This window comes from Trichocoleus sp. FACHB-6 (assembly GCF_014695815.1).
Taxonomy (GTDB): domain Bacteria; phylum Cyanobacteriota; class Cyanobacteriia; order Cyanobacteriales; family FACHB-T130; genus Funiculus; species Funiculus sociatus.
This window is the reverse complement of record NZ_JACJOY010000127.1, coordinates 1-57,671: the sequence shown is the minus strand read 5'-3', so window position 1 is coordinate 57,671 and position 57,671 is coordinate 1. Positions and strand designations below refer to the sequence as shown.

The window sequence follows — 57,671 nt, the reverse complement described above, 5'->3', positions numbered from 1 at the left end:
TAGCGTTTCCCAAGGGCGTATCCAGCAATCCAGTACCACCCCATCCACAGTTATTAGTACGCCCCAAATCAAAACTGTGACGGCGTTGGGACGGCTTGAGCCAGAGGGTGAAGCGATCGCGCTTTCTGCACCCACATCTGCTGAAGGGAATCGAGTGGATCAACTGTTAGTCAAGGAAGGCGATCGCGTTCGCAAAGGACAAGCGATCGCCATACTCAACAGTCGCGATCGCCTCCAAGCATCTGTGATGCAGGCACAAGAACAGGTGCGAGTTGCCCAAGCCAAACTCGATCAGGTGCGTGCAGGAGCAAAGACAGGCGAAATCCAGGCGCAACGCTCCCAGATAGCCCAACTGGAAGCGGAACGGGTTGGGGACTTGAACACGCAAGCCGCTACCGTTGCCCGTCTAGAAGCGGAAGTCCAAAATGCACAGGTGGAGTATCAGCGTTACGCATCGCTTTACCAAAACGGAGCAGTTTCGGCATCCCAGCGCGATAGTAAGCGACTAGCATTTACAACTGCCCAAAAGCAACTCCAAGAAGCGCAAGCCGCCCGCGATCGCACTCAGAATTCTCGCCAACAGCAACTAAATGAAGCCCGCGCCACCTTGGATCGAATTGCAGAGGTGCGTCCAGTTGACGTGCAGGTAGCCCAAGCTGATGTCAGACAAGCCCTAGCAGCCGTTGAGCAAGCCAAGGCAAACTTAGAGCAGGCATCCGTGCGATCGCCTCAGGATGGTCAAATCCTCAAAATCTACACCCGTCCAGGCGAACTAATTAGCAACGATGGGATTGCCGAAATTGGGCGAACGCAGCAGATGTTTGCGATCGCAGAAGTTTATCAGAGTGACATCAAGAACATCCGTCCAGGGCAAACGGCGCAGGTGAGTAGTGACTCCATCGACAGCGAACTTATCGGTACTGTCGAACAGGTTGGCTACAAAGTGCTGCGCCAAGACATTGTGAATAGCGATCCGTCCGCCAATATTGATGGGCGGATTGTGGAAGTCAAAATCCGTTTGGATGCAGACTCCAGTGGCAAGGCTGCCCGACTAACGAATCAGCAAGTTAAGGTGGTCATTAAATTATGATTGGCTTCCAACAACTCCAACGCCGGACACCTTTAGGATGGTTGCAACTGAGTCATCAAAAAGGAAAACTGGTTGTAGCCTGTGCGGGTGTCGTGTTTGCAGATGTCTTGATGTTGATGCAGTTGGGGTTTCAAGGTGCGCTATTCAACAGTGCCGTTCTTGTCCACAATAGCGTTCGCGCCGATGTCGTTCTGATCAGCCCTCAAGCACGCAATCTAACCAATATGTCGTCCTTCCCGCGACGGCGTTTGTACCAGTCAATGGATATTCCGGGCGTTCAGTCTGCGGAAGCGCTCTACGCCAACATGGTGAACTGGAAGCATCCGACCACCCAGCGCGAAACCAGTATGCTGATGTTGGGATTTGACCCTAATAGCTCAGTCTTTGAGCAACCGGACATTAACCAACAATTAAACTCGATTAAGCTGCCTAACACGGTTTTGTTTGACAGCGGTAGCCGTGGAGACTACAAAGCAGCGATCGCGCAACTCGGACAAAACCAGCCACTGAAGACAGAAATTGAGCGCCATAGTGTTACCATTGCTGGCACAATTCGCATCGGATCTTCCTTTGGTGCAGACGGACACCTGATTACCAGCGACCAAAACTTTCTGCGGTTGTTTCCCCGCAGACAGGCAAGCAGCGTCAGTGTCGGCTTATTGCAACTGCAACCCGGAACCGATCCAGTGCAAACAGTACAAGCTTTGAAAGCACACTTGCCGAATGATGTTCAGGTTCTGACTCGGCAAGAATTTATCGAGTTTGAAAGAAGCTACTGGGCAAGGAATACACCGATTGGATTTATTTTTAACTTGGGCGTGACAATGGGCTTCATTGTTGGGGTCATTATTGTCTACCAAGTTCTCTCAACAGATGTGAACGCACACATGGGAGAATACGCCACTTTCAAGGCAATGGGCTATCGCAATCGCTACCTACTCATGGTGGTGTTTGAAGAAGCCGTTATCTTAGCAATCATCGGTTTTTTCCCTAGTGTTGTTATTTCCGCAGGACTGTACCGCCTGACTCGTAACGCGACGAATTTACCTCTCTACATGACTCTGGCACGAGGGATTTTCGTGCTGATGTTGACGATGGTGATGTGTACCTTGTCTGGAGCGATCGCTACCCGCAAATTGCAATCCGCTGACCCGGCTGATATGTTTTAGGTTTATATGATGTCTCCTCAACCTGTCATCTCTATTTGCAACCTCGATCACTACTTTGGTCAAGGTCAACTCCGCAAACAAGTTTTATTTGACATTAGTTTAGAAATCAATGCTGGTGAGATTATCATCATGACTGGCCCCTCCGGTTCCGGCAAAACCACGCTACTAACTTTAGTTGGTGGATTGCGATCTGCCCAATCGGGTAGTCTCAAGGTGTTAGGACAAGAACTCTGTGGTGCAAATCCGACAGCACTGGTACAAGCGCGACGGCACAATGGTTATATCTTTCAGGCGCACAACTTGCACGGTAGCTTAACAGCACTCCAGAATGTCAAGATGGGCTTAGAGTTGCACAAGAATATTTCTTTGCACCAGATGCGCCAGCGCTCAGCCGAAATGCTAGAACAAGTAGGATTGGGAAATCGGATCAATTACTATCCCGCCGATCTGTCGGGTGGACAAAAGCAACGGGTAGCGATCGCCCGCGCCTTGGTAAGTCATCCTAAACTCATTCTTGCTGATGAACCGACTGCTGCTCTCGATAGCAAATCCGGTCGTGAAGTTGTTAGCCTAATGCAAACACTGGCAAAAGAACAAGGTTGCACCATTCTACTGGTTACTCATGACAACCGCATTTTGGATATTGCCGATCGCATTGTTCACATGGAAGATGGACACTTAATAAGTGATACTGCCAAGGTTGCAGCGGTCACTTAGAAATTATTTGTTACGATATTGGGCGATCGCCTTTACAGATGTCGTGCAACTGTCAGTCGGTTACATCTGCACGCCAGGGAACTTCCCTTTGTGCATCCACAATCTGGAGATTTGCATTTACGAACAAAGACACTGTTTTGATGAATTTCTCTTACGACGCTAACTTATCAAAATGCGATCGCCACTGCTTCAAAAAGACCCTCGCAAAACACTGATTCCAAGAGTGGACAAAACACCCCCAGAACCGATGGCAATCGTTTTGCCATCCGGGCTAAAGGCAATGCTGGTTGTGTATATGCGACCAACGTGTTGGTCGTTAATGGAAGGCTCAAACAGGGTTTTAAGTAACGTTCCAGTCCGCAAATTCCACAACTTGACTGAATGATCCCAAGCAGCCGTAACCAGCTTCTGCCCATCAGGGCTAATTGCAATGGAACCGGAAACTCCGGGTAATGTGTGGAGAAGCTGCTTTGTTCTCAGGTTCCATATCTTGATGGAATCTGCAACACTGACAAGAGTCTGCCCATCGGGAGCGATCGCAATGGAACTGATTGGGCTAGTATGTCCTTCGAGGGTACCCAGCAGTTTTCCTGTCTTGCTATCCCATAGCTTAATGCTGGTGTCCTTACTGGTATTTTGATCCACACTCTCTCCACCACCAGTTGCAAGCAGCTGACCGTTTGGGCTAAGGGCAATCGCTAGAATCGGCGTTGATTGGGGATTGATGGTCTGTAGGCGTTTGCCTGTTTTCAGGTTCCACACCAACACTTTCTTGTCATTACTGGCACTTACTAAAGTTTGCCCATCGGCACTAATTTCAAGGTGATTGACAGGTTGTGAATGACCGTTCAAGGTGCGGAGAAGTTTATTAGTTTTCAGGTTCCACACCTTAATCGTTTTGTTATTAGCCTGTGCTTTCTGGTCAACCGTCACCAAGGTTTGGGCATCGGGAGTAACCGCAACGACACCTGCGGCATATACTTTTTCATTAAGGGTACGCAGCAGCTTACCTGTCTTGAGGTTCCACAGCTTGATTGCCGTACCAGCGCTATGACTGACCAGGATTTGACTATTCTGATTGAAGGTCAGGAAAGTAACATCGTATTTATGTCCGCTTAAATCGTAGATTTGCTCAAAGTCTTTTTTGGAGTTAGAGGCTGTTGGCGTTGTTGAGCTGGTTTGGGTTGAGGATTGGGCTGTTGATGGGAGTTGAGCGATCGCTTCCAGCGCTGCGCTCCGCGCAATCGCGCCAGTGGCAATGGTTGCCATAACAGCCAGAGCGATCGCTTTTGGCGCTGCGCTACGCGCGATCGCGTTTTTCCAAGACAACTGGTCGAGATTTTTCATATAGATAGGTATGTAGCTCTAGTAGGACAACAACTCTATTACTAGCCGATACAATCCAATAAGACGGCAGTTGTATACGCGAATGTTTCTGTCATAACAGTTACAACAGCCCGACCTTAACAAAGTAATGTGCTGCACATCACCCAGTTGATTTACCTAAATGATTGATGCTTTTTTGAACTGGCAGGACTAGATTATGTAAGCTTCAATTACACCTTGCGGCGAACTAAAGTTCCGGCTGAAAGCTCAAACCCGTTTAACGGGTTGAAAGGGTCAAGTTGATAACTTTTAATTAACTTCTTACACCTAACTACAAAAATGTCCTGTTGATCAGGGGATATTACAGGAGTTCGAGCGAGGATTTTTGGACAGGAGTGAAAACTTAAAGTAGATTCCTGACCTCTCCAGTCCTCTGACATTATCCAATTGGTATTGGTGCATTGTCCTGCTTAGAGTCACCCAGCACATTCATGACTTTTCCACTCAAAGCACGTTTAAAACCCCATAAAAATTCACCAAAAATGGTGGTGCCGTCAATCAACCAACATTGGTTGGTGCGGATCGTCCTCCGGTCTATTTCCTACTTCCGCAAGGACTTCTGGCTGATCGTCACACTCTTGCTTCTGATCGGGGCATCGGTGCTTTTCAACCTTCTCAACGCTTGGCCTATGGCGATTCTAGTTGATACGGTTCTCTCACCGACCCCGAAACCTAACTGGGTTCATACGCTGTTTCTTGCCCCGTTCGGCGAAGGCAAGCTGAACCGAATTTTCGGAATGGCGTTCGTCGCGATGATCATCAGGATCATGAGCGATACCGTCTTCATGCTTCGTAAGATGTTGAACTACCGCATCCAGTACAACGGAACCTTGCGGGTTCGCACCGAATTATACGACAAAATGCAGGCGCTGAGTCTAGGCTGGCACGGTTCGCGATCGCAGGGTGATGCAATCTATCGGTTGAGCTATGACAGCCTCGGCCCCTGGGGGGTGATCGATACGCTGATCGGCTCCACCGCCGCCTCGGTGACGCTGACAGCGATGATTTGGATCATGCTGTCGCGCCATGTCCTTCTTACTGTGTTCGCACTTTCGTTCACGCCGCTTCTGTTACTCGCGAATTGGTACTTCGAGGAAAGGATTCGGCGTCGAGCCTTTGAGTCGAAGCAGACGGATGCGGTGATGACCTCAACCATGCAGCAAGCGATAGAGTTGATCGGACTGATTCAGTCTTTCCGCCGAGAAGCAACAGAGTCGCGGCGCTTCACGCGGGTGGTTGAGCGAAGCGTTGGTGCCTCTATGCGGCTTCATTGGCAAGAGAACCTCTATCCGCTCACGGTTCAGGTAGTCTTCGCTCTAGGAAGCGGGGTAATCTTCGGCTACGGCGGATACTTGGTCTATCGCGACCAGTTCTTGCGCCAGGTGCCGAACGGACTGACCCTCGGCGATCTGATCGTATTCCTGGCGTACCTCAATCAGTTCTGGGACCCAATCGGTTGGGTGTTGGGGTTCACGACCAAGATCCAGACGTTTGTAGCTTCATGCGATCGCGTCTTTACGGTCATTGACGAGCCGCCCACCATAGCGGACGAGCCTGATGCGCGATCGTTTCCCGTCCATCCCCGCACCCTAACCCTTGCCGATGTGAGCTTTGAGTACATCTCTGAGCGACCCGTGTTACGGGAGATCGATGCAACTATCGAACCGGGTCAGATGGTGGCGTTTTTGGGGCCTAGCGGCACGGGAAAAAGCACCCTGCTCAATCTCTTGCCGCGCTTCTACGACCCGACAGCGGGGAGCGTTCAACTCGATGGCTTCGACATCCGCACCCTTAAGGTTGCCGATGTCCGCAAACACATGGCACTGGTTACGCAAGGCAGCCCGCTTTTCCCTGGAACGATCGCGGAGAATATCGCCTACGGCTGCGCGGACGCGACCTTGCAGGAGATTCGGGAGGCGGCGGTGGAATCTGGGGCGGCTGAGTTCATCCTCGCCTTGCCGGAGCAGTACGATACTATTCTCAGTGAGGGCGGACAGAACCTATCGGGTGGACAGCGGCAGCGTTTAGCGATCGCGCGGGCGCTAGCTACTAAGGCTCCGATACTCATCCTCGACGAACCGACGAGTTCGCTAGATTTGAAGCACGAGCAATGGGTGATAGAAACCCTCCAGCGTCTGCGTCGCAAAAGAACCATTATCTTAGTGACGCACCGACTCGAAACCGCCGTAGACTGCGATCGCATTTTTGTGATGCAGGAGGGCGAGATTGTCGAGGAAGGCACTCATGACGAACTTCTGTCCCAACAAGGGCTCTACTTCCGAATGCTGGGCTACAAGCCATCCTCGACCTGACGGCCCTGGAAAATTGAAACACTTTAAGCTCATTCCCCGCCTGAAAGCCGGAGGATAAGCGGTAAAGCAGCCAATTCCAGATAACATCACCTGGATTTTGATCGGGTAATTATCGCACCCAGCAACCTGGAACACGACGGTAAGCGACAGTTTCCGATAGGCTATGAGTGTCTAGGGATGTCCGTCTAATCAAGACATTGGAGTTCGCATGGCAACTTATTTGGTCACGGGTGCTAATCGGGGAATTGGTTACGAATATTGCCGCCAGCTGCAAGTACGGGGAGAGCGAGTTATTGCCATTTGTCGCACTGCTTCTGAAGAGTTGAAGCAGCTAGGGGTGCGGGTTGAGGAGGGGATTGATATTACCTCAGATGCTTCGGTTACAGATTTACGCGATCGCCTTGATGGTACGACCATCGATGTCCTGATTAACAATGCGGGAATTGTCAAGCGCGTCACGCTGGAAGACTTAGATTTTGAGAGCATTCGAGAGCAGTTTGAGGTGAATGCTCTGGGGCCTTTACGAGTGACTCACGCGCTATTGCCACTTCTCAAAGCCGGCTCCAAAATCGCCTTGATGACAAGTCGGATGGGGTCAATTGCAGATAATACCTCTGGCAGTTCCTATGGCTACCGAATGTCTAAAGTGGCGTCGTCGATGGCAGGCAAGTCGCTATCTCTCGACCTCAAACCGCGTGCGATCGCAGTGGCAATTCTGCATCCAGGGTTAGTTCAAACCCGCATGACGAATTTTACGTCTGGTGGCATTACTCCGGAAGAGTCTGTCAAGGGGTTGTTGGCTCGGATTGATGAGTTGACACTGGAGAACACAGGCACTTTTTGGCACGCCAATGGAGAAGTGCTGCCGTGGTAGGTGCGTGATACGAATTTGAGGGATTGGAAGCTGCTATAGCCCAGTTGCAGGGAATTTGTAAGAATTGGGTGAGGAATTCAGTTTGTAGGTACGGAGTGAGAACTATGCACAGCATCACACTAAAATCCCATATCGGTAGCGATGGTCTTTTGAAGGTTCATTTACCTGACATGAGAGATACAGATATCGAGGTTGTCATTGTCTATCAAACTAGCCTGCCCAAAGGTGTTGAAGCTGCATCTGTTTCACAGTTTTACGGATGTATTCAGGATGACTCATTTATCAGGCATCCTCAAAACGAACAACCTGAACGCGAACCCTTGTAATGAAATATCTTCTTGATACAAATGTCTGCATCATTTATCTAAAAGGCAGAAATTTGAACTTAAAGCAGAGGCTTGAGGCGGTTCCGATTCAAGAGATAGCTGTTTGTTCGATTGTCAAGTCAGAACTTTGCTTTGGAGCGATGAAAAGCGCTAATCCAGAACGCAACTTTGCCCTACAACAGGCATTCTTGGCGCAATTTGTCTCACTCCCTTTTGACGATCTCGCCGCTACTATCTTTGGGGTAATCCGGGTACAGTTAGAAACTAAAGGGATACCCATTGGGGCTTATGATTTGCAAATTGCAGCGATCGCTCTGGCAAATAATTTAACTCTGGTGACACATAATACACGAGAGTTTAGGCGGATTGAGGGGTTGCAGGTTGAGGATTGGGAAATTGAGGCGTAAGCGATCGCTTCCTCTGTAATATGCAATTGCTCTCTCTTCATCAAGAATGCGATCGCCAAAATGCTCGAAGGAAGTTCTCAGCACATGGAAGCGATCGTAGCATAGGGAGTATCTACGCACTCAACTCAACTAAATACACACACTAGACCAGTTCTTTAAGGCTAGAGGCAGCTTCGTTGAGTTGTTGAGCAGCGGTTTTAGTTTGACTGATAACATTAGTTGTTCGGCTTGCTCCTAGGTTTAGAGAGTTCATCGCTTCAAAAACTTGTTGTATGGCAACAGCTTGCTGTTGAGCAGTCAACGAAATTTGCTGGCTATTTAGGGTAATCGTATTCACAGCGTTAGCAACATTATTAAATGTCTGAGCGCTCCTGTGAGTGAAATTCATGCCTTCACTAACGGTTTTCGTCCCTTCGTCCGTTACCATAGCCGTTGAGGTAATGGCTAATTGAATATCGTTGACCAGATTAGCAATCTTTTGGGCTGATCCTTTGCTTTGGTCGGCCAATTTGCGAATTTCTGAAGCAACGACTGAAAATCCTCTTCCAGCTTCACCTGCCCGAACTGCTTCCACAGCAGCATTAAGTGAAAGCATATTGGTTTGATTGGCTAAGTCCCTAGCCAAGCTAGAAATAGTACCAATTTGTCGGGTTTGCTCACTTAGGCAGGAAATCCGATCCGCGATCGCTCCTACCTTATTTTTCAAAGTATCCATACTGTTGAGGGTTTGACTAACAACCTGAGTTCCATTGTCTGCTAAGTTTAGAGCTTGCTTTGCTTCTATTAGGGCTACTTCAACCTGCTCTGCTGACTGACGCGCCGAACTGCCTAACTCATTCATTGTGGCGGTTGTTTGACTAACGGCGGAAGCTTGTTCTACTGCTAACTCTTCTTGCTCTTGGATAGCGGATGTGATTTGAGTAGTTACCGCAGAGATGGTAGAACTCACCTCGCGAATTGATTGAATTGAGTTTACTAGCATCCGCAGCACAAAAATCCAAACCAGTATTAAGATTATCAATGTTGCAATCACGATCAAGATTGCGATCGATGCTTTTTGGGTTTGTGTCTTGAGCGAGTTTTCTGCATACTGTTGCATAGCAGATGTAACCTGCCCCATTGCTGCTGTATAAATCTGTTTTTGTGTTTCATATTCTTGACCAAACAAAAGCTCGGATGCTAGTTGCCGCTGACCCCGTTGAACCAACTGAAACGCCTCTTCTTCCATAGCCAGCAGCTTTTGAGCAGAAGCATTAATCTGCTCGCTAGCCTTGCCCTCAAAAACAGTCGGGATTAACTTTGTCGCTTCTGCCAGCGCTGCAATAACTTGGGGGTCATATTTTTGGTAACGCTCTATCCATTGAGAATCACCTGTTGCAACAGCCATGTGAGCTGACATCGTTAGCACTTCATCAAGATAGGTAATCTCTGCACTCAATTGTTGAATCTGCATATCTTGTGTCTGGATTCTTTTGAAAGCTTGATAAGAATCCCACACATACCAACCGATCCCTCCAATCAAGGTGAGAGTAAGTGCTAAGGGAACTGTTAGAAGCTGGAGACGAGAGAGACTCCCAGAAGATAATATTTTAGATTTCATACTCAGGCGTATTATCACAATAAAGATATAGATTTAGTCATTGACAAGGTTCACCTAAACAACATAAGTACTCGTCCCTGCTCTATATCTCTAATATTAGGATTTCCTCTTAATATTTGCTGTGTTATTTATTGATAAGGAGAGCGCTCACTTTCGGTATACTATGCTAGGCGAGCGCTCTCCCTTCACGAATAATGCGATCGCCCAAATGCTCAAAGAAAGTTCTCAGCAAATGGAAGCGATCGCATTCTAGGGAAAATCTGACCAGATGTTAGACGGCCTCACTGCACCAGTAGTGATCGCACTTGTTCAGTGTTGGGTGAGTGCGATCACTATCCTCAAAAATGTGTCTTTACTCCTAGATGAACGGTTTATCGCGATCGCTTTCTTCTCCTCAACCAGGGAATTATAGCGATCGCGCTTTATACCAGCATATGTGGTAGCAGTTGTGCCGTACCCTCTGGAGCAGAAACTATTTTTCAATAGTTTCCTGTTTAAATGCTAATTTGACTGCTGGTAAACCAGAATTTTCTAATCGCTTACGAATCTCTCCTTTAGCAGATACGAAGGTAGAAAACTCCTCATTTAGTCCAAAAGGAATCCAAGCACTATATCCAATAGTTTCCAGTTTTATATTCACCTTCGCAGGTACTATATACTTACGAGCCGATATATAGAACTTCTCTACATAGCCTTCCCCATTACTTAACTTAGTAGCAGCAGGAATAGCAAAATCTTTCAGATACTCCTCAACCAAGAGCCATCCCTTTTTGTCAACACTAGATAAAAGATACACAATATCAAATTGATAAGATGCAGCGCGGGTCTTTTGGTTGTTTAGTATCCCGTAGGCTGTATTATAGCTAGGATGCTTCCGGTTGTTGACATCCATTACATATTGGTAAGGTATCTTCATATCAGCGCTAAAACATTTAATCCATAGTCCCATTCGCTCTCCAGCATAACCAAAGTTAATTACCCCTCCTGTACTATATTTCTGAGGATCAATTCCTCTCTCGATCAGTAGCTCTTCAATAGTCATAAATTCCGAGCTAATCAGCTTTGACTTAATAAGTCTGGAGCGGCTACCTATTCCACGCAACCCCGCTTTGTAGTCTTCACTAATCTTTGCCATCAGTGTTTTAGCAGTCTCACGATCCACTGGTTCATTGAAGAGTGGCTTTATCCGGTCTGAACTATAAGGATTGAGTCTCTTTAGGTACAAAGCAGATTGTGACTTTTCATCAGCCTGATTTTTAATTTTACCTAATGATTCTGGGGTTAATGCTCTAATAGACTCTTGAGCTAAAGTAGTCTCAGTATATTCTCTAATCCCTTGTGGTTCTTCTTTGGGACACCAACGGCTCCAGTAATTAACTTCGACTACATAGCCATTTACCCAGAGGCGATAGATAAAATAATGAAGATTTTCCCATTTACTAGCATAAGCTTTGCGACTGCTAAATGCTGCTTTGAGCACTGCTTCTTGCTCGTTTATTGAATCTGGCTGGAATTTTTCCTTGAGAATATCTATGTCTAAACAAACATGAATAACGCTTAATTCCAATAGTTTCTTCTGTGCCAGCCAGTCAATGCTAATTTGAGACTGAATTTCTTTTCTGGGCGGCTCTACTCCTAATAAGAATGCAAAATCAGCGATTGCAGTTATGGTTTCCCTTAATAGGGTTTCAGTCGGGCGCACTTTTTTCGTCTTTACTGGGCTAGAGTTTAAGTGTGGATGATATTTCTCAATCCTTTGCTTTTCTACGCTGTCTAGTTGAGATTCGCTAATTTGCTCATAGTAAATGGTGAAGTGTTTCTTTTTCTGGACTTCTAGTTGGTAGAAACGATGATGAGCTTTACCTTGCCAGCGGTTACGGATGTTTTTTGCCTGTCCTACGTACCAAACATTTTTACTTTCATCCAAAACGTAGTAGATTCCCGAATATTCGGGGAGTAGCTGTTTCGCCTGTAAGGTAACTTTCGGCAGTTCCAAAATTACTGCATCAGCAATCAAATGATGTACCTCCAATATTGCTTTACCTAGTTCTGATCTCAGTATTCCCATTACCGTGACTATTTCTCTCACTGAATCTGTAGAAATATCGTCAAAACAGTTTCTTGGCCGACAGATGGAGGGTTTGTTCAGATTGCAGATGCTCGACCAATTCCATTTACGTGTAGATGTAACCGACTGGCAACTGCGCTGCATCCATAGGAACGATCGCATAGGTTAGCTTTTGCTGCACGTAGACACCAGAGCGATATCTCATATTAGAATATAGTCACTAACCACGGATTGCGATTATGACAGTTGAGCAAATTGAGGCTGCCATCCTGAAGCTTCCGCCTGATGAATTTCAGAAACTTCGGGAATGGTTTTTGGAATTGGACAATCAGCTTTGGGATAAGCAGTTAGAGAAAGACATTGCTAATGGCAAGTTAGAAGATTTAGCCACTGAAGCGATCGCTGATTTTGAGGCTGGTCGCTATCGGGCAATTTGATGCACTACACAACTCGCCGATTTTGGGAATGTTACAACACTCTACCTGAATCTGTGCAGCGGACAGCCGATCAATGCTACGAGTTGCTGAAAGCCGATCCATCTCACCCATCCCTCCATTTCAAAAAAGTTGGCAAGTATTGGTCAGTAAGAGCAGGACAAAGTTACCGAGCATTAGGTGTAGAAATCGAAAAGGGTATTCTATGGTTTTGGATTGGCACGCACGCAGAATACGATAATCTCATCGGCAAATAGGATAGCGGCTACGCACTTGTTTAGTGTTGAGTAAGTGCGATCGCATCTTTGCTAATTTTTCGCTGCACGTAGTAGTGCGATCGCTCTTCTTCTCAACCACTATTTGTAATTGTCAGGCGCGATCGCGCTTATATGCGATGTTGTGCGATCGTCAAAACGGCGTATTTGCTTGCTGATGCTGGGGAAAGCGGGTCACTATGCCTTTGTATCTCAAACTGAAACAAAGCAACCGATTCAATCGCAAACTTGCCAGACTGGAAACGACATCAAGATCGAAGAATACTTAAGTTAGCGATATGAAGCGCTCTATTGTAGTTGGGTTACTAACATTTCTGGCTATTGGCTGTAGTACAAATCTTCCAACATCATCCACTCAATCTCCCACGCCTGAGGCAATTGCTGCCAAACCTGCGCCCAACTCCTCAATCCAAAGTCGGGATGTTTTTTACTTTAGCGATCGCTTTGGGGTTCGCTTCGTTTCTCCGCGTGGCTATGTCATCACGCCTACCGAAACGACTCAATCGACAAAGCCAAGTCCCCCGCTGGAAGTCTTAGAAATCTGGCAGCAGAAAGATTTTTTGAACCGGGAGAATCTACCTGAAACTCCTCCAATCGTCAGCATCAGTATTTACGACAACTCCAAGCGGTTGCCCCTAACCAGCTGGAAAGGCGAACTCAGCCAAAATGACGATCGCCCCCTCACCGTTGCGGGACAGAAAGCGATCGCTTACACTTCGACTGGACTCTACGAGTCTGATAACGTGCTGTTCAGCAGCGCTGATGGTCGCTATGTATTTCGGCTACAAGGCGCTTACCTGCAAAAGAACGATTCCATCCGGCAGGTATTTCAGGACATCGTTAAAAGCTTCACCTTCGATGCGATCGCTAGCACGGGTTCCCCCAACAAATGGCGCATCAACTACAGCCGCCTCAAAGGCCTTTTAGCAGCCGGTGACTGGCGGGGTGCGGATGTGGAGACTCGCGCCATCTTCCAGCGATTGCAGAAACTCCAAGGACAGGGTGCAGACTTACTCTACGGCAGCAAAACCCTGCTCAATAGTCTTCCCTGCGAAGACTTTCGTACCATAGATACCCTCTGGTCGCAAGCCAGTAAGGGACGCTTTGGGTACAGCGCTCAAAAGCGCATCTGGCAGCAAACTGCCTCCCAGACGAAAAATCCGAAAGCACGAGTTGAGAAGTTCGGGCAGGCACTGGGATGGTATAGATCCCAACCATTGCCGGAAAAGAATTCTTTTGGGGTAGTGTTAGCTGGAACCAAATGGCGGTTGGATTCAGAACTGAATTCTACTGCTACCGCACCAATTGGACAGTTTCCTTGGGGAGGAATTTCCTCAAACTTATTGAGTGACATGCTCAGCGAACCTGGTTGTGGCAGTTGTACCACGGATGCCATTTATCTTGCTAGCGATCGCTATTACGACTACGTGCCTGCTTTGTTTACCAAGCTCAATCAGTGTCAAGTTCGCTAGTGAGGCGAACTGACAAGTCAATGACTCGAAAGGTCAAATTAATCCGGGGAGGAACCGGACGTTTAGTTTTAGGAATTTGATGCTGCCAGTAATGTTGCGTTGTCCCTTGCATCAACAAGAAACTACCAGAGGTTAACTCTATTTGATGCTTCAAGCCTTTCTCGGCTCGGTGTCGCAGCATGAACCGCCGTGTTCCGCCCAAACTCAGAGAACCAATGATCGGATTTTGCCCCAACTCCGGTTCATCATCGCTGTGCCAGCCCATACTGTCGTTGCCATCTCGGTAGAGATTGAGCAACACACTGTTGAACACGACACCAGAAACCGCTTCAGCCTTTGCCTTGAGGTCAAGTAGCGTGCGCGTCCAGGGAGAGGGCTGCATCGTGATGCCAGAGTAAGTGTAGGATATACCGGGATTACTATACCAAGCCGTTAGCCTGGGTTGAGGCATTGAACGCCCGTAAATCGTAATCCAGTCCTGTCGCCAGTCGATTGTTTCAGTCAGTTGTGTGAGCAAGCGATCGCTTTCCTGCTCATCTAGCAGAGACGGGTAGAACACGATATCTGCATCAGGCAGTTGGAGAAGGACACTGAGCATAACATAACTGAGGGAGGCAAGAAATCAGCTTTCATTATTACTTCATTGGGTTAGCTTGCGCGTAACAAGCATCTGTCGCTCTAACAGCGCTTTTCTCTAGAATTGATGCCATGCCCATGCGTCAGCCAAAAATGCGCTCAAGGGCAATAGCTTGAATGGATGGAAACTGCCGTGCGAACTCTTAAACTACCTTCTGGACAATTAATTCCGATTCTTGGCATGGGCACCTGGCAGATGGGGGAGAGTGCCAGAAATCGCCAAAGCGAAATTGATGCTTTACGCCACGGACTCGATTTGGGTTTATCTTTAATTGACACTGCCGAAATGTATGGCGAAGGCGGTGCAGAGGAAGTAATCGCCCACGCGATCGCTTCTCGTCGGGCGGAAGTCTTTCTAGTCAGCAAGGTTTACCCTCATAACGCCTCGAAGCGAGGAGCGATCGCTGCCTGCGAAAGAAGTCTCAAACGCTTGAAAACCGACTATCTTGACCTTTACCTGCTGCACTGGCGCGGTTCTGTGCCACTGGTAGAGACTTTGGAAGCATTTCAAACGCTGCAACAAGCGGGCAAAATTCGCAGCTATGGGGTGAGTAATTTTGATGTGGAGGATATGGAAGAAGCGATTGGGTTGAAGGGTGGGAAAGCAATTGCTACCAATCAAGTCCTCTACAACCTGATGCGACGGGGAATTGAGTGGAATTTACTGCCCTGGTGTCAGCAACGAGGTATCCCTATCATGGCGTATTCCCCGATTGAGCAAGGGCGTTTGCTGAACAATCAAACACTCAAGGCGATCGCTCAAGAACGAGGCGTCACTGCGGCTCAAGTAGCGATCGCGTGGTTGTTGCATCAAGACAATGTAATTGTAATTCCCAAATCCAGCCGCATTGACCATGTAGAGCAGAATTATGCTGCCCTGAATTTGAAATTGAGTGCTGATGAATTGGCTTCTTTAGATGCTGCCTTTCCAGCACCCACTAAACCTGTTTCCTTAGAAATGCTGTAAACACTTCTCCAAGGAACTCAACGGATTTATCTCGCGTTGGATAGTGTCTCAAATGAGCAAGAGTGCCTACCATGACGAGTAAACTTACAGAGCAAACGCATGGCTCAACGACCTGGAATCTTCCCCACCTTCTTCATCTCTGGCTTTGAGTGTTCGACGTTTCTGTGGAAGGACAAGGGACGGCGGAATCTGATTGCAGAGACACAGCACGATCGCCACGCACAGGAAGACTACAACATCTTGCGATCGCTAGGAATTGATGTGGCGCGGGAAGGGATTCCTTGGCCTCTAGTCGATCGTAATGGCTGCTACGATTTCTCTAGCATTAACTCGATGATCGAAGCAATGCAGCAGACACAAATCGTTCCTATCTAGGATCTCTGCCACTACGGATATCCAGACGATCTCGATCCATTTAGTAATGAGTAAAGCGATCGCTTTACTCGTTACTGTCGCGCCGCAGCTGAGTAGCTATAACATTGTTTAAAGTTGTAGGATAAGCCATTGCGCGTTTTGTCGTTTCACACCTCTGTGCAATGCGGCCCGAGCTATCAGTAAGGAAAAAAGTTTATGAACGAAAATCTGATTTGTCGTCATACGTTCAACGCGCAACGCCTGGTAGATTCTTATCCACCAAAACTGTATGACACAAACAAGAAAATTGTTTACCAGAGCGCTTGTCCCCCTGGTTCTACGTTTAGTGGTGAGTTAGTGTTCTCGCGATGGCGTGCAATGCCATTTCCAAATATTCTTTCTTTCTCAGATTCTCAAACTGAGTTTCATCAGCAAACTGGTTACTTTGGTTACGAGCCATCAAATCAGAACACTAACCAGGTTGAGTGGTATCTCAATTTCGCCCATTCTGACCTTTTCTGTGCATACGGTGGTTCGCTATTCGCTCAGGATGAGATGCAGGTAGCTGAACATCCTGTTCTTGGTTCGCTTCGAGAAGCCTTGTTAGATGCAGGCATTCAGCCGCTAACCGTAGAGGCAGGAGAACCCACACCTGTCCTGATTTGTGGAGTTGAACGGCGATGTGAGATCGCTACTAATCCAAATGCAGAAGAGGGAAGACCTTTTGGGCTTTACGGTAACAATTTCGGACGTGCTACAGCAAAAGCCATTGAACTGGCAACAAAACCACTCAATCCACCCACAATTACCAACATTATCGCTATGGAAGCCCCTTCAGGTGGCTATGGCTCTTACTCCCAAGAAGATATTGAATATATTCTTGCGACAGCGTTTACTGGATTTTCGGCGGCAAGGATTGAATCATACTCACAATTGAAAGAACCGATTGTGATAATTCATACTGGTTTCTGGGGATGCGGAGCCTACGGAGGTAATCGTGTATTGATGGCTCTTTTGCAACTTTTGGCGGCTCGTCTTGCACAGGTAAATCGCTTGGTTTTCCATACAGGTGATACTACAGGTTCTCAGGCTTTTGCAACTGCTCAACAAATTCTCAATCAGGATTTAGCACCCATTGGTTCAAGTGTTGAAGTTTCTACTTTAGTAGCGAAGATCCATGCAATGAAGTTTCAATGGGGTGTCAGCGATGGAAATTGAGAGTTGTAATCCAGCGCGATCGCCCATACTCCTCGGTGCTATGCTGTTTGAGAATTGCCAGAATTCCTGGCATTGCTTGCAGAACGTAACTCCTGAAGCCGACATCATGAATGTAAGCAAGGTCTTTTCTGTACCACTCACTCATCCGTAACTTTTCCTCGCATCGTCTTAAGTTGCGATCGCTTAGTCTTGCTATCCAGACGCTTTCTTTGAGAACTCCGAGTCGGTTTGCTGGGTTTACGAGGTTTGGGGAGTGCGATAGCGAAGCGCTGCTGCGAAGCGCAGATCGCATTCTTAATCAAGTCTTGCAGTCGTTGCAACGCCTCTTCTCGGTTCTGCTCCTGGCTGCGGTGTTCTTGAGCCTTAATAACGATTACCCCATCCTTAGTAATGCGCTGGTCGGAAAGCTTCAACAGCCGCTTTTTGTAGCGATCGGGTAGCGAGGAAGCGATGATGTCAAAGCGCAGGTGAATGGCAGAGGATGTTCCAAATCTCTATTGTGTAGGAGCCGGAACCCATCCAAAAGCGGGATTACCAGGGGTTATGAGTTCCCAGAAGATTGTGGCAGAGATGATTGGTAGGGCAAGATAGTTGCGTTGTTAGGAATGTTAGGAATGTAGAGCATATCTTTTTTATTGACTGATTATTCAGTCATAAAATATCATGGAGATGAAACAATCGATCCTATCAGCCCAGGCTGTTGCTGGAAAATCGGGCTGAAACGTTCATTCTGACTGTCCTACAAACCTGAAAGGAGACAGATATGGATTTGCATTACGAAGTTCAAGGTAAGGGTGAGGCGGTTGTCTTGATTCATAGCGGTGGAGCAGATTTGGGGGATTGGGAGTTGATTGCCCCGCAACTAGCCCAGACCTATCAAGTGATCGCGTTTGACGGACGCGGTGCCGGACAGTCACCCCCACTGCTCGAACCTGCCCAGTATGTTGAGGATTTGCGGCAGTTGCTTGACCATCTCAATCTCGATCGAGTGATTCTAATTGGGCATTCGATCGGCGGTCAAATTGCGACCGATTTTGCCCTGGCTTATCCTGATAGAGTCACCAAGCTGGTGCTGGTAGCTCCGGGATTATCGGGCTTCCAGTTCTCACCCGATGTTCAACAATGGTACGCGCAAGTCAATACGGCAGCTCCAGATTTGGAAAAAATGGTTGAGTTGATGTTGAACCACCCTACGTACAGCGTCGTGATGTCCAGTCCACAGCGCGATCGTATGATTGAGATGACGACGCACAACACGAAACGGTATTTTGAATGGAAAACCTTTGAGATGCTCTGGGCACAGCCACCGACAATCGAGCGCTTAAGTGAGCTTCAACCCAAAACTCTGTTTATCATCGGCAAACAGGATATGGCTGATAATTTGCACGTTGCAGAGTTATTCCAACAGGTGCCCGACATTCGCTTCGCGTACATTGAAGGGGCAGATCATATGCCCACACTCACCCATGCAGATGAGGTTTCCCGTTTGCTCGTCCAGTTTCTCAGTCAGTAGAAGCCATGCCCCGTACCCCAGCAGAAAACGAGCGCATCCGTCAGGCAACGCGGGAGCAAATCTTGAAAGCGGCGATGGATTTGTTCTTCACGAAAGGCTATCACGCCACTTCGATTGAAGATATCGCAAGACTTGCAGAGATTTCCAAGGGACTGCTTTACCACTACTTCAAGGGTAAGGAAGACGTTTTGGCAGCACTGGTCGATGTGCGGCTCAATGATCTGCTGGTTGTCATGAATGCCGCCGCCGCCAAGTCAACGCCTGCTGAGCAAATTCGCCATATTGCCGAGGGTGCGTTAGACGATGTGCGACGGCAACCAGAGGTTTTCCGATTTTATCTCAATCTGTTTACCCAACCCCGGCTCGACCCGATTGTGGCGAAATATAGCCAGAAGTTGATGGATGAGCAGGCAAAGCAGTTTGAAATCCAGACGCAGATGTTCAGCGAGTTGGGAGTTGCTAACCCACGACAGCGATCGCTCTATTTTTCCTCAACACTTCAGGGCATTATGCTGATGTTTTCAACTTATCCCAAAACCTATCTGTTAGATGCGGTCAAGGCACAGGTGATTGCGGAGTTTTGTGAGGAAGATTGAGTGTCACAAAGCCATCTCATTCATCTGTGACTTTTCCTCGCATCGTCTTAATCTGACTGCGCTTAGTTTTGCTATCCAGACGCTTTCTTTGAGAACTCCGAGTCGGTTTACTCTTTTTGCGGGGTTTGGCGACTGCGATCGCACTCTTAATCAAGTCTTGCAATCGTTGCAATGCCTCTTCTCGATTTTGCTCTTGGCTGCGGTGTTCCTGTGCCTTGATGACAATGACACCTTCTTTAGTGATGCGCTGGTCAGAAAGCTTCAACAGCCGCTCTTTGTAGCGTTCAGGTAGTGAGGAAGCCACAATGTCAAAGCGCAGGTGAATGGCAGTCGCCACCTTATTTACATTTTGTCCCCCTGCCCCTTGCGATCGCACCGCACTCATCTCAATCTCATGCTCTGGAATACTTACGGTGTTAGAAATTTGCAGCATGATTGATTCGCTTGATTATAGACAGTGCAGCATTGCACAGAAATTGTTGCCCCGTTTCGCTCTATTGGTGCTGATTCCAGCATAAAGTAGTAGCCTCGCCTCTAGCTCCCTCTCTAGCTGCAATATCAAACACGGAGTAGAACAATTTACAGGATATCCCTTATATGATGAGAAATAGTTGAGCAAGCCCCAGTTAGGTTAGTTGTGTTTACAACATCTCGTCTCATCTCAAACTGGCTCTTAGTTGCACTACCAATAGCCCTATGCGCTTGTACATCATCTGATGCTGTCGTTCCAACTCCAAAAAACGTAATTGAAGCCAAGCCACAATCCTCGCCACCATCCGTAAATAATGCTGATAAACTCAACAGCATTCAAGAAGAACGTTACTCGCTGCTCATTCATCGAGTAGACAAGCGCTTGGAGGTACGCAATAACCAAAGCGTTCCGATTTACAAAGCAACTATCGGTATTGGGAAGGGCGGACTCAAAGACAAACAAAATATGAATGACTTTGTTACTCCCACAGGCGAGATGAGCGTAGACTTGATTCTCTACAAAAAGTCTGAGTACAACCAGATTTCCCAAGATAACGTTAAGCGTTTTGTCAAAGTTACTCAGTATCGCAACTTAGTTAACCCTCAGCAAGGATTAGCTCAGCTATTCAAGAACATGAGTTCTCTTGACTTTGATGGGAACGGTAGCCCAGACGGAGCCTATGGCAATGGCTATATCGGACTCACTTCAACGACAAGCATCACGGGTCCTAAAATGAGTACATTTCAGGGAACGCCCTACTGGTTCTCAATCGCACTTCATGGTACACCCAATCCAGAGAATATTGGTCAAGCTAACTCAGGTGGCTGCATCCATCTCGACTCAAACACATTGCAGCAGTTAATTGAGAAGGGTTGGGTGAAGTTAGGTACCAAAGTAACGGTTGTTGATTAATTCTTACACCTAATCGCCCGCAGGCTGTAAGCCTGGGGCTAAACAAACATAGCCTGCCGACCGAGGCTTTAAAAACTTTGATTTTTCGTAGCCGCGCACCATCCGGACGAAAGTTTGTACGACTTACGCAACTCGTCTCAATTCTTATTCCACCGTTAAAATGCGTAAGTTCTGGTTTGTGTAGCCACAGCCAAAAGGGGTGTCGGCTGCTGGTGCCAGATATCAGTTGTTGACGTTTTGCCCACCTGCCCCTTGAGATCGCACTGCACTCATCTCAATCTCATACTCTGGAATACTTACGGTATTAGAAATTTGTAGCATAATTTAACAATTGCCCAGAGATGAGTCGTACCAGTATTTGAGTAAATTTTGCTCTGATTCACCTTTACTTATTATCTCCCGGCAGACCGAGTTGTAAGGGAAGCAAGCCGATGGATCGATTGAACTTCAATGTAGTCCAGCAGTTCTGGACAATCGCCAAGTCCTATTGGTCTGGGGATGAAAAATGGCAAGCCAGAGGATTACTGCTCGGAGTCGTGCTGTTACTGCTGGCCTATACGGGATTGAGTGTAGTTCTCAACAACAAGCGAGGAGTGCTGATTTCAGCCCTCTCAGCCAAGGATGAATCCCGTTTCTGGGAAACCGTCATCATTTTCATCGCTGTGCTGGTAATCTATGCACCATTGCTCGCAGGCTATACCTATCTGCGCGATCGCCTGAGTTTGCAATGGCGGAAATGGCTGACCCATCGATTCGTGGATAGCTACTTTCGCGATCGCTCGTACTATAATCTGCATATCTCAGGCACCGAAATCGATAACCCAGATCAGCGGATTTCGGAAGATGTTCGCAGTTTTACCCAGGAATCTCTCACCTTTTTGCTGCGGTTGGTGGAGTCGGTGCTGTCAACCATCGCCTTCAGCAGCGTACTTTGGGGTATTTCTAAACCACTGGTGCTTTTTCTGGTGCTGTATGCCTTGATTGGCACTCTGGTGACGACGGTTGTGTTTGGGAAGCCGCTTGTCCGACTGAATTTTGAACAACTGAAGAAGGAAGCCAACTTACGATTTGGTCTGGTGCGAATTCGGGAGAATGCAGAAGCGATCGCGTTTTACCAGGGAGAAGAACGGGAGTCAAACCAAGTCAAGCAGCGGTTTTTCGATGTGTTTGAGAATGTCAAGCGGCTGTTGGTTTGGGAATTGAACTTAAATGTTCTCACCAATGCTTATGAGTTTATCCCGTTTATCTTGCCTGCTTTAGTGGTTGCTCCTGCAATTTTTGCTGGAGAAATGGAAGTAGGTAAGGTTTCTGAAGCGCAAGGTGCTTTTGTGAGAGTCTTTTTCTCGCTGAATGTTGTGGTTGCTCGTTTCCAGCAATTATCCACATTTGGCGCTGGAATTAACCGTCTCTATACCTTTGCAGAATTTTTAGAGCGGACGGAATCGAATCAGGAACAGCCCAAAATTCAAACGGTGGAAGCGGAACGCCTCGCCGTCGAACATCTCAGCCTGCAAACTCCCAACTATAAACGCACATTAGTAGAAGATTTGTCGCTAGAGTTAGCTGCGGGACAAGGACTTTTGGTGATGGGGCCGAGTGGTTGTGGTAAGAGTTCGCTGCTGAGAGCGATCGCGGGACTATGGGATTCTGGTACAGGAACCATTATTCGTCCTGAATCCAACCAGATCCTATTTTTGCCCCAACGTCCCTATATGGTGCTGGGTACTCTGCGCGATCAATTGCTCTATCCCAACACGCACCTTGAGGTTGACGACGAACACTTAAAGCAAGTGCTGGAACAGGTGAATTTAGCAGGTTTAGAGGAAAGATTTGGCGGTTTTGATGCCCAGGAGGATTGGGCAGATGTCCTCTCTTTGGGTGAACAACAACGGCTAACTTTCGCCCGGTTGCTGCTGAACAAACCCAACTACGCCATATTAGATGAAGCAACTAGCGCCCTAGATTTGGATAACGAGGAACGGTTGTATCAACATTTGCAGGCGAAAGGGACTACTTTCTTGAGTGTGGGACATCGCGCTACGTTGGCAAATTATCATCAGTCTTTGCTGGAACTCTCCCAGGATAAGACGTGGCAGATCAAACAACCTGTGACTCTTGTCGAAGAACAACCGGAGTTGTTGGAACTTCCATCGACTACCTGATATTTTAGGGCGATGGGCGGAAACATCCCATTTGTGCAAAAATACCTGGTGATTGAAATAGCCAATTCAATGGAGGCTGGCAAGCACAAGTCCAGCCATAACCCAATTTATGACCATAGACAAATCAAATCTAAGGTTTAAATCCCGTGCAGTTCGCTAAAGTTTAAAAAGATATGAATAGTATTGATGGAGAACCCAAATCCCAAATGATACCGTTGTGGACTAAATCTTTTAGTGCTTTTTGCTTGGGTCTACTTGTGATGTTCGCAGGTAATATCGTTCTGGTTGGTTGTAGTGAACCCGCTAAAAATTCCGAAACTGTAGAAGAATCGGAAAAAGAATCTCAGAACGTTAATAAGGCTGATGATGACGATGACGAGGGCGAAGAGACAAATCGCTCCTCCGAGCAAGATGACGATGAGGAGAAGGATGGAGAAGATAAGGATTAGCAGTGGCGATTCACCTAGCGCGATCGCTTTATAGCCGCAGCCAGCGATTCGCGTGTACTCGGACAACGAATTGCTGGTTCCTTTATTACTCAATATTCTCACCGTAAGGCGTTCTGATTGAAGTATGGCAAAGCAGGAAAATCCTCTCACGGGAGAAGCACTCATTAAGGAAGTTTGTCGGCGGATTCGGGTTGCCCGTAGCTACTGGGATGCTCATAATAACGCTGCTTGTCGGGGAGAACGCGATCGCGCCTTAGCGCTTTACAACACGCTGACGAAAGAACAAAAAGACCAGATTCCGCAGCAGTTGCGGGTGTGGCTTCGCTACCGCAGTGAAAAATACTTTGGCGCACACCGAACGCCGCCCAAGTCGAAACGAAAGTCAAAGTAGGATTGGGGGGAAAGTGCGATCTATTCCTAACCTGGAAGCCGTGCAGCTCCAACAGTTTGAGGGTTGTATGAACGGTTATTGCTCTACAACAGCTATACCAGGAAGTTTTAGCATACAACTCAAGTTTGCAGGTTGTGTAGTTCCATCTGCCTTAAAACGAGTTTTACTTGCAGAGAAAACAATCTGTTTTCTTGCCCTAGTTACACCTACATAAAACACGCTTAATTCTTCTAAGAAATTTTTCTCGTTTCTACTATCTACCGTTAAATTGCAGTTGCTTTTATGGTTACAGGCTCCGCAGAGTCCATTCCAGTTAGGCATAGAGTATTGCTCCATATCTGGCATTAAGACATAATCCCATTCCAATCCTTTTGCCCCATGAATGGTTGATATGATGACATTCTCATTAACATATTCCATATTTTGCTTCAAGGTTCTATTCTCAAAAGTATCCCTTATAAGAATTAATTTATCTTCAGCACTTAAGAATGAGTAATCACTTAAAGCTCTAGACAAAAATACTTCTAGTAAATTCAGCAGTGACTTTATCACTGGACTGCTACTATGTTTAAATGTTTCTGCAATTTTAATGTAAAACTTACTCAAGGTTCCTTTGGAAATCCTAATATCCTTTCTTAATTGCTCGGTGAATTGAGAAGAACACTCTCTATGAAATGATAAATATTCTGAATCATCATCTCCAAAGAGAGCATAAAAATAGGAAATATTCTTCTCCATAAGGACTTCAATAATTTTATTTACGTTTTCTCCTCTTTGTTTTACTAAAATCGCAACCTTGCACAGTTGACGATCTTCGGAAGAGATCAAAGAAATTATCTTTTGTGCAATTTTCTCCGATTCTTCTAGTTGATTATTGACAGATATAAATGGAACTTCTGCCTTTATTTGAATAGCTGGAGCATCAGGCTTTTCTGCATTTAGTCTGATATTTTTATCCAGTTGAAGCATCTGTGGATTAGACATAAATCTATAGTTCTTTTCCAGTGCTATCCGATCCATAGATAAGAGTTGTTCTGCCTCAAGCATTAAATTGGGTATAGCACCTATAAAACCATATATTCTTTGCAAGGAATCTCCTATAAAAACCAATTGAGATCTATCAGCTACTAGCTTCTTCAATAAAGCCCAACTTAAAACATTTGTATCCTGAAACTCATCCACAATAATCATGGGGAAATAACCCTGATAGAAGTGAAGCACTTCACTATAGTCCTGAAATAGCCTTAAAGTAAGCGCAAGGATTCCATTAAAACTTATATAATCCTTATCAAGAAAGCTTTCTATGATTCCATCTGTGTATCGATTGAAGAATTTTAATACATGTTGTTTGTCTACACTCTTAACAGCATCACTATATTCGGTAAAGATTGAAGCTTTATCATAAGATATATCTAGCAGTGCAGTTATTTCTTGGCTTTCCGAATCATCTACAGATTTCAGTATCTCTATATTAGATAGATTAGAATGTAGCAAATAACCATATTTTTTTAGGATATGCCTACAAAAACCATGATAATTTGAGACAAATAATCTTTCATTTACCCTAAATTGATTTGAATTGATAGGCTGAATTAGGTGAGGCAAATGTTCAGAAAGCTCTTTTTTAATTTTATATGCTGCATTAACACTAAATGTTAGCGTAAGTATTTTCTTAGGATGAGCAATTTGTCCAGTAGCTAACAGATAAGCTACCTTACTGATCATAGTTTTCGTCTTCCCGTAGCCAGCAGGAGCTTCAACAATAAGTCTCTTAGACTCCGAGAAGATAACCTCAAGCTGCTTTTCATCGTCAGAGTGTAGAGTTCTAAGCTTCTCTAATAATTGATGCTGTTCTGATTCACTTAGCATTGGTCGATAATTCAACTGCTTTTTGAATTAAATCTTTATACACTTGAGGAATTTCAGTAACGTATTTACTTAAATCTCTTCCACGAAGAAGACTTTTATTGCTTCTCAAATTCTTAAGAATAGTCTCTTTTAAGAGACGCTTTAGTTCTTGGTTTTTCTCTGGGGATAAAGAAGCTAACTGAGGATGAATTAGGTTGTGAGGATCGAGAGTAAGACTGAGGCTCTTAGCCTGTTCAATGAAAAAGTTAGCCTTTTTACTATCCGGAAATTCTTCCTCTAAATATTTTGCGTAATCTACGATATTGAAGCTATCATACATATCTTCTTCAAAATCCTTTCCTTGAGTGAAAAACAAATTTGGAGTACCATCATATTTGTTCTTCTGATCAGCATCCATTAACCCTATATTTTGAATACCAAACTCATTTAGCAATTTCATTAAAGGTGGAATCGAATCAGCACTTCCTGCTTGAACGGCGCTAACTCCTAATTCATCTAAATCAACATTTATTTGCTCACAAAGAATAGGGAAAGCGCCAAGTTCACTATCGCCTTCTACCAAAATTACTACTTTTGAAAAAAACGCTTCTTTAACATAAGGCAGATTCTTAAGTAACTGTTTTTCAGTAGCTGTATCTAGGTTTATATCAAACCCATTTTTGACAACAAGACAGCCGTTATCATCCTTATATATTCTTAGAAACTGTCTATAGTCATTTAGTAAAATGTTAGGCGAATGTGAAACAACTATCATTTGTCCAAGCAATCTATTTATTTGAAATATGTCTGCTAGAAGAGATCTAAAATCTGGCTCATCGTTATTTACTACCCGCAGAAAATATTTGATTAAACTTCTCTGAGCATAAGGATGCAAGTGAATCTCCGGTTCATCCAACCCTATTAGGACTGGAATGCACTTTTCTTTTTCTGCACTTGAGCTATCTTCGACAATACATCTATCTAAACGCTGCTTGCTAAGGCTTAGTAACCTTTCGAGAATTGACAAGGTGATAATTATTGAGAATTGTACACCATAACCTAATTTTTCCAAGGTTCGCTTATTATCATCCGCTAATAATATGAGCTTTGCCAATAAGTTCTCTTTATTCTCTTCCCTAACAGCTTGCACAGAAAAATCTTTAAACGATTTAATTTTTTGTAAAGATTGGTTGACTTCGATTAGAAATTCATCAACTTTTTCAGTGATTACAAAATCAGAGTCCTGCAAACAGCCATTTTGTAGATACTTGACTATAATATGATTCAGGAATTTTCCAACACCTCTATTATTAGAAAAGCTTAGTTCAGATGATGGATTTCTTAGTGAGTCATAATTTATGTAATTGACACATCTTACTCTGCTACTATGAATAACTGTTTTTGTTTCTTGATGTTCAAACTTAATTATTTCATCAGGAGATTCTTGAATAGCTACTATATTTATTTGCTCTCTGTTGTTAGGATCAAATAAATCATCAAAAAAACCTTGCTCAATATCCGAAACTCCCAAGGAAAAACTAATTTGAATTTGATTATCTAGATCAAAAAAATCTGATTCAACAAAATTATTTTTATTAAAAATTATATTTAATAAATCGAGTAAATTTGATTTACCTAAATTATTTTCCCCAATAATGAAGTTTGTTGTAGGATGAAACTTTATTTTCACCCCATCTAAGTTCCGATAGTTCTTGATATCAAGCGTAGAAATCCTCATAAGGCTTAGGCACTGTGCAAATTACCGTATATTCTAGCTTCAAAAACAGGCTATCGCAGCCTCACCCCCAAAAGGAAGTGAGGCAAACCGCCCAACTTACAAGCCATTCTAAAAGAAAGCGATCGCAAACGAAGCCTCATCCATTCATGCCTCTATCTTGGGTGAAGTGTTGCCAAGCCAAGGGAAACAGAATCATCCATCGAGAGTCATTAGTAAGTAGTTAATCACTACTACCTTTGCCTTGAGTATGAAGAAAACAACTGCCTTAACAGTGACAGTCCTCGCGATCGCTACACTTGTGGGGACATCTGTGGCAAAATCGGCTGGCTTCTTCGCTCAAGCACCAACCCCTGCCGTGGCTCAAGCTAAACCATCTTGGGAAAACTCCAAGCTAGTTCACAAGTTGCCCACTGTCGCGAACTATGCCAAGTTTAGCTCTAATGGGCTTCTACTCGTGTGTAATGGTGAACAGGGTAAAGCCATTCAGTTGTGGGATGTAAGGAAAGGGGAATTACTCTCATCTATCAAAGCCGACGATACCACTACCACTTCCTTTGGAGATGTTGCCATCAGCCCTGATGGACAGTTTGTTGCCAGCATCATCTACTCGCAAATTGATAAATCAATAGGGGTTGGTCTGTGGAATAGAAAAACCGGAGAAGCGATCTGGAAAAAACCAATTTTTACCAATAGCGCCGAGTTTCGCTCCCCTAAGGATTCTGGGGAAAATTTCCCGGCTAGCATTGTTTCCAGCTTGGAATTTAGCCCAAACGGACGATTTATTGCCAGTAGCGCCCGAAAATATTTTGGTTCCGAAAATCCGCAGATTCAGCTATGGGATGTAGCAACCGGCGAAAAGCGTTTTGTACTCAGGAGTAATATCAAATCTTTACGAAGGATGAGTTTTAGCCCTGATAGCCAAGTGTTAGCCAGCCTCGGTTCCAATGAATCTATCCTCAAGGGAGGAACTTATCACTGGCAAGGCTTGATTCAACTTTGGAATCCTAACACAGGTCAACTCCTCCATACCCTAAAAGAAAAAAATGAGTTAATTCCCAAGAGCATAGCCTTTAGCCCGGATGGTCGAACGTTAACCAGTCTGTCAAAAGACGCGATATATGAAGCTCACCTCCGCACTTGGGACGTGAACACGGGTGGAACTGTGCGTACTGTTCCGGCTTCGGTAGACAGAACGGATGACCAGTTATCACTCAGTCCTGATGCTAAAACCTATCTGGTAGCTGGTCAGGTAGCTGGTTCACGTATTATTAATGCCGAAATTCGCAAGGAATGGCCTCTTGGTGGTTTTGATGTGAGTAGTGGTGCTAGTACCGGATTATTTAGCCCAGATGGTCAGATGTTGGCTGTTCCAACGGTAGCAGGAATTCCGATTTGGCAAGCTGGTAATTAGTAATTGGGGTTTTGTTGAAAGAGTAATGAACTAACCTTGAACAGGAACTGTTCGATATTTCCAATAGTGGAGCAGCAAACGGAGGGAACACTTCAACATCGACGGCTGACGCAGGAGTAGCACTTTCGTTTTACGGTGCAGCTGTGCCAGGTAATGCCCCTTTCTAGATTGCGATCGCTTCCATCTGCTGAAAATTTTCTTTGAGCATTTGGGCGATCGCTAAGCGATCGCTACAAAACCTTATGCACTAAGTTTGTCTTGGTGAAGGGGAACCTGTGCAGGCGATCGCTTTCGCTTGGATACTGGTTATCTTATCGTAATAGAGCCAAGGCAAATTCAACAGGAACCGAATTGATAAAAACTGCCATGCAGGGTAAACTGTTTGAGCCGAAAACACCCCTCCGATGCAAATTGTGGGAGATTCGCCTTGACTGGGGTGGGAAGAAGTAGAAGAAGTGAGTGAGCGTTGAAATCAACGCGATCGCACCATTGAATAAAATGCACCTATATTGATTCTGGGAAAGCAGCCAGCCATGACTCAAGCCTTACCCAAAGCGATCGCATTTGAAGACTTTCTAGAGTGGAAGCCCGAAATTGGACGCTATGAACTGCATGACGGGGTGATTCAAATTTTTAAGATTGGAGTGGTGAGTGAACAGCAACAACAAAATGAAAGCTGAGGAAACAGAAGTTTTTGTATTTCCAGCATCTTTTGCTCAGCAGCGATTGTGGTTTCTCGACCAACTCTTCCCAGGCAATACCTTTTACAATGTAGCCGCTGCACTTCGCCTAAAAGGTTCGCTCAACACTTCGGCGCTGGAAGAGACGTTCAACGAAATTGTGCGTCGCCATGAAGCTTTGCGTACTACTTTTAGGATGCTTAATGGGCAACCCGTCCAGGTAATTGCTCCCAGCTTAACCATACCCCTGCCAGTAGTAGATTTGCAATCGCTACCAGCAACCGAACGGGAAGCGGAGACTCAACGAATAGCTACTCAGGAGCGATCGCGTCCTTTCGATTTATCTCACGACTCGTTACTGCGAGTGATGCTGCTACAGCTAGGCTCCTCAGAACACGTACTTTTGCTGAATCTGCACCACATTATCTGTGATGGTTGGTCGATTGGGGTGCTAATTCGGGAACTAGGAATACTGTATGCAGCCTTTGCAAATAAAGAGCGATCGCCCTTGCCAGAACTGCCGATTCAATATGCAGACTTTGCCGACTGGCAGCGCGAATGGCTACAGGGTGAGGTTCTGGAGTCTCAGTTAGCCTACTGGAAGCAGCAGCTGGACAATATCCCCTCACTGAATTTGCCTACTGACAAACCTCGCCCAGCTACTCCAACCTACCGAGGCGCGACGCAATTTCTAGAGTTACCGAAAAGCCTGAGTGAGGAATTAGAGGCACTTTCGCAGCGCCAAGGCGTGACTGTGTTCATGACTCTCTTGGCGGCATTTCAAATCTTACTCTATCGCTACACTCAGCAATCAGATATTCTTGTCGGCTCACCAATTGCTAACCGCAACCGTCGCGAAATTGAGGGATTAATTGGTTTTTTTGTCAATAGTTTGGTGCTGCGTACTAATTTATCAGGCAATCCAACATTTCTAGAATTGCTGAGCAGAGTACGGGAGGTTACGCTAGGAGCTTATGCCCATCAAGACTTACCCTTTGAGAAGCTAGTAGAGGAACTGCATCCAGAGCGAAACCTGAGCCAACATCCCTTGTTCCAAGTTGCGTTTAGTCTGCAAAATACTCCCATTGAGGCGTTAGAATTGCCAGGTTTAACGCTCTCGCAGTTGGAGTTTGACAGCCCAAGCGCCAAGTTCGATCTAGAGTTTCACTTGTGGGAATCGCCGGAAAGTTTTAAAGGGCAAGTAATATACAGCACTGATTTATTTGATGATGCTACCATTACTCGGATGCTGGGACATTACCAAACGCTGCTGGAAAGTATTGTTGCAAATCCACAAAAGCGCCTTGGTGAATTAACAATCTTGACGAATGCAGAGCAGAAACAACTATTAATATTTAGCCACAATCAATCTACAACCCAAAATTTACCATCCAAAATAGAGGATTGTTTCCATCAGTTATTTGAAGCGCAGGTAGAGCAAAGCCCGGATGCGATCGCGCTCATTTTTCAAAATCAGCAATTAACCTACCGCGAATTGAATATCAGAGCCAATCAACTTGCACACCACCTGCAACAACTGGGTGTAGTTCCAGACGTTTTAGTGGGCATTTGTGTAGAACGTTCTGTAGATATGATAGTGGGACTATTGGGCATCCTCAAAGCAGGTGGAGCATACCTACCTTTAGATCCAAGCTATCCGCAAGAACGTCTTAATTTCATGCTGGAAGACGCTCAAATATCCATCTTATTAACGCAATCTATATTAGCTCCCCTTTGGAAAGACTGTTGGGGGGAGCGCCAACACGGTTTGTCTGTAGTTTGTTTGGATACGGACTGGGATGAGATCGCTTACCATCCCCAACACAACCCAACCAGTAACGTAACACTTGATAATCTAGCTTATGTCATCTACACCTCTGGCTCAACCGGAAAACCAAAAGGTGTTTTAGTACAGCACAGAGGAGTGTCTAACTTAGCAGAAGCTCAGATCGAAGTTTTCAAGTTACAGCCAAGCGATCGCATCTTACAATTTGCATCCTTGAGTTTTGATGCCTCAATCTTTGAAATTATCATGGCATTGCGAATAGGAGCAACACTTTACATAGCTAAAAAAGAATCTCTTTTGCCTGGACAAGCTTTAATAAAGCTATGCAAAGACAATAATATTACTTGCATCACCCTTCCGCCTGCTGTACTTGCGGTATTACCAAAAGAAGAACTTCCCGCACTGCATACTATAATTTGTGCAGGTGAATCTTGTTCTAAAGATATTGTCAACAAATGGGCTTCTGATCACAGATTTTTTAACGCTTATGGGCCAACTGAAGCAACTGTTTGGGCTACGATTGCAGAAATTAATGACAATAGCGAAAAGCCGCCCATCGGTCGCCCAATTGCTAATACTCAAATTTATATATTAGATAGATATTTACAGCCAGTACCTATCGGTATTAGTGGCGAATTGTACATCAGCGGTGATGGACTAGCACGCGGCTATCTAAACCGTCCGGAATTAACTGCTGAACGGTTTATTCCTAACCCTTTTATAAAGGCAGTAAAAATAGAAAATGAAGCACAAATACAGGTAAATTCTTCTTTCTACCCCCTTAAAGAGGAGAGTAGAACCGAGCGTCTTTATAAAACAGGTGACTTAGCGACGTTTAAACCAGATGGAAACATTGAGTTTTTAGGACGCATTGACGAACAGGTTAAAATTCGCGGTTTTCGCATCGAATTAGGAGAAAGTGAGGCGGTTCTGAGGCAGTACCCAGCAGTTAAAGAAGCGGTGGTAATTGTGCGTGAAGATAGACCTGATGATAAGCGTTTAGTAGCTTATATTGTACCGCAGCAAAATCAGGCGTTAACCACCATTGAAATTCGCGATTTCCTGAAGAAGAAGTTACCAGATTACATGGTACCTTCATTTTTTGTATTGATAGATTCTCTACCGCTGACTGTTAATGGAAAAGTAGCTCGTCTAGCATTACCTACACCATTCAATTTAAAATCTGAAATCTCGAATTTAACCTTACACGTTGCTCCTCGTACTTCTACAGAATCAACTTTAGCAAAAATTTGGGCTGAAGTTCTTAACATTGAGCGTGTAGGTATTGGCGATAACTTCTTTGACTTGGGTGGAAATTCCCTGCTGGCTATACGCCTCATGGATGAGGTATACAAGCAGTTTAAGCGCGAGTTACCGCTGTCTACCCTCTTCTTAAATCCGACAGTTGAAAGTTTAGCAAGCACTTTATTTGTAGAAAATAATTCTCGGTCTTGGTCGCCTTTAGTTGCAATTCAACCTAAAGGTTCAAATCCACCTTTTTTCTGCGTACATCCTATTTTTGGTGTAGTTTTCCCTTATTACGAATTAGCGTATCATTTGGGCAAAAATCAGCCTTTTTATGGGTTACAACCGCGAGGTATTGATGGAGAACAGCCCCCAATAACTCGCATTGAGGATATGGCAGCTTATTATATTGAAGCGTTGCGCGTGGTGCAGCCAAAAGGCCCTTATTTTTTAGGAGGGTGGTCTTTTGGAGGTTTGGTTGCTTTTGAAATGGCTCAACAATTGCAAAAATCCGGGCATGAAGTGGGTCTAGTTGCTATGCTTGATACTTTAGCACCAGGTTCGGATAATCAACCTTCTTTTAAAGATGGTTTCAGGTTTCTTTTTACCATAGCAACGCGATATATATGGTCATTTATTATAGATTATTTTTATTTACTTACTGATAGTAAAAACAACTCTCAGAGTTTTATATCTCATTTTCCTATTTTAAATAAATTGGTTCTGCTGCTGGAGAAAAATCTGTTTTGGCGCTCGATATTGGGCGAGGAGGCTATAGCTAATCTCATGTCTCAGGAGTCTAGGTCGCAGATTTTAAGAGAGTTAACAATTCAACCTATGCTTCGCGTTTTCCATGCTAACAGCGAAGCAACTCTCAACTATAGTCCACAAGTCTACCCGAACCGAATTACTCTTTTTAAGACTAGCGTTCAGTTAAAAACGGAGCAAGATACAAGTATGGGCTGGAGCAATCTAGCTGTTGGAGGGGTGGAAATTCATAATATTCCTGGCAATCATCTAACTATGCTAAAAAAACCTCATGTTCAGGTTCTCTGTGAACAGCTAAAAGCTTGTATTGAGAAGGTATAAGGTGTAGGCTTTTGATTTTTGGCGTAGCACAGTCAGAGGATGATACCGGGAGGTACGGGGATAGTTTTATACTTTAGGTAATGTAAGAAGCGAATTGATAATTTCAGCATCTCTTGCGGCTTGGAATAGCAAAGTATCTTTCCTTTATAGTTGAGCCAAATAATGTCTTAGTTCACATTCCGCACCCTCAAGTGTCATATGTCGAAATGAGGATGCGGAATGGGGATAAAAATAGTCTTCGGAAAGGCATTTTGTCAATAAATATGAGTTTTTGATAATAAAATTTACGCATATAGTGTGAAGTTACTGTGAAGGGAACCCCATAAACACTAGATGTATAATTCATTAGATTATATGCTGCCCTGTATCTACCATGAATGCCGCCTACAATGCCCCAAAACTAACGCCTACGATTCCCCCCAAGGTAACTCCCCGATTTGAAGGACTTCAGTTCAGATTAAGATTACCTGTAGCGGGCGAAAATAAGGGTAGCTACTCCACCGAGGGAAATCCACCGCGAAAGGGATGTCCCCGAATGCCACCATCTATTCAGCTGCGACAGTATCAGCGGGAAGCTGTTGCTAATTGGTTTGCCAACAAAGGGCGTGGTACGCTGAAGATGGCGACTGGTAGCGGCAAGACTATTGCGGCATTAGCGATCGCAACTGAACTGTATCAACAAATCGGCTTGCAAGTGTTGCTGATAGTCTGCCCATATCGGCATTTGGTGACGCAATGGGCGCGAGAATGCGAGAAATTTGGATTAGAACCAGTCTTAGCTTTTGAGAATGTCCGCAACTGGCAAAGTCAGCTATCGACGCAACTTTACAACTTGCGTTCTGGCAACCAACATTTTCTCACAGTCATTACTACAAATTCCACGCTTATCGGTGAGGGGTTGCAGTCCCAATTAAAGTATTTTCCCCCAAAAACTTTAATTGTGGGAGACGAAGCCCATAACCTCGGCGCACGACGTTTAGAGGAAAGTTTGCCTTCTAGTATTGGGTTGCGCTTAGGACTTTCGGCAACACCAGAACGCTATTTTGATGATGCAGGTACGCAATCTTTATTTGATTACTTTGGCACAGTTATAAAACCAGAATTTACCCTGAAAGATGCAATTCAACAGGGGGCGCTGGTACATTATCTTTATTATCCCATACTTGTAGAACTAACAGAAGCGGAAGCGCGTACTTATACCAAACTAAGTGCCAGTATTGGCAGACATCTTCTGTTTAAACAACGGGATAATATTGCGGCAAATTTTGAAGACAATGAAGAATTGAAGCCGTTGTTGATGAAGCGGGCGAGATTAATTGGTGCTGCTGCTAATAAGTTAGAAGCTTTGCGCGAGTTAATGAGTCAACGCCTGGATACTTCCCACACCTTATTTTATTGCGGCGATGGTTCCGTACATAGCGATTTCGCTAACTCGAATAATTTCGTTTCACGCCAATTCAAAGCTGTTGTTAAAATTCTGGGAGAAGAACTGGGTTATCGCGTTAATACCTACACTGCCGAAACACCTTTGTCAGAAAGAGAGAATTTGCGGCGACAATTTGAAAATGGCGAATTACAGGGTTTGGTTGCTATTCGTTGTTTAGATGAAGGTGTCGATATTCCAGCAATTCAAAACGCGGTAATTTTGGCGAGTAGTAGCAATCCGCGCCAATTTATTCAGCGTCGAGGGCGAATTTTGCGCCCTCATCCAGGCAAGGAACGTGCTACTCTATTTGACACAATTGTACTGCCTCCAACTTTAGATAGAGACACTTTTGAAGTAGAGAGAAATTTGCTGCGGAAGGAGTTGCGGCGCTTTGTAGAATTTGCCGATTTAGCTGACAATGCAGGAGAAGCCAGAATGAAATTGTTAGCTTTGCAAAAGCGCTATGAATTGTTGGATTTGTAAATTATCTAAGAAAGGAGAAACCAACCGATCCAAGCGCCGAGAACGCAGAGAAAGAGAGGAGATTATTGTGCTTCTGGTTTCTTTTCTCTTCTCCCCTCTTTTCTTTGCGCTCTATAGCGCTAACGCGCATGGCTTCGCTAGTGCGTCTTTGCGGTTCATTGCTCTTAGCACTTTATGCTTTTATAAATTTAAGCTAAAATTAAGTAACCTTTCAGGGTGGCATGAAAATGACAAACGAACCGAATATAAATGATGTGCAAGAGCCAATAAAGTCAGCTTCACCAGAAGTGCAACAAATTATTGAACGAGTGTGCCAGCTAGAAAAAGGTAGGCTAGACAAGAAAAGTCTCGGACATATTAATAATGATATTTTAGCAATTGTAAAGGAAGTGGTGAAATGAAGCTTACTTCAATCAAACTTTGCAACTTTCGCTCCTTCTATGGCAAGACACCAGAGATTTTGTTGGCTAGTGGAGATGTTCGGAATACTACTATTATTCATGGCAACAACGGCGCAGGAAAAACCAGTTTATTAAATGCGTTTTCTTGGGTGCTGTACGAGAAATTTAGCGCGGCTTTTGCATCAGTTGAGCAGTTAGTGAATAAGAGAGCGATCGCAGAAGCGAAATCGGGCGAAGCTGTCGAATGCTGGGTAAAAATTGGCTGGGAACATGACAGTAGACGCTATCAAGCTCAACGCCTCTGCCGTGTTTATAAAAATGAAACTGACTTTGAGGCTGGCAAAAGTCAATTACTGATGTATGTAGCTGGAGATGATGGGCGCTGGTTACTGCCGCGAGAACATCCAGAAGATATAATTAATCAAATTTTACCAGGTAGTTTGCATCAGTATTTTTTCTTTGACGGAGAGCGAATTGAACAAATAGTTCGCTCTGATAAAAAAGCCGAAATTGCCGAGGCTACTAAAAAGCTTCTGGGTGTGGAAGTGTTAAATAACTCTATTAAGCATCTGAAAGAAGCTGAGAAAACTCTCAGAAGTGAGTTAGAAGCGATTGGCGACTCCGAAACCAAACAACTGTTAAAACAGCAACAAAATCTCGAAAAGGAAAGCGAACAACTCGCCCAGCGTCAGCATGAAATAATCCAAGAATTGTCAAACCAACAAACCTTAAAAAAAGAAACCAGTCACCGTTTGCGCGAACTTAGTGCAGCTAAACAGTTACAAGAAAGACGGCAAGAATTAGAAAATCTGAAAGCATCTAACCTAGAAAACCTTAAAAGAAGCAAGGAAGCACTGAAAAAAGCAATTTCTACGCGGGGTTATACGGTATTGCTATCGGAAACCACCGCTCAATTTCGGACAATTGTGGATGATTTGAAGCAGCGAGGCGAGTTGACGACTGGAATTTCGCGAGAATTTGTTAAAGATTTACTGAACTCTAAGCGCTGTATTTGTGGTGGAGAATTGCACGATGGAAATCATGCTCATGCAAATGTGAGCGGTTGGCTAGATAAAGCGGGAATTGCCGCTGTAGAAGAAACAGCAATTCGCATGATAGCTCAGGTAGATGAAATTGATAAGCAAGCTCCGGCTTTTTGGGAAGAAATTGACAGAGAGCAAGCTAATATTAGTAGATTTAGACAAGATATTTCTCAGATAGAAGCGGAATTAGATAAAATTCAAGAAAAGTTGAGGAAAGATCCAAGTGATGATATTCGCAACCTACAAAAACGGTTGGATGAAATTGAATCCAGAATTTTAGAGCTAACGCTAGATCAAGGAGCAAATCAGCAGCAAGTTATAAATTTAAAAGCTGAAATTGAAGACTTAGGCAAACAAATTGCTAAACATAAAATGAATGAGGAAAAGCAAGCATTAGCTCAGCGACGCATTGCTGCAACTCAAGAGGCAATTGAACGTTTAACGAAAGTGAAGATATTGCAAGAACAACAGTTTCGCTTAGAGTTAGAGAAAAGAGTACAACAAATATTTACGGACATTTCTTTTACGCCTTACATCCCCAGAATTAGCGAAAAATACGAGCTGACTCTAGTGGAAAACACCGCAGGTTTAGAGGCTCCTGTTGCAGCTTCTACGGGCGAAAATCAAATTCTCAGTCTATCGTTTATCGGTAGCATTATTGACAGGGTGCGAGAATGGAGCCAAAACAAAATGCTGATGGTTCCAGACAGCAACACCTTCCCGATTGTGATGGATTCTCCGTTTGGCAGTTTGGATGAAATTTATCGGCGACAAATTGCTAAGATAATTCCAAAATTAGCAAATCAATTGGTAGTTTTGGTGACTAAAACTCAGTGGCGGGGTGAAGTTGCTGAAGAAATAGCCGATAGAATAGGTAGAGAGTATGTATTGATTTATTATTCTTCTAAACCTGACTGCGAACAAGATTCAATTGAGATAAATGGAAATATATATTCTTTGGTGCGGCAAAGTCCGAATGAGTTTGAATATACGGAAATTGTAGAGGTCGATTATGGTTTCTAGTTCAGCGCCTAATGTGCAGGATTTGGTAACGGATACCTGGGTAAAAGCCAGTTGGGATGAGTTTTTAGCATTTGCTAATAGCCCAAATTATGAAAAGGGAAGGTTCTATTACCATAAAGGATACATGAGGATTGAAATGGCAGCAGTAGGGCCTCGACACGGACATCACAATTCAATTGTTTCGTACATTATTCTTCTTTATGCAACTATTGAAAATATTCCGATTGTTGTCTTTACCAATACCAGTTTTAGGAAAGCAGGTTTAGATGAATTTCAACCTGACTTGGCTTTCTGCATCGGTTCGGAGTTGAATATACCTCCTGAAACTAATTCACCTGTTGATTTGAATGAGTACAATCCCCCTACGTTGGCGGTAGAAATCGGTGCATCTACTATTAGTGATGATTTGGGGCGAAAGCGGTTATTATACGAACGTTCGGGAGTAGGGGAATATTGGGTTGTTGATGCTAATTTAAGGGATGCGATCGCATTCTCTATCTCTCAAGGACGCAGTGGTGAAATACACGAGTCGCTAGTATTACCAGGATTAGAAATAGCTTTAGTTAAAGAAGCACTGCAACGGAGTCAAACAGAGGATGATGGGGCAATTACTCGCTGGTTACTCCAAAGATTTAGCAAGAGTTAAAACAGCGCGATCGCATTCCTTCCCTCGTTATCAGGTTGAAGTAAGGGAACGAGAAAGCGTAAAAATACTTCTTTTATTTTAGTTGACATAAAAACATTTTCATGAGTAAGAGTCTCAAAGTCCTGACACATCCTTTCGTTGGTTCCCTGTTTTTTGCTTCCCTATTGATCGCAACCCCCAATCAAGCCGCCTTTAGTGACATTAACAGCCATTGGGCGAAAGAATGTATCAGCCAGATGGCACCGCGAAAGCTAGTCAGTGGCTACCCAGATGGCACTTTTCGCCCCAACGCTACTATCACTCGCGCTGAATTTGCCGTGTTGATGCTGAATGCTTTTCCCGATGCACCAATAAAGCGCAATGGCACGAGTTTTAAAGATGTGCCTACGAGTTACTGGGCGCATAAGGCAATTCAAGATGCTTACAGACGAGGCTTTTTTTCCGGCTATCCAGGCGGAGTTTTTCAACCCAACCAAGCTATCCCGCGATCGCAAGCTGTAGGCGTTGTGGCTGGTGCTAAAAATTATAGTATCCCGGAAAATCCGACTCAAACTCTTGGGCAGTATTTTAACGATGCGACACAGATTCCAGAATATGCCAAGAATGCGATCGCATCCGCCGCAGTTAACAGCATCGTCGTCAACTATCCTAACGTCAAACAGCTAAAACCCAATCAAACTGCCACTCGTGGGGAAGTCGCAGCGTTGATGTGTCGGGCGTTAAATATATATGCTGTACCGCCACAATACATCGCCGGGGTGGAAGTGCAACCGATGGAAGTGCGGACTTTACCGGGAAAACTCGATACCGTTCCCACGTTTAATAGTAATAGCCCCGAACTTGTGACAACTGAAGGTATTTTGCTTTCTACCTTTCCCCCAACTGGTAAACAAGTACCCCAAGCACATTTAAACTTTCCCTTTCAAGGGCGATTTGATATATTTTCTCACCACATCGCCAGATCGGAAACTCAAAATAGCACTTTATATCAAGGCATGATTGTCCACAATCCAGGCGATCAACCCGCCACTGTGGAAGTGTTGCAAGCTGCTAGTTATCTCTCTACTCCAGAAGCGCCTTTTATAGCTTTACCCGACATCGTAGAAAATCCCAACGGAACAGTCTATTCTGGCCCTGGCAGTCGTACTATGAATGATGTGTTGCGGGGAGTTAGACAGTCGAATTTTCCCGAAAAGTTGGTAATACCGCCTGGACAATCGGTAATGTTGATGAATCGGGCAATTCCAGTGCAGGCTCCTTCATCAAATGGTCGCTCGACGATGATGCGATTGTCCAGCGATCGCGCTGTCTATGTCGCCAACTTAGCCAAGAATTCCAGTCGTCCGCCCACGTTAGCAGAGTGGCAAAAGTTACTCGATACAGGCAGTTTAGCAGGAAAGCGCGATCCAGTTCCCACGCCTTTAGATCCTCCCAGAGAACCAACCATTTTCAGTCGCGTGGCGGGTGTCTCTCAAGGGGCGCAGTGGCAGGCTCAAATTACTGATAATAATAGTTCGGATTTGAGCATTCCTCCACCAGGAAAAGCAATTTCTTATCCTTTAGGTACTCTACATTTAATTACCCTTGGTACTGGGCAAATTCAAAGCGCTCCGATATTAGCTAGATATTCGGATACGGCCTACTTTGCCCATAGTAACTATGGAGTGGAATACAATCTTAGTTTACCACTGAATAACTCTACAAATCAACCCCAAACTGTTACTATATCGGTACAAACACCGTTGAAAGATGAAGGTGGTACAGACAGACTTTTGTTCTTAAATCCACGAGTTAATCAAGTGTTTTTTCGAGGTACAGTTAGGGTAAGTTATACTGACGATAATAAAGTTGAAAAAACGCGCTACGTTCATCTGGTACAGCGACGCGGACAACCTGGTGAACCGCTAGTAACGCTGAAGATGCCACCAGGCGAAAAAAGGCAAGTACGGGTAGACTTTCTTTATCCCCCAGATTCTACTCCGCCGCAGGTTTTGACTGTGAAAACGGCAGGATGATTCAAATGCGATCGCATCCTCAAAAACTTCTGACACATTTGTTATAAAGGTTTAAATACGGCTTGGGGATAGCGATCGCGTAATCTGGGAGAGTGCGATCGCGTGTTTTGGGGAGAGTGCGATCGCTTCCAGCTTTCAGTTAAGATGTCAAAAAACCATATATTTATAAAATGGCTGAAACGGGCAGAATTAGAGTTGCTAAAGATAAAGCAGATTTAGTGAAGGCTTTAACATCGGCAGATGGTGCAACAGGCCCTTTCCAAACCTATGCTGATGTAATCGTGTTTGCAGCAGCTTTAGGTGCAAAGCATAAAAAGCGTGTACCTTTAGGGGAAATTTCTAAAAGAGAACCTTCTCCCATTAGGTTAGAGTATTTTGCAACAATGGGTCATGATTGGGTAATCAAATTATTAGGCATTACTGAAACTCAAGATATAAAAATTTTATCCCTTAATGAAGAAGAATATGAAGCTAAACGCAATCATATCTTTGAAGAGTACGCTAATGGTGGACTAGAGCTCCTGCAAAATGAGTTGCGCGGATCAGTAGATTATTCAGAGCGAATTTTATTATTTTTAAGTTATGAACGAACGTACAAAGAGCAGCAAGACGAGGAATTTGACTTGAGCAAGTTTTTGTCTTGAACTAATCTTTGAAATCGTTGGGTCATTACCCTTCTGTTATAGGTAAATTTAAATCTTCGTTCCAAGGCCTTCTTAGCCTGCAATTGTCTGCTAACGTTGACAAATCTTCTTTTATTTGTTTTCTCACATTAGCACTATCTTGAAGCTTAATAGTCCATTCTGCTTTCCAAAACTCTTGAGGAAGTAATTTAACAATATGTAAAACCTGTGTTTCTAATTGTTCAGAATTAAAAATATCTACAAGGCTTAATTCCCATGCAAACTTCAAACGATCAGTAATGAACTCATTCAAGGCATTGATATTTACTTTCTTCATGAATGTGTTTTCTTTACCCCATAATTCTGTATAGTTGTCTTTTATAACTCGCCATATAGCACAAAAAATCTCAACTAAAGAATCTTCATCCTCATCCAAAAATGTAAACATTGCTCTTAAATATTTTATAGATTGTTCTATTGCTGCAATTTCAACTAATTGATTACCCTCTTTATTGTATGGCCACTTAAGTAAATTTTGAAAAGGGCTTATATCTAGATCATTGACATCTCGGAGTGTAGGTGATGTATTTCCATATTTTACGCCTGCTTTTAAAAGGCGATTTTGAAGTTCTTCTTCATTTAAATTAGCAATTATAGCCTTAACATTATTTGTAGGAACTCTTACAGCTTTATTATTTATCACTATGAACTGAAATGCCTGTTCTTCTATACTAGCATTGACCAAGCTCACAACAAGTATAGGTAAATCTTCAGAATCAAACTCTGACAAACCATAGAGGCGATGTTGTCCATCTACTACATATGCACAATAGTCATTTCCAGAAGTATTAAAGGAGAACTCAAGTGTTCCCCATTCCATCTGTTGTTCACAACCATTATGAAAGTTAGCTTCAGAAAGACATCCAGATAACTTTTCTTCTAAAGAAGAAAATTTTGCTTTGTCAGGCTCAAATGCCAAAAGAATATTATTAGGAATGGTATTATTGAAGCCAGATTTTACAAATCTAGTTATTGCCTTGCTTCTAGTTTCTCGTAACAAGCGTTGGGTACCGTCTGTAGAATCTTCCACTCGCCGAACTCTAGCCCACTGCTTAATATCTTTTACACGAGCATAAAATACAAAGAAAGGAGTAGTATTCTTATCTATGCGTTGCCTTACAAAACAACCAAAGTAAATTTTATCTTCCACAAAAACCTCCTCATTATGTCTAGTTAAAAACTTATTCTGGAGTATGTTCATCGCAATAGGCTTCAGTGTTAAGAAAGTGCCAGCTGTCATCTGGGTTGATGCGACCAAAATTTAATGTACCCACAATTGAAGCTGGCTCTCCACATACTGTGCAACTATAATCACTTTTTGCCCATACCGCTATTCTATACTCTTTTTTCATTTCCTTAGAAAAGTTTTCATCACTCTTATCACTTACCAAGCATATTTGTTCATAGTGAAAGTCACTTGCATCAATATAGTGCTGTTTTTTATCGTTGCAAATAGAACAAGATATTTTGAGGTTGAAATCTTCAGTAGCACCACCCATCGTTCTTGGCCATATATGTTCAATCTCTGATTCCTGTTCATTTAAATACTTCCCACAAATATAACAACGCAGTTCATTTTTAGCCTGATATTCTTTGAGCAGGCGTTTCTTACGAGGTGGTTTTACTTTTCTGCCTTTTGACTGAAGACAAGCCTGTAATAAAGCTAAAAGTTTTTCTGTTTTGTCTTTTGGAATACAGGTTGCTTCTGTAATGAAACGTCTAAGCTCTTCTACAAATTTTTGTGCTGGGAACTCGTCTGATTCATACTTCCTTTTTAAATACTCAGCAGTATTTATAAATCTCCTTAGCATATAATTTATACTACTTTCATAAACTATTTTAGAAAATTCACCATTAGCTATTAAAGCACTGTCAATTTCTGAAATAAAAAATTTTACTTCATTAAAATCTGTATTGTTATAATTATGAGGATAAAGCTCTTTTAAAAAGTTGCGTAGTTCCTGTCCTGGATTAGTACCATTCATTGATTAACATAAAAGACTTCATGTTTAATTTTAGTTGATTGGAGTGTATCTGAGATCCAAGTCTTACCCGGAACTACTCCACACTCAGAAACACCCCATTGACTCGGCGTGTTAAAGGACTGGTGGAAGCCCTACTGCTTTCGGTTCAACAAACTTACCATCAAAGCCCATCGTTTGTTTTTCAATAGTTCTTGCATCAGCCAGAGCCTTGCGAAGTTCCGCACGTTCCATCTGATCCTGAATTCCACCCAAGATGTAAACCACTAACCTCGCCGCCAAATCCCTTCCAGAAACCTGCACCCTCTTTTTATTTGGGTCATACAAAACCCCATACCACATAGATTGCGGGTACTCCATACCACTAAATCCGCCTTCCAGGTCGAACTTTCGCAGCTTCTTAAAAATGTCTTCCAGCGATAAACCTTTCCTAAATACCAAGATTCCCAAAGCTTGAACTAAAGCCACTTGACCAACAGGACGGAAAAGCATATTTCCCTCACCGCCATCCTTCTCAAAGCTGAAGCGTCGTAATTCCGGCGTATCCATTTCTTCGAGTATCTGATAACTTGGAAGGTTTGCCAAATTATCGAAAAGCTTCTGAAAATCCTCTATTCCCTCCTTCAGTTCCTCATCCTCCGGCCGCATGGCAATTAGACCTTTTTCCAAGGGTTTCCAGTGAGGGAACTTTTGCCCCAAATATCGCTCAGACATCTCTTTGAGAGCTTGCAACGTCGTCAAAACCGTTGACTTCGCTGCAACAGTCGCACTATTCCAATTAACGCGGGGCTTGCGATCTGAGTGCTGTTGCAAAAGCGGATGGGTGACAGCGATTTTTCTAGCAACAATCGAAAAACCATCATCCTCATTCAGCTGTGCTAACTGTCCTTTGCTCAAAGGTGTAGCCATCAGGTTGACATGAACAAAGAGCGATCTCACACGTCGCCTTGCTTGTTCGCGGGTTTCCCCAGCAGCGATCGCACAGATGAACTCAATACCAATTTTTTCCTTGGGTAAGCTTTGCAGATAAGCAGGTTCGACTTGATACTTTTCTATCAAGTCAGCAAGCGTAATGAAAGTGTCGTAAGGAGTTTTATCCTTTTTGTACCGTTGGAGTTTACCAGTTCTAATCAACTCCATCAAACCCTGCACCCCCATCAGTCGATGTTGACCATCCAGTGCATAAACGGTTACATCCGCCTCAGAAAGGTTGAGCAAACCGACTTTACCATCTTTATCCAGTGGCGTGAATTCGGTAGTAGATTTTGTGGCTCGTCTCTGGCTATCCCACTCAGCAGCTTTGGGATCATCCACCCAAGGTTGGTTAATAACTACGAGAACTGGCGGAAACTTGTGATTTTTCCGAGCCGCCAAATACTGCACTAGGGGTGCTTGACGCGACCAATCAAGCGGACGCTGCTGAATTTCATCAATGCTATCCGCGTCAATCTCGATGTTACCCGTCTCTGGATTGTATTTTTTCTGAAGCAGGGGTAAGCAAGAGGCGAAGTTAACCCGATTTGCAAACCATTCCAGGGTGACAGAGCCTACATAAGCCTCAATACCACCCATCTCAGTTTTCTGAACGAAAATCTGATCGTTCCTCCCAAGATAGTTCTCCAGCAGTACAGCGAGTATCTGTTGATCCTTCATTTCTCCCTCCTGGTATTCGCTAGGGACATCAGCGGTCGGGTCAAATGCACTGTCATTCATAGTGATTGGCTTTCAGAGTATGGGGTAGTACAGCTTAATTTTCTAAAAAAGTCCGTGCTAAGATATAGGTTTTTAAAAACCTTTAAGCTTTAAAATACAGAAGTTACCCTTGCAGTAGATATTGTTGGGTGAAGAATACTCATGTTTTGGTAGGTAGGGAGAAATGGCTACAACGCAACAGCAAGAAAATAAAAATCAGCCAGCGCGTACTGTGGCAGAATTAGTGGATGATATCCAAGCTCTCACCACTGAAATCCAAGAGTTATACTGCTTAGACGAAATACCTTGGTGTGTCGGCTATAGTGGCGGGAAAGATTCTAGTGCAACCTTACAGTTGATCTGGAATGCGATCGCTTCCCTCCCGCCCGAAAAGCGGACTAAGACGATATATGTTATCACAACAGACACGCTAGTAGAGAACCCAATAGTTGCTGCCTGGGTACGCAATTCCCTTAAACAGATGAAGTCTGAGGCTGAAGCGCAAGAACTCCCATTTGAACCCCATCTGCTACAGCCAGAATTCAAAGAGACATTTTGGGTAGGTTTGATTGGTAAAGGATATCCAGCGCCGCGAGGAAAATTTCGCTGGTGTACAGAACGCCTCAAAATTAATCCCTCTAACCGCTTTATTCGTGATGTTATTCGCTCCAGCGGTGAAGCCATTCTTGTCTTGGGAACTCGCAAAGCTGAAAGCACAAAACGTGCTTTCAGAATGAAAAAAATGGAAGCTCAACGGGTACGCGATCGCCTCAGCCCTAACATGAACTTGCCCAACTCCCTGGTTTATAGCCCTATTGAAGACTGGGAAAACGACGAAGTTTGGATTTATCTAATGCAGTGGGAAAACCCTTGGGGATACAGTAACAAAGACTTATTCGCCCTGTATCGGGGTGCTTCTGCGGATAATGAATGCCCTTTAGTTGTTGATACATCTACTCCTAGTTGTGGTAGCTCTCGTTTTGGTTGCTGGGTTTGCACAATGGTTAGTCAGGATAAATCACTGACAGCAATGATTCAGAATGACGAACAGAAAGAGTGGATGCAACCTCTACTTGATTTCCGTATGGAATTAGATGCTGAAGAAAACCGTGAGCGACGAGATTTTCGGCGGAGAACTGGTGAAGTGCAACTGTATGAGCGCAACTTAGAGGGTGAGATATCTGTTGAGCCTATTCCTGGCCCCTATCTTAAAGAAGCGCGGGAGGATTGGCTTAGAAAACTCCTTACTGTTCAAACACAAATCCAGCGCACAGCACCAGAAAATATGCGTGACATTACGCTAATTACAATAGAAGAAATGAGCGAAATTCGTCGCATCTGGTTAGAAGAAAGACACGAGTTTGATGATAGTTTACCTCGCATCTATGAGGAAGTCACAGGCGAACCTTTCAAAGATCCGCGTCCTGGTGCTGGTAGTAGTCTGCTAGGCGGCGATGAATGGGCTGTGCTAGAGGAAATCTGCGACGACGATAAGATGCACTTGGAACTCATGGCGAAGCTGCTAGACACAGAACGCCAGTATCGCAAGAAGTCTCGCCGCGTCGGTATATATGAGACTCTAGAGAAATGCTTTGAGACGAGTTCGCGATCGCCTGAAGAAGCCATTAAAAACGCCCACTTAAAACGTGATTTAAAAACCGCAGTTGGTAAAGGCGACGTTGACAAGGTAAAGCAGCTGACTTTGGGGGATGCGGTGGATGAAGATAACAGTGAACCCGTCAAACAGGAAACTTGGGGAAGTTTTAAATTTCCAGCCAGGAATTTAGACGATGGAGATTAACTGGTTTAACTGGTTCCCAGGCTGAGCGTGGGAACCCTTTACTAGAGGCTCTGCCAAATAATTGAATTTCCGGACGCTCCGCCTCCTGAGTGCATTCCCAGTCTCAGACTGGGAACGAGAAATATAAAACATAACCATGATTTTTCTTGAACTTGTACTGCAAAATTTTGGTTCTTATAGCGGACGACAAATTATCAACCTTCGTCCCATCGTTGATGACAATTCGCGTCGTCCAATTATCTTATTAGGTGGAATGAATGGCGGCGGAAAAACTACCTTCATGGATGCCATTCGTCTCGCGCTTTATGGACATCGCGCCCAATGTTCCACAAGGGGCAACTTGAGTTATAGTGATTTTCTCACACAATGCGTTAACAGCCACGCTCCGCCAATTGAAGACACTCGCGTAGAGTTGCTTTTTGAACATATCGAAAACGACAAACCAGTAAAATATAGGATTATCCGCTGTTGGACAAAAGACCCAAAAGACGGTAAAGATAACTTAGGTATTTTTGAAAAAGATGAAGATTGGCCCTCTGGCTTAGCTAATATTTGGGACGAGTACATTGAAAATCTGCTGCCATTAGGCATCTCTAATTTGTTTCTCTTTGACGGCGAACGAGTTAAAGAACTCGCAGAACAAGAAGTACCTCCACCTATTGTAGTTGATGCCATTAGCGGACTTTTAGGTTTAGAACTAGCTGAACGTTTATCAATAGATTTAGAAATATTAGTCAACCGCAAACGCAAAGCAATCGCTGATATCCAAGACCTAGCAAACTTAGAGGAACTTGAACAAAAACTCAAATTTCAACAAGAAGAATATCAAGTAACCGAGAATCAGCTAAAAGACCTTAAAGATGACTTGGAAGAAGCCGAAAAAAAGCAGCAAGAAGCATTTGATAAATTCATTACAGAAGGAGGTAAAATTGCCGGAGAACGTAGCCAGCTAGATAAACAGCGTCAGCAAAAAACAGTGGAAGCTGATGAAGCTCGTCAAGGTATGTGTGACTTAGCAGCAGATGTTTTACCGCTAGCGTTGATTGAACCTTTACTTACTCAGGCACAAACTCAAGCAGAAAAAGAATTTCGCATTCAACAGGCACAAATTGCACGGGATATATTATTTGAACGGGATAAGCGCCTGCTGAATTGGATTAGCCAGGTGGGTATTTCAGAAGAAAAAATTGAAAAAATTAAAGCTTTTCTCGACCAAGATATAGATACATTGAATTCACATTTTATCCAGCCTGAAGAATTGTGGTTATTAGCTGATGCTGAAAGCTTGAGCCAACTGGGTAATATCCTTTACTACTTGCAAAATGCTAAAAATCTCGCTCGTCAGCAAATAGGAATTATTAAAAATAAAGAGGAAGATATTATAAGGCTGGAAAGACAAATACAGACTGCTGCATCACCCGAAGATTATAATCATCTGCTTGTAGCACTTAAAGAAGCACAAAATAAAGTTGCTGAAGCTAAGGCGGCATATGAAACAGCCAATCATCGTTTAGTTGAATTAGACGCTGCGATCGCTAAGTTTAAAAAGGACTTAAAACAGTATACTGAGCAAAATATTGATCGGAAAAATAACGAGCATATTATTGCTGCATCTGCTAAAGTTCAAGAAACACTCAAGGTTTTCCGCGAACGATTGACGTTGAGAAAACTCAATAAATTAGAAGTTGAGGTGACAGAGTGTTTCCGTTATCTCCTGCACAAATCCGATTTAGTGCATCGCGTGGCAATTGACACCAACAGCTTCAGCCTTTCTCTTTACGATTTACAAGGTAAACTTGTTCCTAAACATCGCCTTTCAGCAGGAGAAAAACAACTACTAGCCATTAGTTTCTTGTGGGGATTAGCGCGGGTTTCTGGACGGAATTTACCAGTGGCAATTGATACGCCTCTCGGACGTTTAGATTCCTCACACAGAGCTAATTTGGTAGAAAGATACTTTCCCGCAGCCAGTCATCAGGTAATATTACTTTCTACTGATACTGAGATAGGAAAAAATGAGTTTCATAAATTGCACGAAAATGAAGCGATCGCTCGTGAATATCTCTTAAAATACGACTCCGGTAAGCAGCAGACAGTAATAGAACCAGGTTATTTCTGGGAGTAATCCAACCTCCCGCCGTCTTATCCAACCGAGTCCTGCTAACCTGCCATTGGCTACAAAATTAAACAGAAGAAGCGGGTTTGAAACCCGCCTCTGAAACCTTATTTGAGTACGTTTGGGTAAATTCCCTATGTCACCATTATTGACTCGCTCACCATAACTGTGCAATCTATCAAGTCATTTTTTGCACAATCTTTAAGAACTCCTGCTTAAATGTAAAGAATATACCAGCGATGTCCCAAAGGGACGACCCTTTTGAGGGGTTCGCACTTAATTAACTCAGCTTCCCCCATAAGCGGGAGCGCCACCACTCTCATAAGCATATCTCTCTTCTTTTACTACAGCCGAGCCGCTTTCTTATGGAACCACCATTTGACAGAATTAAACTTTCTCAAACTGCCAAAGAACAGCTTACTAAGCTAAAGCGCAGTACTAAAATAGAGCAGTGGAATATCCTTTGTCGCTGGGCGTTTTGTCGTTCTCTCTGCGAACCAAGTATTCCTTCACCAGTGCCAATTCCTGCTGATAGCAATGTCGAGATGACTTGGCGCGTCTTTGGCGGAGAAATGTCTGATATTTTGTTAATCGCCCTGAAACAACGCTGTCACAATGATGGCTTAGGTACTGAACGAGAAACTTTAGCTAATCAATTTCGCCTCCATTTGCATCGCGGAATTGGTTATTTAGCTGGAGATCCAAATATTAAGAAAATTGAAGATTTGGTTGCTGTGGCAATGGAAATAAAAAGTTAAGTTAGGCATTGACTTTAGCCGTTTATTTCTGAGAGTATATTTTCGATAAGGAAGAAATAGCATTTAATATTTTGTTGGAACGGATTTCCATCATTTAAAAATGCCATAAAGTAAAGTGGGCAAAATAGCCAAGGTAAATAAAACTTTGTCTCGCATCGCTTATCACATCAATGGCATTTTTAAACCCTTGAGACTTCGCCCCCTTTCCTCCTCCCGCAACCCTTTGGTTTGCACCAATACCCCAAAATTGCCCAAACCCATTGGATCAATTAGCTGGTGTAGCGTATCCCGACAGCGGAGTAAACCAGAAATGCCTTGCGACTTTACGATATTTTCTCCCCCTGTAGAAAGGGCAGTAATGCGATCGCCCAAACCCAACGCCATCAAAAACAACCCTTGCTGAGTAAAACCCAACTTTGGCAATTGCAAGCGATCGCCCCAGCGCTCCAGAGCCGTAAAATCCACATGAGCCGTGATATCCTGCTGCCCAATATTTATATAAGGGTTGTCATGGTGCATATGGCGGTAATAGCACTGTAGCGTCCCCTGTCTCCGCCCTAGACTATAATAACGACTCGCCGGATAGCCATAATCAATTGTTAAAAGATACCCACGTTGTAGCGCTTCGGCGACTGTACTCAGCCAGTTATAAGCTGCTAAATTAATTTCACTGCGATACCCATCTGCATAAACGCTAGAAAGTAATTCAATCCCCACCAAGTCCAAATATTCTGTCAGCTTTGGTGTCGAAGGAACGCCTGTCACTTCCTCGAAAGTCACTCCATCCCTCGAAGTAACATAAATTTCCCGAATTTGCCCTTCTTCAACAGCAAACTGATGCACTGGTAACGCATCCACCAACTCATTAGAAAAAAAGCAGCCGACAATAGAGTTTTTCGGTATTTCTTCTAGAGAACACCACCTTACTAAGGCAGCAGTTTTACCCAGCATATTCTGTAAAACTTGCTGTTGTTGAGAAATTAACCCAGGGGCAATTTCAACAATAACGTACTCCAAAACCTCAAAAATTTCTGGATAGTGTTGTTGCAAATAGCGCAAAATATCTGCCGCTAAGATTCCCGCACCAGCGCCCATTTCCACAAGGGTAAAAGGCACCGGATTCCCTAGAATATCCCACATTTCGGCAAATTGTTCAGCTAGTAATTCGCCAAAGTCAGCACCCAGATGAGGCGAAGTAAAAAAGTCACCCTCCGCCCCAATATTAACCGCATTAGTAGCATAGTAGCCGTGCTGCGGTTCGTACAGCACCCACTCCATATATTGTGCAAAAGTGATGCGCCTTTCGGGACTTTCTGCGATGCGACTAGCAATTAAACTTCGCAGCAGCACTTCAGAAGGCTGAATTAATTCATCCTTCATCCTTCATTTTTCCCAGAAACTCTTCCACTTGGGCTGCTGTTGGCTGGGAAGCGATCGCTCCCGGCTTCATTGCACACGTCGCCCCCACCGCACTAGCATATCTCACCACACGCTTAGCCATTTCTGCATCGGTAAGACTTTTGATGCCATGTTGACACAACTGATGGATGAAACCAGCAACAAACCCATCACCCGCACCTGTTGTATCCACCACCGGGACGGAAAAAGCAGCCAGCCTACCTTCATTTTCACCCAGACAGTATGCACAACCTTTTTCACCAGAAGTCACTAAAACGCCTTCTACTGAATCCAGACGATAAGTAATAGCGCCAGCATCCATTGTGTCAAATAGCCATTCGGCTTCTTCTTCAGCAACCTTGAGGAAATCGACGTGCTTTAAGAGTTCTAAAATCAGAGGCTTAGATGCGCTAGGGTCAGGCCAAAACATATCGCGCCGATTCACATCTAATACAATTTTGACATCGTACTGATCTGCGAGATTAAGCGCTTGAGCGATCGCTTCCTTACTATCGGGATAAGCTAACTCCAGCGTCCCCAAGACTAGAAAATCAGCCTCTTCAAACAAAGCCACTGGCAGATTAGACGCACTCAGGTGAGTATCAGCAAATTCTGTGGTATCAAGTTCGCCAAACCCGGCAAACGTGCGATCGCCCTCCAAAGAGCGTGTAACATAAACTTGTCGCGTTGGTGCCGTAGGATGGCGCTGTACGCCCTTAGTATCTACACCTACATCCTGCAACAACTTTACCAATTCGTTTCCCGGCGCATCTTCACCAACACAGCCAATAAATCCAGATGGCGTTCCCAACTTTACCAGCGCACACGCCACATTAGCTGGTGCGCCGCCTGGGTATGGTGTCCAAGATTCGACATCTTCAAGCGATCGCCCCAATTGCTCGGCTAGCAAATCAAACAAAATTTCTCCGAGGCAGAGAACACGGGGATGAGTCACAGCTGCACTCCTTGTGTACGTAAACTCAGCCTACCAGAAAAGGAAAAAGTTACCCCAAGGATAAAGGATAAAGAATGAATTATTCTTCCAAGTCCTCCTTGTTCCTTGCCCCTATCCCCCAATCCCAGTCGGGATCGGGCTTACCCGCCAAGGATATTCTAAAATTGAAATAGATAATAAGTAGTTATACTAAGGAAGAAATACTTATGTCCAGTAGCGAGACCCATATCCCCGCGAGTCTTTCGGATCGCGAACTGCAAATCATCGAGCTAGTTTCTGGTGGTTTAACCAACGACAAAATTGCCCAGAAGCTAGAAATCAGCAAACGCACAGTTGATAATCACATTAGCAATATCTTGACCAAGACCAAAACTAACAATCGTGTAGAACTACTACGCTGGGCGTTGCAGTGGGGAAAGGTTTGTATAAATGATGTTAACTGCTGCCCCTTGCCAACGCCTAGTGATGAAGTGATTTCCTAAAATGGCTAATAGCTAATGGCTAATTGTCAATAGCTATTAGCCATTAGCCATAATGATTATTCGTTATCTGTCAGTTTTAGCAGTTGCATTATTCGCTGGATTGAGCAGTTGTAGCAATGGTGTCTTGCTCACCCCACCCCCACAATTGCTCGGAGCCTCCTTAAATAGCTTAGCTGCCGAGCAAGAACCCCAGCTATCCTACGATGGGCGCTACTTGGTCTTTACCTCCTCCCGCCAAGCCCATCGAGGCATCTTTCTTTATGATGTCCGCCAACGTCGCCTGATTAACTTACCAGGACTCAATCAGTCCAGTATCATTCAGGAACAACCAGACATCAGTGCCGATGGTCGTTACATTGTATACATCTCCGAGGAGCGAGGCAAGCCAGATGTATTCGTTTATGACCGCCAAGCCTTGCAATCTGAAGTCATTACTGACAATATTTCAGGCGAAGTCCGCCATCCGACAATTAGTGGCAATGGTCGATTTATAGCCTTTGAATCTAACCGTTCGGGACAGTGGGACATTGAAATTTACGATCGTGGCCCCAGCATAGAATTATCCTTACCTAGACCCGCGTCGCTTCCAGAAACGTCACAGCCTGCGCCTCCCGATACTCCTAGCCCCTAGAGAAGGAAAAAGACAAAAGTGAAGAATTCTTGTTTTTTGCCTTTTACCTTTGCATGATTGCCATTTTTTCCCAACGACTTCCAGGCGTAAACGCTACAGTTGAAAAACATCTCAGTTAATCAATCTGCAAGTTTGGAGTAGTTCTGATCTATGACTACTGCTTCTGCTTCCTCTTATACTGGCAACTTCTGGACCTTTGATTCTCCCGCCCCTCAAGCCACACAAGATGCTGATTTACTCAAACAGCTAAACTTTGTTCCCGGCTTGAAAGAAATTCTGATGCTGCGTCAGGTTCATGCTTTGGAACACGCCACAGTTTGGGTTTTGAGCGATCGCTTAAACTCATATTCCTCAAGAAGTGCTTCAATGTCCCGTCAAATGGACAACGACACCTTGGGCGGTTTATCCACCGACCAAGGCTTTTACATCTACGGTCAAGTTAACACCTCCGAGTTGCATCGTGCAGTTCGCATCGCCCTCCAGCGCACCACCAGCGGCGAATGGAACCTAGCTGTGCATCCCCGTTGTGGCACGAATTTGTCTGTCGGGATGCTCGTGACCGCCGGGCTAGCCTTGGGTGTCTATCTCATCCTACCTCGCAGTCCTATAGAGCAAATCTTGGGTTTGGGCATCGCTGCCACAGCTGCTGCCCAATTAACACCTGACCTGGGTAGTCTCGCCCAGAAGTACATTACAACATCAATTCCCTTCAACTTGGCAATTGATGAGATTTCCGCGACACCTGACATCTGGGGGCGTCCCGCGCATTTCGTCCGAGTGCGCTGGCGGGAGCGGTAATAAAACTTAAAGGCTAGATGGTTGGTGCGAGTCCCGATCCAGTAGTACGCTTTAGCTTAATGACGTAAGGGAAAAAACACTTATGGTTCAACGTGGTTCAAAAGTTCAGATTCTCCGCAAAGAATCTTTCTGGTTTCAGGATACTGGGACTGTTGCATCCGTAGACCAAAGCGGCATCAAATATCCAGTAATTGTCCGCTTCAATAATGTCAACTACGCTGGTGTTAATACCAACAACTTTGGTATGAACGAAGTGCTAGAGATTGAAGCGCCGAAGCCAGGAGCCAAGAAAACTACTACGGCCGCTTCCGGTGGCAAACAAACCACCATCGACGAACGTACTCGCAGAACAGGTCAGGGGAACCGAGTTGTTGATGGCAACCCCGCTGCCGCACCAGAGTCTGGAGAAGGTAGCTCGGTTGTACAAGGCGCTCCCAATCAGGGAACTGACTCGCGTTAAGTTGTGCCAGAACTGCCTGAAGTAGAAACAGTTCGTCGGGGTCTAAATAAACTGACCCTCAACCAAGAAATTGGGGGTGGTGATGTGTTGCTTGAACGCACCATTGCCCACCCCCTTTCCTCTGTAGATTTCTTGGCTGGGGTTGCAGGTTCAGTTATTACCCAGTGGCACCGACGCGGTAAATACCTGCTTGCTGAACTTTCCCCCAGAGGCTGGTTGGGGGTTCACCTGCGGATGACTGGTCAGTTGCTGTGGGTCCCTTTGCAGGAGCCATTACAGAAACATACGCGAGTGCGGTTGTTTTTTACAGGTGATTCGGCTGAAGGCGATCGCTTCACTTCACAAGAATTACGTTTTGTTGACCAGCGAACCTTCGGTAAAATGTGGTGGGTACCCCCAGGAACTCCTCCAGAAAGAGTCATCACTGGGTTACAGAATTTAGGACCAGATCCCTTTTCCGCAGATTTTACCGTTGAGTACCTGGCTCTGAAACTGCAAAATCGTCGTCGTCCCATTAAAACTGCCCTGCTCGATCAGTCTCTGGTGGCTGGAATCGGCAACATCTACGCCGATGAAGCTTTATTTCTCAGTAAAATTCAACCAACAACACTCTGTACTAACCTGAGCCTAAAGCAAATTGCGCGTCTCCTCGAAGCAATTATTCAAGTTTTGCAAGCCAGTATCGATGCTGGTGGAACAACCTTTAGTAACTTTCTCAATGTCCAAGGGATCAACGGTAACTATGGCGGTGTCGCCTGGGTTTATAACCGCGCTGGTGTCCCCTGTCGAGTCTGTAACACACCCATTGAACGAATCAGATTAGCCGGACGCTCGGCTCATTTCTGCCCCCAGTGCCAACAATCTACTTGTCCGAAAAATTGAAAAACAGTCTGTGTCTGGCGGGTGCATCACGGTTTTGCAAGAATGTCAAACCAGTAAGAGTTCGCTCAGGTAGGCGCAAGGAAGTCTTAGCATCTGATTCACATCTTTGGGTAACCATTGTGCCCCGAAAATCTTTAACCTTGGAGCTATTTGTTTAACTGCCCACTCAACGGTTCCTGAACCAATTGCATATACATTTTCTCTTAAAATTTACTTGTATAGCGCTCGAAGCAAAGGTGAGGAGATAATAGAGAAAAAGGAAACGTCAAAAAAAATGCCTGCACCCTACAGCTACGACTTAAGAAAAAAGTGCTTTCTTGCGAGACGTTGCTGAAAGAGTAATGATTTAAGCGAAAAGAGGAACTGTTCGATACTTCAAATAGTGGAGCAGCAAGCGAAGCGAACACTTCAACATCAAGGACTGACGCAGGAGTAGCACAAGGTTTTTCGGTGCTACCGTGCCAGGTAATGCCCCTGCCCTTGTGTTCGCCCCCTCAACCCGACTCATATAGGTCTTGCTGATAATTCTGGTCGCCCGACTCAATGAACATCGGATAGACCTTCCATCCATCGGTGACATAGAACAAACAGTGCCAGCACTTGACGAGCAGCCACAAGGGCTTAAAGGTTTCTGCACTGCCATCACCCTATCACCCATGCCAGAATTCCAGCTTGTTTGTGATTAACGGTACACCAAATAATCCCTCTTTTGTTACTAGGGGGAGAGGATAATCAGGAAGAGATTCAACTAGCAATAGGGAAACTGACAGGAGAAGCGCGAAAATCATTCATGAGGTGAATTAATTTCAAAAAGCAACGTTTCATCCCAGGAATGTTAAATACTTGTAGCCAAGGCTGAATCAAACAATAAAAAATATAGGGTTGAAGAATCAATCTCAGGTTATTCAATGCACTCTGACCTGTTGAACCGAACTCCCAATCAGGATGTTGACTATGTTGAGAAATATTGGAGTCACTTGAGTCTGGCACTAATGATGTAGATGTTGGGCTTGATTGGGGTAAAAATTGAAATGAAGCAGCCTGAATGCTGACTAAAAGATAGGCGCTAAAAATCATTCCCCACCACCGTTCAATACTTTTATAGTCAGTTAGACGAAAATCCGCCCAGCCCTTGTTCATTCTTGACTTGCTTAAAACCATATTCAATCCAGTTTCGTAAACTATATAACTGAGCTACATTCGGTGGCAAATCAATTGATAAATTGGTCATGATGTACCAACTTTCATCTCCAGTTGGGTCGGGAGTATTTGTCTTACTAATTTGGTAATATCTCCGGCGGTGACGTTTGCCAAAAATAATTTCTCTCAGGTAACGAGTTTCGGTTGGGCGGTGCGAAAGCTTTTGCTGGTAAGCTTTCCAGCGGTTATAACCTTTTTGGCTTCCGGGCGGCATCAACACTCCATGATTCGAGCGAATTGCGACGATAAACATCATTTGTAACTTCTCTATGCAGCTAATTACATCTCCACTTTCTCCGTAGAGGCTATCTGCTAAAACTAACTTGATTTTAAATCCCCATTCTTTTAACTCTTGAATCATATCTATTGCTATTTGGGGTTTGGTTTTATATTTGTCTCCTGGTTTTAGGCGGTTTTTTGGTTTAAATATTTGAAAGATTAATGGATAAGTAATTCCCTCTACTACCCCATAGGCGTTTACTGACACTATTCCATTTTCGACTTTCCCTAAATTTCCAATATATTGACGAGTTACATAGTCGGTTGATTTTCCCTTTTTCTTATCCCCGGTTTCGTCAATACATAAAATTATTTCTCTTTCCCCAATCAACCTTTTTGTTAACCACAGCCTCATTCCTCTTATTTTTTTTGTATCCCACAGTGCATCTCTCAAAAAATGATGTAATGATTGACCGGATTTTAGACCTACTGTTTTCGCTCTTTTTGGCAAGGATTTTTGGGGGATTTCTGATAGCATCCCTAGGTGTAAATACTTGAATGCTTCAAAATGCCTGACATCCTCAAATATTGAATAATACTGTTGACAATAGTTATCGATGAAGCCGACTGTATTTACTGCTTCTCTACGTGGCGTAACCATCGCTGTTACTTACTGTTTCTGGTTTCCTTCCTAATTATCCTCTCCCCCTAGTAACACAAGAGGGATAATCATTTCATTGTTCAAAGATAGACTTATCTCAGCACGATTAAAAGAACGATTAGATGCGTTTGCAATAGACAACTCTCTAGCTACCAAAACCGCAAAGCCGACTTCAATATTTATTGAAGTCGGCTTTGATTGAAAATATAACCTGGCACTGAGCTATTTTCCCAGGCAGTCACCCACCAAGTATCTTCGCCGCAGCCGCGTTTCACCTCCGAGTTCGGGATGGAGTCGGTGTGGTTCCACAGCGCTAATA

The 57,671-nt window shown here is 44.3% G+C and carries 53 protein-coding genes, 1 rRNA gene and 4 pseudogenes (1 of these 58 running past the window's edge); 39 read left to right on the top strand and 19 right to left on the bottom strand.

Annotated elements, in window-relative coordinates; all coding sequences use genetic code 11:
* The 4 genes in view from H6F66_RS25945 to H6F66_RS25930 are tightly spaced (at most 7 nt apart) and all read left to right on the top strand, a layout consistent with a single transcriptional unit that may run on beyond the window.
* Positions 1 to 1,090 carry the 3' portion of an ABC exporter membrane fusion protein gene (locus H6F66_RS25945; RefSeq protein ID WP_190427780.1) on the top strand. Its footprint begins 107 nt before the window's first position, so only the last 1,090 of its 1,197 coding nucleotides appear in the window; its start codon lies beyond the left edge, outside the window; it ends in the stop codon at positions 1,088 to 1,090.
* Positions 1,087 to 2,259: an ABC transporter permease DevC gene (devC, locus tag H6F66_RS25940; protein ID WP_190427777.1), complete on the top strand. Its 1,173-nt coding sequence runs from the start codon at positions 1,087 to 1,089 to the stop codon at positions 2,257 to 2,259. Before H6F66_RS25945 ends, devC begins: the two co-directional genes overlap by 4 nt.
* Before the next feature lie 6 nt (positions 2,260 to 2,265).
* Positions 2,266 to 2,976: a DevA family ABC transporter ATP-binding protein gene (locus H6F66_RS25935; protein WP_190427773.1), complete on the top strand. Its 711-nt coding sequence runs from the start codon at positions 2,266 to 2,268 to the stop codon at positions 2,974 to 2,976.
* Between the two features lie 7 nt (positions 2,977 to 2,983).
* On the top strand, positions 2,984 to 3,139 hold the full coding sequence (locus H6F66_RS25930; RefSeq protein WP_190427769.1) for a hypothetical protein: 156 nt from the start codon (positions 2,984 to 2,986) through the stop codon (positions 3,137 to 3,139).
* Positions 3,140 to 3,165: 26 nt separating this feature from the next.
* On the opposite strand, the gene H6F66_RS25925 is transcribed toward H6F66_RS25930, so the two are convergent.
* Positions 3,166 to 4,323: a WD40 repeat domain-containing protein gene (locus H6F66_RS25925; RefSeq protein ID WP_190427767.1), complete on the bottom strand. Its 1,158-nt coding sequence runs from the start codon at positions 4,321 to 4,323 to the stop codon at positions 3,166 to 3,168.
* 470 nt (positions 4,324 to 4,793) lie between these two features.
* On the opposite strand from H6F66_RS25925, the gene H6F66_RS25920 reads away from it, so the two are divergent.
* The 4 genes from H6F66_RS25920 to H6F66_RS25905 all read left to right on the top strand — a co-directional run bounded on the left by H6F66_RS25920 (position 4,794) and on the right by H6F66_RS25905 (position 8,281).
* On the top strand, positions 4,794 to 6,674 hold the full coding sequence (locus H6F66_RS25920) for an ABC transporter ATP-binding protein (RefSeq protein WP_199313355.1): 1,881 nt from the start codon (positions 4,794 to 4,796) through the stop codon (positions 6,672 to 6,674).
* Between the two features lie 208 nt (positions 6,675 to 6,882).
* Positions 6,883 to 7,548: an SDR family oxidoreductase gene (locus tag H6F66_RS25915; RefSeq protein WP_190427765.1), complete on the top strand. Its 666-nt coding sequence runs from the start codon at positions 6,883 to 6,885 to the stop codon at positions 7,546 to 7,548.
* A gap of 104 nt (positions 7,549 to 7,652) precedes the next feature.
* Positions 7,653 to 7,874, top strand: a complete 222-nt coding sequence (locus H6F66_RS25910) for a hypothetical protein (RefSeq protein WP_190427764.1) — start codon at positions 7,653 to 7,655, stop codon at positions 7,872 to 7,874.
* Positions 7,874 to 8,281 carry a type II toxin-antitoxin system VapC family toxin gene (locus H6F66_RS25905; RefSeq protein ID WP_190427762.1) on the top strand — a complete coding sequence of 136 codons (408 nt, stop codon included), beginning with the start codon at positions 7,874 to 7,876 and terminating at the stop codon, positions 8,279 to 8,281. The genes H6F66_RS25910 and H6F66_RS25905 overlap by 1 nt, the downstream gene beginning before the upstream one ends.
* 142 nt (positions 8,282 to 8,423) lie before the next feature.
* Here H6F66_RS25905 and H6F66_RS25900 read toward each other — a convergent pair whose 3' ends face one another.
* On the bottom strand, positions 8,424 to 9,881 hold the full coding sequence (locus H6F66_RS25900) for a methyl-accepting chemotaxis protein (protein ID WP_190427760.1): 1,458 nt from the start codon (positions 9,879 to 9,881) through the stop codon (positions 8,424 to 8,426).
* Between the two features lie 268 nt (positions 9,882 to 10,149).
* Between H6F66_RS25900 and H6F66_RS25895 the strand changes: the two genes are divergently transcribed.
* Entirely contained in the window at positions 10,150 to 10,293 is a 144-nt protein-coding gene (locus H6F66_RS25895) for a hypothetical protein (protein ID WP_190427758.1), read from the top strand.
* A gap of 60 nt (positions 10,294 to 10,353) precedes the next feature.
* On the opposite strand, the gene H6F66_RS25890 is transcribed toward H6F66_RS25895, so the two are convergent.
* Positions 10,354 to 11,970 carry a hypothetical protein gene (locus H6F66_RS25890; protein ID WP_206755809.1) on the bottom strand — a complete coding sequence of 539 codons (1,617 nt, stop codon included), beginning with the start codon at positions 11,968 to 11,970 and terminating at the stop codon, positions 10,354 to 10,356.
* A gap of 215 nt (positions 11,971 to 12,185) precedes the next feature.
* On the opposite strand from H6F66_RS25890, the gene H6F66_RS25885 reads away from it, so the two are divergent.
* The 4 genes from H6F66_RS25885 (at position 12,186) to H6F66_RS25870 (ending at position 14,130) form a co-directional block, all read left to right on the top strand.
* The gene (locus tag H6F66_RS25885) at positions 12,186 to 12,386 is read left to right on the top strand and encodes a hypothetical protein (protein ID WP_190428013.1); all 201 of its coding nucleotides are present in this window, start codon (positions 12,186 to 12,188) and stop codon (positions 12,384 to 12,386) included.
* Positions 12,386 to 12,640 carry a hypothetical protein gene (locus H6F66_RS25880; protein WP_190427754.1) on the top strand — a complete coding sequence of 85 codons (255 nt, stop codon included), beginning with the start codon at positions 12,386 to 12,388 and terminating at the stop codon, positions 12,638 to 12,640. Before H6F66_RS25885 ends, H6F66_RS25880 begins: the two co-directional genes overlap by 1 nt.
* A 23-nt stretch (positions 12,641 to 12,663) precedes the next feature.
* The gene (locus H6F66_RS25875; RefSeq protein WP_190427753.1) at positions 12,664 to 12,816 is read left to right on the top strand and encodes a hypothetical protein; all 153 of its coding nucleotides are present in this window, start codon (positions 12,664 to 12,666) and stop codon (positions 12,814 to 12,816) included.
* Between the two features lie 120 nt (positions 12,817 to 12,936).
* The gene (locus H6F66_RS25870) at positions 12,937 to 14,130 is read left to right on the top strand and encodes a GUN4 domain-containing protein (protein WP_190427752.1); all 1,194 of its coding nucleotides are present in this window, start codon (positions 12,937 to 12,939) and stop codon (positions 14,128 to 14,130) included.
* Here H6F66_RS25870 and H6F66_RS25865 read toward each other — a convergent pair.
* On the bottom strand, positions 14,108 to 14,728 hold the full coding sequence (locus H6F66_RS25865; RefSeq protein ID WP_190427751.1) for an alpha-ketoglutarate-dependent dioxygenase AlkB: 621 nt from the start codon (positions 14,726 to 14,728) through the stop codon (positions 14,108 to 14,110). The two genes, H6F66_RS25870 and H6F66_RS25865, sit on opposite strands and share 23 nt — an antisense overlap.
* 159 nt (positions 14,729 to 14,887) lie before the next feature.
* Between H6F66_RS25865 and H6F66_RS25860 the strand changes: the two genes are divergently transcribed.
* The 3 genes from H6F66_RS25860 (at position 14,888) to H6F66_RS25850 (ending at position 17,305) form a co-directional block, all read left to right on the top strand.
* Positions 14,888 to 15,733 (top strand): aldo/keto reductase, encoded by an 846-nt coding sequence (locus tag H6F66_RS25860; protein ID WP_190427749.1) that lies wholly within the window; start codon positions 14,888 to 14,890, stop codon positions 15,731 to 15,733.
* A 99-nt stretch (positions 15,734 to 15,832) separates the two neighbouring features.
* Positions 15,833 to 16,108: a hypothetical protein gene (locus H6F66_RS25855; protein ID WP_190427747.1), complete on the top strand. Its 276-nt coding sequence runs from the start codon at positions 15,833 to 15,835 to the stop codon at positions 16,106 to 16,108.
* Positions 16,109 to 16,303: 195 nt separating this feature from the next.
* Complete coding sequence (locus H6F66_RS25850) at positions 16,304 to 17,305, top strand: hypothetical protein (RefSeq protein WP_190427743.1); 1,002 nt, start codon at positions 16,304 to 16,306, stop codon at positions 17,303 to 17,305.
* Here H6F66_RS25850 and H6F66_RS25845 read toward each other — a convergent pair.
* Both H6F66_RS25845 and arfB (H6F66_RS25840) read right to left on the bottom strand, forming a co-directional pair.
* A complete protein-coding gene (locus tag H6F66_RS25845; RefSeq protein WP_190427740.1) occupies positions 17,289 to 17,450 on the bottom strand; it encodes a hypothetical protein in 162 nt (53 codons plus the stop codon). The two genes, H6F66_RS25850 and H6F66_RS25845, sit on opposite strands and share 17 nt — an antisense overlap.
* Positions 17,443 to 17,787, bottom strand: a pseudogene (gene arfB / locus H6F66_RS25840) (alternative ribosome rescue aminoacyl-tRNA hydrolase ArfB); the annotation flags it as partial. The pseudogene arfB (H6F66_RS25840) and the gene H6F66_RS25845, both read right to left, overlap by 8 nt.
* 281 nt (positions 17,788 to 18,068) lie before the next feature.
* Between arfB (H6F66_RS25840) and H6F66_RS25835 the strand changes: the two are divergent.
* Positions 18,069 to 18,818 (top strand): alpha/beta hydrolase, encoded by a 750-nt coding sequence (locus H6F66_RS25835; protein WP_190427738.1) that lies wholly within the window; start codon positions 18,069 to 18,071, stop codon positions 18,816 to 18,818.
* A 5-nt stretch (positions 18,819 to 18,823) separates the two neighbouring features.
* Positions 18,824 to 19,414, top strand: coding sequence for a TetR/AcrR family transcriptional regulator (locus H6F66_RS25830; RefSeq protein ID WP_190427736.1), 591 nt, complete (start codon positions 18,824 to 18,826; stop codon positions 19,412 to 19,414).
* Between the two features lie 16 nt (positions 19,415 to 19,430).
* On the opposite strand, the gene arfB (H6F66_RS25825) is transcribed toward H6F66_RS25830, so the two are convergent.
* Complete coding sequence (gene arfB, locus H6F66_RS25825; RefSeq protein ID WP_190427733.1) at positions 19,431 to 19,847, bottom strand: alternative ribosome rescue aminoacyl-tRNA hydrolase ArfB; 417 nt, start codon at positions 19,845 to 19,847, stop codon at positions 19,431 to 19,433.
* Positions 19,848 to 20,051: 204 nt separating this feature from the next.
* Between arfB (H6F66_RS25825) and H6F66_RS25820 the strand changes: the two genes are divergently transcribed.
* A complete protein-coding gene (locus H6F66_RS25820) occupies positions 20,052 to 20,798 on the top strand; it encodes a L,D-transpeptidase (protein ID WP_190427731.1) in 747 nt (248 codons plus the stop codon).
* A gap of 228 nt (positions 20,799 to 21,026) precedes the next feature.
* Here H6F66_RS25820 and H6F66_RS29605 read toward each other — a convergent pair.
* Positions 21,027 to 21,119 (bottom strand): annotated as a pseudogene (locus H6F66_RS29605) (aminoacyl-tRNA hydrolase); the annotation flags it as partial.
* 110 nt (positions 21,120 to 21,229) lie between these two features.
* Between H6F66_RS29605 and H6F66_RS25810 the strand changes: the two are divergent.
* From H6F66_RS25810 to H6F66_RS25800, 3 genes are all read left to right on the top strand, one after another.
* Positions 21,230 to 22,960 carry an ABC transporter ATP-binding protein/permease gene (locus H6F66_RS25810; protein ID WP_190427730.1) on the top strand — a complete coding sequence of 577 codons (1,731 nt, stop codon included), beginning with the start codon at positions 21,230 to 21,232 and terminating at the stop codon, positions 22,958 to 22,960.
* 173 nt (positions 22,961 to 23,133) lie between these two features.
* Positions 23,134 to 23,409 carry a hypothetical protein gene (locus H6F66_RS25805; protein WP_190427723.1) on the top strand — a complete coding sequence of 92 codons (276 nt, stop codon included), beginning with the start codon at positions 23,134 to 23,136 and terminating at the stop codon, positions 23,407 to 23,409.
* Between the two features lie 124 nt (positions 23,410 to 23,533).
* Complete coding sequence (locus H6F66_RS25800) at positions 23,534 to 23,800, top strand: Precorrin-3B methylase (RefSeq protein WP_190427720.1); 267 nt, start codon at positions 23,534 to 23,536, stop codon at positions 23,798 to 23,800.
* A 75-nt stretch (positions 23,801 to 23,875) separates the two neighbouring features.
* Here the strand turns inward: H6F66_RS25800 and H6F66_RS25795 are convergent, their stop codons facing one another.
* The gene (locus H6F66_RS25795) at positions 23,876 to 25,684 is read right to left on the bottom strand and encodes an ATP-dependent helicase (RefSeq protein ID WP_199321340.1); all 1,809 of its coding nucleotides are present in this window, start codon (positions 25,682 to 25,684) and stop codon (positions 23,876 to 23,878) included.
* Complete coding sequence (locus H6F66_RS25790) at positions 25,659 to 27,386, bottom strand: AAA family ATPase (RefSeq protein ID WP_190427717.1); 1,728 nt, start codon at positions 27,384 to 27,386, stop codon at positions 25,659 to 25,661. Before H6F66_RS25790 ends, H6F66_RS25795 begins: the two co-directional genes overlap by 26 nt.
* A gap of 247 nt (positions 27,387 to 27,633) precedes the next feature.
* On the opposite strand from H6F66_RS25790, the gene H6F66_RS25785 reads away from it, so the two are divergent.
* The 9 genes and pseudogenes from H6F66_RS25785 (at position 27,634) to H6F66_RS25745 (ending at position 41,278) form a co-directional block, all read left to right on the top strand.
* A complete protein-coding gene (locus tag H6F66_RS25785) occupies positions 27,634 to 28,797 on the top strand; it encodes a hypothetical protein (protein ID WP_190427716.1) in 1,164 nt (387 codons plus the stop codon).
* 533 nt (positions 28,798 to 29,330) lie between these two features.
* A pseudogene (locus H6F66_RS29600) lies at positions 29,331 to 29,423 on the top strand (Uma2 family endonuclease); the annotation flags it as partial.
* A gap of 43 nt (positions 29,424 to 29,466) precedes the next feature.
* On the top strand, positions 29,467 to 33,597 hold the full coding sequence (locus tag H6F66_RS25775) for a non-ribosomal peptide synthetase (RefSeq protein WP_190428011.1): 4,131 nt from the start codon (positions 29,467 to 29,469) through the stop codon (positions 33,595 to 33,597).
* Between the two features lie 412 nt (positions 33,598 to 34,009).
* Positions 34,010 to 35,506, top strand: coding sequence for a DNA phosphorothioation system restriction enzyme (locus tag H6F66_RS25770; protein WP_347269430.1), 1,497 nt, complete (start codon positions 34,010 to 34,012; stop codon positions 35,504 to 35,506).
* 227 nt (positions 35,507 to 35,733) lie between these two features.
* On the top strand, positions 35,734 to 35,907 hold the full coding sequence (locus tag H6F66_RS25765; RefSeq protein ID WP_190427702.1) for a hypothetical protein: 174 nt from the start codon (positions 35,734 to 35,736) through the stop codon (positions 35,905 to 35,907).
* Positions 35,904 to 37,973: an AAA family ATPase gene (locus tag H6F66_RS25760; protein WP_190427700.1), complete on the top strand. Its 2,070-nt coding sequence runs from the start codon at positions 35,904 to 35,906 to the stop codon at positions 37,971 to 37,973. Before H6F66_RS25765 ends, H6F66_RS25760 begins: the two co-directional genes overlap by 4 nt.
* A complete protein-coding gene (locus tag H6F66_RS25755; protein ID WP_190427699.1) occupies positions 37,963 to 38,619 on the top strand; it encodes a Uma2 family endonuclease in 657 nt (218 codons plus the stop codon). Before H6F66_RS25760 ends, H6F66_RS25755 begins: the two co-directional genes overlap by 11 nt.
* Before the next feature lie 101 nt (positions 38,620 to 38,720).
* Positions 38,721 to 40,634, top strand: coding sequence for a DUF3370 family protein (locus H6F66_RS25750; RefSeq protein WP_190427694.1), 1,914 nt, complete (start codon positions 38,721 to 38,723; stop codon positions 40,632 to 40,634).
* A gap of 170 nt (positions 40,635 to 40,804) precedes the next feature.
* Positions 40,805 to 41,278, top strand: a complete 474-nt coding sequence (locus H6F66_RS25745) for a DNA phosphorothioation-associated protein 4 (protein ID WP_190427693.1) — start codon at positions 40,805 to 40,807, stop codon at positions 41,276 to 41,278.
* A gap of 25 nt (positions 41,279 to 41,303) precedes the next feature.
* Here H6F66_RS25745 and H6F66_RS25740 read toward each other — a convergent pair whose 3' ends face one another.
* From H6F66_RS25740 to H6F66_RS25730, 3 genes are all read right to left on the bottom strand, one after another.
* Positions 41,304 to 42,467, bottom strand: a complete 1,164-nt coding sequence (locus tag H6F66_RS25740; protein WP_190427692.1) for a DGQHR domain-containing protein — start codon at positions 42,465 to 42,467, stop codon at positions 41,304 to 41,306.
* A 31-nt stretch (positions 42,468 to 42,498) separates the two neighbouring features.
* Positions 42,499 to 43,302 carry an HNH endonuclease gene (locus H6F66_RS25735; RefSeq protein ID WP_190427688.1) on the bottom strand — a complete coding sequence of 268 codons (804 nt, stop codon included), beginning with the start codon at positions 43,300 to 43,302 and terminating at the stop codon, positions 42,499 to 42,501.
* 111 nt (positions 43,303 to 43,413) lie between these two features.
* Positions 43,414 to 45,012, bottom strand: coding sequence for a DGQHR domain-containing protein (locus tag H6F66_RS25730; protein ID WP_190427678.1), 1,599 nt, complete (start codon positions 45,010 to 45,012; stop codon positions 43,414 to 43,416).
* Positions 45,013 to 45,175: 163 nt separating this feature from the next.
* Here H6F66_RS25730 and dndC point away from each other — a divergent pair, with 163 nt between their 5' ends.
* The 3 genes from dndC to dndE all read left to right on the top strand — a co-directional run bounded on the left by dndC (position 45,176) and on the right by dndE (position 49,666).
* Positions 45,176 to 46,792 (top strand): DNA phosphorothioation system sulfurtransferase DndC, encoded by a 1,617-nt coding sequence (dndC, locus tag H6F66_RS25725; protein ID WP_190427676.1) that lies wholly within the window; start codon positions 45,176 to 45,178, stop codon positions 46,790 to 46,792.
* Between the two features lie 136 nt (positions 46,793 to 46,928).
* Positions 46,929 to 48,917: a DNA sulfur modification protein DndD gene (gene dndD / locus H6F66_RS25720; RefSeq protein WP_190427674.1), complete on the top strand. Its 1,989-nt coding sequence runs from the start codon at positions 46,929 to 46,931 to the stop codon at positions 48,915 to 48,917.
* 356 nt (positions 48,918 to 49,273) lie between these two features.
* On the top strand, positions 49,274 to 49,666 hold the full coding sequence (gene dndE, locus H6F66_RS25715) for a DNA sulfur modification protein DndE (RefSeq protein ID WP_190427671.1): 393 nt from the start codon (positions 49,274 to 49,276) through the stop codon (positions 49,664 to 49,666).
* Between the two features lie 162 nt (positions 49,667 to 49,828).
* On the opposite strand, the gene H6F66_RS25710 is transcribed toward dndE, so the two are convergent.
* Entirely contained in the window at positions 49,829 to 51,046 is a 1,218-nt protein-coding gene (locus tag H6F66_RS25710; protein WP_190427669.1) for a class I SAM-dependent methyltransferase, read from the bottom strand.
* Entirely contained in the window at positions 51,036 to 52,019 is a 984-nt protein-coding gene (locus tag H6F66_RS25705; RefSeq protein WP_190427667.1) for a PfkB family carbohydrate kinase, read from the bottom strand. Before H6F66_RS25705 ends, H6F66_RS25710 begins: the two co-directional genes overlap by 11 nt.
* A gap of 206 nt (positions 52,020 to 52,225) precedes the next feature.
* Between H6F66_RS25705 and H6F66_RS25700 the strand changes: the two genes are divergently transcribed.
* The 5 genes from H6F66_RS25700 to H6F66_RS25680 all read left to right on the top strand — a co-directional run bounded on the left by H6F66_RS25700 (position 52,226) and on the right by H6F66_RS25680 (position 55,272).
* Positions 52,226 to 52,501 (top strand): helix-turn-helix transcriptional regulator, encoded by a 276-nt coding sequence (locus tag H6F66_RS25700; RefSeq protein WP_190427666.1) that lies wholly within the window; start codon positions 52,226 to 52,228, stop codon positions 52,499 to 52,501.
* Positions 52,502 to 52,553: 52 nt separating this feature from the next.
* A complete protein-coding gene (locus H6F66_RS25695) occupies positions 52,554 to 53,132 on the top strand; it encodes a PD40 domain-containing protein (protein ID WP_190427663.1) in 579 nt (192 codons plus the stop codon).
* Between the two features lie 150 nt (positions 53,133 to 53,282).
* Positions 53,283 to 53,930, top strand: coding sequence for a DUF6391 domain-containing protein (locus H6F66_RS25690; protein WP_190427660.1), 648 nt, complete (start codon positions 53,283 to 53,285; stop codon positions 53,928 to 53,930).
* An 82-nt stretch (positions 53,931 to 54,012) separates the two neighbouring features.
* Complete coding sequence (locus tag H6F66_RS25685) at positions 54,013 to 54,390, top strand: photosystem I reaction center subunit IV (RefSeq protein ID WP_190427657.1); 378 nt, start codon at positions 54,013 to 54,015, stop codon at positions 54,388 to 54,390.
* Positions 54,391 to 54,393: 3 nt separating this feature from the next.
* A complete protein-coding gene (locus H6F66_RS25680; RefSeq protein ID WP_190427655.1) occupies positions 54,394 to 55,272 on the top strand; it encodes a DNA-formamidopyrimidine glycosylase in 879 nt (292 codons plus the stop codon).
* Positions 55,273 to 55,618: 346 nt separating this feature from the next.
* On the opposite strand, the pseudogene H6F66_RS28645 reads toward H6F66_RS25680, so the two are convergent.
* From H6F66_RS28645 to rrf, 4 genes and pseudogenes are all read right to left on the bottom strand, one after another.
* Positions 55,619 to 55,974, bottom strand: a pseudogene (locus H6F66_RS28645) (IS1 family transposase); the annotation flags it as partial.
* A 42-nt stretch (positions 55,975 to 56,016) separates the two neighbouring features.
* Positions 56,017 to 56,412, bottom strand: coding sequence for a hypothetical protein (locus tag H6F66_RS27885; RefSeq protein WP_199313352.1), 396 nt, complete (start codon positions 56,410 to 56,412; stop codon positions 56,017 to 56,019).
* Entirely contained in the window at positions 56,378 to 57,352 is a 975-nt protein-coding gene (locus H6F66_RS25670; RefSeq protein WP_199313351.1) for an IS701 family transposase, read from the bottom strand. Before H6F66_RS25670 ends, H6F66_RS27885 begins: the two co-directional genes overlap by 35 nt.
* 209 nt (positions 57,353 to 57,561) lie before the next feature.
* Positions 57,562 to 57,671, bottom strand: a 5S ribosomal RNA gene (gene rrf / locus H6F66_RS25665); the annotation flags it as partial.

Bases quoted from the DNA above. Each gene is read 5' to 3' on its own strand.
- devC (WP_190427777.1), top strand. From the start codon at position 1,087: ATGATTGGCTTCCAACAACTCCAACGCCGGACACCTTTAGGATGGTTG.
- H6F66_RS25935 (WP_190427773.1), top strand. From the start codon at position 2,266: ATGATGTCTCCTCAACCTGTCATCTCTATTTGCAACCTCGATCACTAC.
- H6F66_RS25925 (WP_190427767.1), bottom strand. From the start codon at position 4,323: ATGAAAAATCTCGACCAGTTGTCTTGGAAAAACGCGATCGCGCGTAGC.
- H6F66_RS25920 (WP_199313355.1), top strand. From the start codon at position 4,794: ATGACTTTTCCACTCAAAGCACGTTTAAAACCCCATAAAAATTCACCA.
- H6F66_RS25915 (WP_190427765.1), top strand. From the start codon at position 6,883: ATGGCAACTTATTTGGTCACGGGTGCTAATCGGGGAATTGGTTACGAA.
- H6F66_RS25910 (WP_190427764.1), top strand. From the start codon at position 7,653: ATGCACAGCATCACACTAAAATCCCATATCGGTAGCGATGGTCTTTTG.
- H6F66_RS25905 (WP_190427762.1), top strand. From the start codon at position 7,874: ATGAAATATCTTCTTGATACAAATGTCTGCATCATTTATCTAAAAGGC.
- H6F66_RS25900 (WP_190427760.1), bottom strand. From the start codon at position 9,881: ATGAAATCTAAAATATTATCTTCTGGGAGTCTCTCTCGTCTCCAGCTT.
- H6F66_RS25895 (WP_190427758.1), top strand. From the start codon at position 10,150: ATGTTAGACGGCCTCACTGCACCAGTAGTGATCGCACTTGTTCAGTGT.
- H6F66_RS25880 (WP_190427754.1), top strand. From the start codon at position 12,386: ATGCACTACACAACTCGCCGATTTTGGGAATGTTACAACACTCTACCT.
- H6F66_RS25870 (WP_190427752.1), top strand. From the start codon at position 12,937: ATGAAGCGCTCTATTGTAGTTGGGTTACTAACATTTCTGGCTATTGGC.
- H6F66_RS25865 (WP_190427751.1), bottom strand. From the start codon at position 14,728: ATGCTCAGTGTCCTTCTCCAACTGCCTGATGCAGATATCGTGTTCTAC.
- H6F66_RS25860 (WP_190427749.1), top strand. From the start codon at position 14,888: ATGGAAACTGCCGTGCGAACTCTTAAACTACCTTCTGGACAATTAATT.
- H6F66_RS25855 (WP_190427747.1), top strand. From the start codon at position 15,833: ATGGCTCAACGACCTGGAATCTTCCCCACCTTCTTCATCTCTGGCTTT.
- H6F66_RS25850 (WP_190427743.1), top strand. From the start codon at position 16,304: ATGAACGAAAATCTGATTTGTCGTCATACGTTCAACGCGCAACGCCTG.
- H6F66_RS25845 (WP_190427740.1), bottom strand. From the start codon at position 17,450: ATGAGTGAGTGGTACAGAAAAGACCTTGCTTACATTCATGATGTCGGC.
- H6F66_RS25835 (WP_190427738.1), top strand. From the start codon at position 18,069: ATGGATTTGCATTACGAAGTTCAAGGTAAGGGTGAGGCGGTTGTCTTG.
- H6F66_RS25830 (WP_190427736.1), top strand. From the start codon at position 18,824: ATGCCCCGTACCCCAGCAGAAAACGAGCGCATCCGTCAGGCAACGCGG.
- arfB (WP_190427733.1), bottom strand. From the start codon at position 19,847: ATGCTGCAAATTTCTAACACCGTAAGTATTCCAGAGCATGAGATTGAG.
- H6F66_RS25810 (WP_190427730.1), top strand. From the start codon at position 21,230: ATGGATCGATTGAACTTCAATGTAGTCCAGCAGTTCTGGACAATCGCC.
- H6F66_RS25805 (WP_190427723.1), top strand. From the start codon at position 23,134: ATGAATAGTATTGATGGAGAACCCAAATCCCAAATGATACCGTTGTGG.
- H6F66_RS25800 (WP_190427720.1), top strand. From the start codon at position 23,534: ATGGCAAAGCAGGAAAATCCTCTCACGGGAGAAGCACTCATTAAGGAA.
- H6F66_RS25790 (WP_190427717.1), bottom strand. From the start codon at position 27,386: ATGAGGATTTCTACGCTTGATATCAAGAACTATCGGAACTTAGATGGG.
- H6F66_RS25785 (WP_190427716.1), top strand. From the start codon at position 27,634: ATGAAGAAAACAACTGCCTTAACAGTGACAGTCCTCGCGATCGCTACA.
- H6F66_RS25775 (WP_190428011.1), top strand. From the start codon at position 29,467: ATGAAAGCTGAGGAAACAGAAGTTTTTGTATTTCCAGCATCTTTTGCT.
- H6F66_RS25765 (WP_190427702.1), top strand. From the start codon at position 35,734: ATGACAAACGAACCGAATATAAATGATGTGCAAGAGCCAATAAAGTCA.
- H6F66_RS25760 (WP_190427700.1), top strand. From the start codon at position 35,904: ATGAAGCTTACTTCAATCAAACTTTGCAACTTTCGCTCCTTCTATGGC.
- H6F66_RS25755 (WP_190427699.1), top strand. From the start codon at position 37,963: ATGGTTTCTAGTTCAGCGCCTAATGTGCAGGATTTGGTAACGGATACC.
- H6F66_RS25750 (WP_190427694.1), top strand. From the start codon at position 38,721: ATGAGTAAGAGTCTCAAAGTCCTGACACATCCTTTCGTTGGTTCCCTG.
- H6F66_RS25745 (WP_190427693.1), top strand. From the start codon at position 40,805: ATGGCTGAAACGGGCAGAATTAGAGTTGCTAAAGATAAAGCAGATTTA.
- H6F66_RS25735 (WP_190427688.1), bottom strand. From the start codon at position 43,302: ATGAATGGTACTAATCCAGGACAGGAACTACGCAACTTTTTAAAAGAG.
- H6F66_RS25730 (WP_190427678.1), bottom strand. From the start codon at position 45,012: ATGAATGACAGTGCATTTGACCCGACCGCTGATGTCCCTAGCGAATAC.
- dndC (WP_190427676.1), top strand. From the start codon at position 45,176: ATGGCTACAACGCAACAGCAAGAAAATAAAAATCAGCCAGCGCGTACT.
- dndD (WP_190427674.1), top strand. From the start codon at position 46,929: ATGATTTTTCTTGAACTTGTACTGCAAAATTTTGGTTCTTATAGCGGA.
- dndE (WP_190427671.1), top strand. From the start codon at position 49,274: ATGGAACCACCATTTGACAGAATTAAACTTTCTCAAACTGCCAAAGAA.
- H6F66_RS25710 (WP_190427669.1), bottom strand. From the start codon at position 51,046: ATGAAGGATGAATTAATTCAGCCTTCTGAAGTGCTGCTGCGAAGTTTA.
- H6F66_RS25700 (WP_190427666.1), top strand. From the start codon at position 52,226: ATGTCCAGTAGCGAGACCCATATCCCCGCGAGTCTTTCGGATCGCGAA.
- H6F66_RS25695 (WP_190427663.1), top strand. From the start codon at position 52,554: ATGATTATTCGTTATCTGTCAGTTTTAGCAGTTGCATTATTCGCTGGA.
- H6F66_RS25690 (WP_190427660.1), top strand. From the start codon at position 53,283: ATGACTACTGCTTCTGCTTCCTCTTATACTGGCAACTTCTGGACCTTT.
- H6F66_RS25685 (WP_190427657.1), top strand. From the start codon at position 54,013: ATGGTTCAACGTGGTTCAAAAGTTCAGATTCTCCGCAAAGAATCTTTC.
- H6F66_RS27885 (WP_199313352.1), bottom strand. From the start codon at position 56,412: ATGAACAAGGGCTGGGCGGATTTTCGTCTAACTGACTATAAAAGTATT.
- H6F66_RS25670 (WP_199313351.1), bottom strand. From the start codon at position 57,352: ATGGTTACGCCACGTAGAGAAGCAGTAAATACAGTCGGCTTCATCGAT.